Here is a 57338-nt window from a genome sequence, read left to right on the forward strand (position 1 = left end):
CGGCGCAGCGTCTCGATCACCGGGCCGAGCCCGGCGGCCATGCTGCGTTCGAAGTCGGCGGTCTGCGCGTCGGTCTCCGGCCCCGCGACGCCGGGCGGTCCGCCCGTCCGGTGCCCCGCCGACCGCAGGTCGCCGGACGGGCGGGCCGGTCAGCCGCGTTTCATCAGGCGGCCGACGGCGGCCATCATCTCGGCGGCCATCTCGTCGGCGCGGCCCTCGGCGGCCCCCTCGTGCATGCAGTGCCGGGCGTGGCCGTCGAGCAGCCCGAGGGCGACCTTGTCCAGGGCGGCCTGCACGGCGGAGATCTGGGTGAGCACGTCGATGCAGTACCGGTCGTCGTCGACCATCTTCTCGATGCCCCGGACCTGCCCCTCCACGCGGCGCAGCCGCGCGAGCAGTTGGTCCTTGCTGGCGGTGTAGCCCCGGACCGGGGTGCTCGGTGTGGTCATGGCGACCAGGATAGCGTACCCCTGGGGGGTATGCTACGGTCGCAGGGCGACGTACCCCTGGGGGGTATGTTGGACGAGTGGAGGGAAGAGCCGCATGATCACGAACTACCAGGTGAAGGGCATGACCTGCGGGCACTGCGTCAGCGCGGTGAGCGCCGAGGTGGGTGCCCTCGACGGCGTCACCGACGTCCAGGTCGACCTGGCCTCCGGCCGGGTCGCCGTCACCAGCGACCGCCCGCTGGACGCCGCGTCCGTGCGGGCCGCCGTCGACGAGGCCGGCTACGACCTCGTCGAGGCGTGACGGTCCGGGGGGACCGGTGAACACACCGACAAGGCTGGGCGGATTCGCCCTCGCCCTCGCGGTGGTGTTCGGCGCGGCGTACGGGGTCGGCCAGCTGACCGGCCCCGTCACCCCGCCCGCCGAGACCCGCCACGACCCCACGCACACCCCGCGACCCGTCCCCAGCCCCGTTAGCCCGGAGCCCACCACCGACCCGACGCCGAGCGTGCCCGTCACCGGCACCGGCGGGGCCGGTCACACCCACGGTTGACCGGAGGTGCCGCGATGACCCCGAACACGTCGAACCTGCCCACCGCACCCCACCTGATCGAACTGGCCATCGGTGGAATGACCTGCGCGTCCTGCGCCGCCCGGATCGAGAAGAAGCTCAACCGGCTCGACGGCGTCGAGGCGAGCGTCAACTACGCCACCGAGAAGGCCACCGTCCGGTACGCCGACGGGGTCACCCCCGACGACCTGATCGCCACCGTCGAGAAGACCGGCTACACCGCCGTCGTCCCCCCGCCGCCCACCCCCGCCGGCACGGAACCGGCCGCAGGGCCGGTAGACGAGCTGGGCGCCCTGCGGACCCGGCTGCGGGTGTCGGCCGTGCTCACCCTGCCGGTGATCGTGCTGGCGATGGTGCCGGCCTGGCAGTTCACCTACTGGCAGTGGCTGTCACTGACCCTGGCCGCCCCGGTGGTCGCGTACGGCGGGCTGCCGTTCCACCGGGCCGCCTGGACCAACCTGCGGCACGGCGCGGCGACCATGGACACCCTCGTGTCGCTCGGCACCCTGGCCGCGTTCGGCTGGTCGCTCTGGGCGCTCTTCCTCGGCGACGCCGGGATGCCCGGGATGACCCACCCGTTCCGGCTGGACATCGTCCGCACCGACGGGGCCGGCAACATCTACCTGGAGGCCGCCGCCGGGGTGACCGTGTTCCTGCTGGCCGGCCGCTACTTCGAGGCCCGCTCCAAGCGGACCGCCGGGGCGGCCCTGCGGGCCCTGCTCGAACTCGGCGCGCGGGACGTCGCCGTGCTGCGCGGCGGCACGGAGACCCGGGTTCCGGTCGCCCAGCTCGTGGTGGGCGACCGGTTCGTGGTCCGGCCCGGCGAGAAGATCGCCACCGACGGGCGGGTCGACGAGGGCACCTCGGCGGTCGACGCCAGCATGCTCACCGGCGAGTCGGTGCCGGTCGAGGTGGGGCCCGGCGACACGGTGGCCGGTGCCACCGTCAACGCGGGCGGCCGGCTGGTCGTCACCGCCACCCGGGTCGGCGCGGACACCCAGCTCGCCCAGATGGCCCGGCTGGTGGAGGCGGCACAGACCGGCAAGGCCGCCGTGCAGCGGCTCGCCGACCGGATCTCCGGGGTCTTCGTGCCGGTCGTCATCGTGCTCGCCGTCGGCACGCTGGGCTGGTGGCTGGGGTCCGGGGCCGGCCCCACCGCCGCCTTCACCGCCGCGGTGGCCGTGCTGATCATCGCCTGCCCGTGCGCGCTCGGCCTGGCCACCCCGACCGCGCTGCTGGTCGGCACCGGGCGGGGCGCCCAGCTCGGCATCCTGATCAAGGGACCGAAGGTGCTGGAATCCACCCGGCAGGTCGACACGGTGGTGCTGGACAAGACCGGCACCGTCACCACCGGCCGGATGACCCTGGTCGACGTCCGTCCCGCCGAGGGGCAGGACCGGGCCGAACTGCTCCGGCTCGCCGGGGCGCTGGAGGCCGGCTCCGAGCACCCGATCGCCCGCGCCGTGGCGGCCGGCGCCGCCGAAGTCGGGGAACTGCCCCCGGTCACCGGGTTCGCCGCCGCCGAGGGGCTCGGCGTCACCGGCACCGTCGACGGCCACGAGCTGGTCGTCGGGCGGCCGAGGCTGCTCCGCGAGCGGGGTCTGGACGTACCGGAGGAGGTGGTCCGGGCGGTGGCCGAGGCGGAGGCCGCCGGTCGTACGGCAGTGGTGGCGGGCTGGTCCGGGCGGGCCCGTGGGGTCCTCGCGGTCGCCGACGTGGTCCGGCCCACCAGCCGGGATGCGGTCGCCGGGCTGCGCGCCCTGGGCCTGACCCCGGTGCTGCTCACCGGGGACAACGCGACCGTCGCCAAGGCGGTGGCCGCCGAGGTGGGCATCGACCGGGTGACCGCCGAGGTGCTGCCGGCCGACAAGGTCGACGTGATCCGCCGGCTCCAGGCGCAGGGTCGTACGGTCGCCATGGTCGGTGACGGGATCAACGACGCGCCGGCCCTGGCCCAGGCCGACCTGGGGCTGGCCATGGGCACCGGCACCGACGTGGCGATCGAGGCGTCCGACCTGACCCTGGTCCGGGGCGACCTGACCGCCGCGGTGGACGCGATCCGGCTCTCCCGGCGCACCCTCGCCGTGATCAAGGGCAACCTGTTCTGGGCGTTCGCCTACAACGTGGCCGCCCTCCCGCTGGCCGCCGCCGGCCTGCTGAACCCGATGATCGCGGGCGCGGCGATGGCCTTCTCGTCGGTCTTCGTGGTGGCCAACAGCCTCCGCCTCCGCCGCTTCTCCACCACCACCCTCCACCCCGGACGACCGCGTTGATCAAGAGGTTTGCGTCACCAGTCGGCTTGCTGGTGACGCAAACCTCTTGGTCAACGGGCCGGAGCGGGGGGTGGGGGTGTTTTGGGGACGGGGGGTGGGGGTAGTTGAGGGGCGTTGGAAGAAATGCTTATTCGGGAGGCTTTCATGGGGTTCGACGACAAGATCGAAAACACGAGCGAGAACGCCGCCGGCAAGGTCAAGGAAGGCGTGGGTCGGGCGACCGACAACGAGCGTCTGGAGGCCGAGGGTCGCAGCGACCAGGCCAAGTCCAGCCTCAAGCAGGCCGCCGAGAAGGTCAAGGACGCTTTCAAGAGCTGAACCGCGCCACCCGTCACGCCGGACCGACCTCGTCGGTCCGGCGTGAGGCGCGTCGGGGGGTGCGGCGCGTCGGGGGTGAGACGTCGGCCGAGCGGGCCGTGCGGCATCGTGTCCGTGGTACCGCCCGACACATCGAAACGGGGAAGTCGATGCACCGCAGCTCCGCCACCGCGCTCACGTTCGCCGTCCTCGCCGTCCTCGCCAGCGGCTGCTCGGACAGCGGGGACGACACCGACGCCGCACCCGTCACGCCGACCAGTGCCGCCGATGCCCCCACCGGGCAGGCCACGCCCGACACGGTGACGACCACCACCCCGACCGCCGGCACCCCGACCGCCGGCACCCCGACCGCCGGCACCGCCGCGAACACCGCGCAGGTCTGTCGCGCCGTCGACCAGCTGATCATCGACGGCAGCCGGCAGATCACCGCCGACTCGGCTGCCGCCACCCGGGAGGAACTCACCCCGGAGCAGCTCAACGGCAAGCTCAAGGGGCGACTGAGCGGGCTCGCCGACGACCTCCGTGCGCAGGCCCGCAAGGCCCGGGACGCCCGGATCAGGAAGTTGGTCGACGAGACCGCCCGGAAGATCGAGGCCGGCGCGGCGGCCAAGAGCCCGGCAAGCTGGATGGGCACCGACTTCGTCGAGATCCCGGCCCGGCTCACCCGCGACTGCCACGTCTGACCCGGACCCCACCCGATCCTGCCCGGCAGAGGTCCTGCCCGCCCGGCAGCGGTCCTGCCCGGCGGACCCAGCGGTCCTGCCCGGCGGACCCAGCGGTCCTGCCCGGCCTGGAGTCCTGCCCGGCCCAGCGGTCCTGCCCGGCCCGGGAGACTTACCTGGGCCGAGGGTCTGCCCGGGCCGGGGATGCCCGGTCGGGCGCGGGCACAGGGACGTGGTGGGCGGATCCCGGGCCGTCGGGTCAGCGTCGACCGGGCAGCGGCCGGCCCGGCGGGGCGGTACCGGCCAGCGAGGCACGGTCGGCGGCCGAGGTGCCGGACTGCCAGCCCTCGGCGTCCCGCACGGTCAGCCGGGCCCGGGTGACACCGGGGAAGAGGGTGTCCATCCGCTCCCGTACCGCACCGGAGCGGGCGGCGAGCACCGGCAGCAGCCGGTCCGCCCCGGCGTCCTGCGCCGCCTGCCGGTTCGCCTCGTCGGTCGCGGCCCGCAGCCGCTCGCCGATACGCCGGGCGAAGGCGTGCAGGAAAGCCTCGTCGTACGCCTTGGTGCGTCGACCGCCACCCTGACGTTCCCGGCGTCCGCGCAGCATCGCGGCGGTGGCCTGCACCAACAGTGAGGTGTGCAGCAGTTCGACGGCCTCCAGGTCGGCGGAGAAACCGAGCACGGTGGCGAAACCGAGATCGTCGGACCAGACCGACTCGCACCGGTTCGCCGCCGCCACCTCCTGCACCAGCAGCGCTTTCGCACCCGCGTACGGGGCGTCGGTGCTGATCCGGACCCCACCGGGCCGGTCCGGGTGGGCGGTGTCCGCCTCGACCAGTGCCCGTTCCAGGCTGTGCCGGGCGATCAGCTCCTGCGCCTTGCCGGTGAACGCCTCAGCCTCGGCCGGGAACGTGGTGGACTCCGCCTTGGCGAGCAACGCCCGTACCCGGTCGAGCACCCGGGATCCGCTCGGACCGCTCGACGCGGTCGTGGCCGGTCCGCCGACGCCGCCGGGCGGGGGGCGCAGCACCGCGACCGGCGGCAGGCCGGTCAGCAGGGCCAGCACCTCGATGGCGTCGCGCAGGGCGGTGATCCGGTCCGTACCCTCCCGGGTGGTCCAACCGGTCAGCCATCCGGCGTCGTCGTCCCCGTGGACCCGGGCGTCCAGGCCGGCCAACTGGTCGTCCCACCACTGCGGCACCGGGCCGGGCTGGGCCGCCCGGTCGGCGGCGAGGGCCTCGGTGACCAGCCGGCCGGGGCGCGCGCCCAGCCGTCGGGTCACGATCCGGGCCACGTCGGCCGGCTGCCAGCCCCGTGGCCAGAGCCGGCCCAGGGCGGCCACCAACCGGCCGAGCAGGGCGGCGTCCACCGCCGCCGGGCCGTCGGGTCCGCCGGGCGTCGGCCGGCCACCGTCACCGCCGACCACGAGCTGGTCCAGCTTCCGCTCCGCATCGCGTACGTCGGTGCCGCGCACCGCCGCGACCGCGGCGGCGATGAGGGCGTCGGCGTCCGGCACGGGTGGTCCTTCCTCGGCGTGACGGCCGGGTGGTGTCCGGATCGTCGGGAGTGTCTGCCCGGCAACGGTACCCGGGCCCGGATTGCTCCTGCCGGGCACTCATCCGTTCGGGCCTCGCGCCCGTACTCCTGCCCGGAGTGGACCACAGGTGGACGGGGAGGACGACGGTGAGCACCCTGACGGTGAGCGAGGCCGCTGACCGGGGCCGGCACCGGGGGCGACGCCGGGGCGTGACCCCGGCCGGTGTCCTGTCGGTGGTGCTGGTGGTGGCCGGGCTGGCTGCCGGCGGTGCGGTGGTGGCCCAGCGGCAGGGCGTCGACCTGGGCGCGCTCATCGGCGACGTCCGCCGGGAGCCGGTCCGGCCGCCCGCCGCCGCGGTGCCACCCGTGCCGACCCGGGCGGAGGCACCCGTCCCGCTCGGATCCGCCGCCGCGCCCGCCCCGGCGGCGCTGCGCTACCCGCAACGGGGGACCGGCACCTGGCGGACGGCGACCGCCCAGGGTGCGGTCGCCGGGCGGGACGGCCAACTGCTGCGCTACCGGGTGGCGGTGGAGGGTGGCATCGACGCCGTCGACCCGGAGCGGTTCGGCCGGGAGGTGGCGGTGGTGCTCGCCGACCGCCGGGGCTGGACCGCCGACGGCCGGTGGCGGCTGCAACGGGTCGGTGCCGACGGTCCGGCGGACTTCACCGTGCTGCTGACCACCCCGGTCACCCGGGGTGAGCTGTGCGGGGACACCTCGGACCGCTACACCTCCTGCCGCAACGGTGACCGGGTGGTGATCAACGTGGCGCGATGGGCGCGGGGCGTACCGGATTTCAAGGGTGATCTCGCTACTTACCGGTCGTACGTGCTCAACCACGAGGTGGGACACCGGCTGGGCCGGGGTCACGAGCGGTGCCCGGCGGCAGGCGGGCCGGCACCGGTGATGCAGCAGCAGACGCTCGGCCTGCACGGCTGCCGGCCGAACGCCTGGCCGATGGCGGGCGGCACCCTGTTCACCGGTCCCGCCGGTGAGTACGACGACCCGATCCCGGCCGGCGACTGACCCCTTCCGCCGGGCCGGCCAACTCGGCTGCGGCCGTGCTGCGGCCGTTTCGGCTGCGACCGGCCGTTGGGCCTCTCGGCTGCGGCCGTGCGGCGGGCCTTCTCGGCTGTGACCATGTGACGGGCCAACTCGGCTGTGACCATGTGGCGGGCCTTGCCCGGTCGGGTCAGCGGCGGGGGAAGGACGCCCAGATGTTCTTGGTGCGGTCGGTGGCGTACCAGCCGACCTCCAGGGAGACCGCCATGGCGATCTGGAGTCCCCGGCCGCCGGCCCCCATCGGCCGGGTGTCGGACAGCTCGGGGATGGTGCTGAGGTCGTGGTCGGCGACGTCGAGGATGAGCGACTCGTCGATGGCGAGTAGCCGGACAATTGTGGGCGGAATTCCGTGTTTCAGGGCATTGGTTGCCAATTCGGTGGCGACCAGGACGATCAGCTCGGGGACCTCGTCCAGGTTCTGACCGTCGAGCAGCCGCTCACCGGTGAGTGCCTCGTGCAGCGAGGCGCGCAGGGCACGCAGGCCGGCGGGATTGGCCAGTTCCCACCGGCGCAACTCGGTGGCCTGAGGTGGGGGCGGCGAGGTGCTAAGCGGTGCCATGATCTCGGTTTACCCTGCGTAGCGGTTTCCCATGCTTGGGTCCGCTGTCGAGGATTCGTCCTTCCGGCACCCGGATCAGCGCCCCGCCGGCCGAGCTCGGAGCCGCCCGACCAGCCCAGGTGGGAGCCGGCCGACCAGCTCATGCCAGGGCCGCCCGACCAGCTCAAGTCGGGGCCGGCCGACCAGCTCAGGTCGGGGCCGGCCGTGCGGTGATCCGGGGTTCGGTGGGTGCCCGGTGGAGTGTGGTCCCGGCCACTGTCGAGGGTGGCGTTCCAGGCGGGAACGGGTCGTCCTGCACCACCGGGCCGAGGATCGAGAAATCATCCGATTCGGGGCCTGCATCAGCCCCTGCGGTCGCGTAAAGTCCGCAAACTGAACGGGCCATGTCGGCGACGGAACGCCCCCCAAACGGGTGCCCGTCCGCACGGTTGGGCGCATCCCCGCGCCGGCTCACGGACCGCCTCAGGAAGAGCCATGACCGCCAGTACGAATGACCCCAAGGTGACCGTCGTGGTCCCGGCGTACAACTCCGGACCGCACATCGAGAAGCTCGTCACCTCGTTGCTGAGCCAGTCGCTGCCGGCCGGCGAGTTCGAGGTCATGTTCGTCGACGACGGCTCGACCGACTCGACCGGCGCCCGGCTCGACGAACTGGCTGCCGCCCACCCGCACATCCGGGTGCTGCACATCGACAACTCCGGCTGGCCGTCGCGGCCCCGAAACCTCGGCGTCCAACACGCCCGGGGCGAGTACGTCTTCTTCGCCGACGACGACGACTGGTTCGGCGCGGAGGCGCTGGAACGGCTGTACGCCTGCGCCCGCGAGCACGACGCGGACCTGGTGGTCGGCAAGATGGCCGGGCACCGCCGTTCGGTGCCGCGCGAACTGTTCCGGCGCAACCGGTTCGACGCCACCCTGGCGAACGCGCCCCTGATCGACAGCCTCACCGCGCACAAGCTGTTCCGGCGCTCCTTCCTCATCGAGCACGACCTGCGTTTCCCGGAGGGCAAGCGCCGGCTGGAGGACCACGTCTTCGTCACCCGGGCGTACTTCCTGTCCCGGCGCACCTGCGTGCTGGCCGACTACGTCTGCTACCACCACCAGCGGCGGGTCGACGCCGGCAACGTCACCGCCACCGCGCTGGAGCCGGCCGGCTACTTCGTCAACCTGCGTGAGGCGCTCGACATCGTCGACGCGCACACGGAGCCCGGTGCGCTGCGGGACCGGCTGCACCGGCGGTGGCTGCGCAACGAGATGGTCTCCCGACTTCGCGGCCGGCGGTTGCTCGACGCGCCCGCCGACTGGGTGGACCAGTTGGTCGGCGAGGCGCAGCGCACGATCCGGGACCGGTTCGCCCCGGGCGTCGCCGCCGGTCTGCCGCCACTGCAACGGATCATCACCCGGCTCATCGAGCAGGGCCGCACCGCCGACCTGCGCCGGTTGGCCCAGTGGGAGGCGGCCGTCCGGGCCCAGCCCACCGTGCAGCGGGTCGAGCAGGACGGCGGTGTCCTGACCGTCACCCTCACCGGCGAGTTGTTCTTCGGCGACCAGCCGCTCACCCTCACCGCCGACGGCGAGCAGCGGCTGCTGGTGGTGCCGGTGGACGACGTACCGGCCGACCTGCGGGACGCGACCCCCGGGATCAAGCAGTCCAGGCTCGACGTCATCGCCCGGCGGCGGGACACCCGGGAGGAGTTCTTCGTGCCGGTCACCGGCGCCGTCGAGCTGGTCCCGGCGGGCGACGGCACGCTGCGGCTGGTCCGGCGCGGCACCGCCCGACTCGACGTCGGCGCGCTCAACGGCGGCCGCAGCAGCGGCACCTGGGACCTGAAGGCCCGGATCACCTGCTGTGGCTGGACCGAGGACGCCACGCTGCCGATGGCCTTCCGCTGCGCGGCCGACGGTGCCCGCCCGGTCACCGTGGCGCACCTGGACAGCCTGCGTTTCCGGCTGCGGCGGGCGGTGGCCCGGCGGGTGCCCGAGTCAATCCGGCGGGCCATCCGCCGCTGACCCGGCCGGTACGACCGGTCGGGCCGTCCCGCCCGTCCACGCACCGACCTCCCCACCGCACCGTGACCGCCGTCACCGGCTGCGGTGGCCGGCGTGAAGAACACGTCAAGAAACCGCGGCTGCCCGTCTAGGTCGCGTTATGGACCCTGCCCGATCGGATCAGAGCGCGTTGTGATTGCCCGGCGTGGCCGGAAGGCGGTCACGGCGTTCAGGTCCGGTTGAGGGAGTCCGCGTGTCTGACGTGGTGTTCGTACTGGTGACGGTGGTGCTGTTCGCGGCGCTCGCCCTCGTGGTGAGGGGCGTGGAGAAGCGGTGAACGCCGTCAACGCCGTCGGCCTGGTGCTGGCGATCGGCCTGGGTGTGTTCATGGTCGTCGCGCTGCTGTTCCCGGAGCGCTTCTGATGACCACGACCACAGCGGGCGTCATCTTCATCCTGTCCCTGGTGGTGGCGCTGGTCGTCGCGTACCGCCCGGTCGGCGACCACCTGTACCGGGTGGTCGCCGGCACCCGGCAGTCCCGGGTCGAGCGCGGGGTGTTCCGGCTGGTCGGGGTGAACCCGGCCGCCGAGCAGTCGTGGGGCGTCTACGCCCGCAGCGTGCTGGCCTTCTCCGCCGTCTCGGTGCTGTTCCTCTACGCCTTCCAGCGGTGGCAGGACCACCTGTGGCTGTCGCTGGGCTTGGACCCGGTCGTCCCGCACGGTGCCTGGAACACCGCCGTGTCGTTCGTGACCAACACGAACTGGCAGTGGTACGCGGGTGAGTCGACCATGGGTCACCTGGTGCAGATGGCCGGGCTGGCGGTGCAGAACTTCCTGTCCGCCGCGGTGGGCATCGCGGTGGCGGTGGCCCTGGTCCGGGGGTTCGACCGTAGCCGTACCGGCGAACTGGGCAACTTCTGGGTCGACCTGGTCCGGATCACGCTGCGGGTGCTGCTGCCGGTGGCGGTGCTCGGCGCGGTCGTGCTGATGCTCGGCGGGGTGGTGCAGAACCTCTCCGCCGGCACCGACGTGACCACCCTGACCGGCGGCGGGCAGAGCATCCCCGGTGGGCCGGTGGCCGGCCAGGAGGTGATCAAGGAGTTGGGCACCAACGGGGGTGGCTTCTACAACGCCAACAGCGCCCACCCGTTCGAGAACCCGACGGCCTGGACGAACTGGATCGAGCTGTTCCTGATCCTGCTGATCCCGTTCAGCCTGCCCCGGGTCTTCGGCCGGATGGTCGGCCAGCACCGGCAGGGCTACGCGATCGTCGCGGTGATGGCCGTCCTGGCGCTCGGCAGCGTCACCCTCACCAACGTGTTCGAGCTGGCCGGGCACGGCACCGTGCCGCAGGCGGTCGGCGCGGCGCTGGAGGGCAAGGAGGTCCGTTTCGACGTGTCGAACTCGGCGACCTTCGGCGCGGTCACCACGCTGACCTCGACCGGCGCGGTGAACTCCGCCCACGACTCGTACACCGCGTTGGGCGGGATGATGACGTTGGGCAACATGATGCTCGGCGAGGTCGCCCCCGGCGGCGTCGGCGCGGGCCTGTACGGGCTGCTGGTCCTCGCGGTGATCACGGTGTTCGTCGCCGGTCTGATGGTCGGCCGGACCCCGGAGTACGTGGGCAAGAAGATCGGTTCCCGCGAGATCACCTTCGCCTCGCTGTACTTCCTGGTCACCCCGGCCCTGGTGCTGATCGGCACGGCTGCCGCCTTCGCCACCGGCAACGCCTCGACCGCGTTGAACGTCGGCCCGCACGGACTGTCCGAGGTGCTCTACGCGTTCACCTCGGCGAGCAACAACAACGGTTCGGCGTTCGCCGGGATCACCGTGAACACCCCGTGGTGGAACACCGCCCTCGGGTTGTGCATGCTGCTCGGCCGGTTCCTGCCGATCATCCTGGTGCTCGCGCTGGCCGGCTCGCTCGCCCGCCAGGCGCCCACCCCCGCCTCCGAGGGCACCTTGCCGACCCACCGCCCGCTCTTCGTGGGGATGGTCGTCGGCGTCACGGTGATCCTGGTGGCGTTGACCTTCCTGCCCGCGCTCGCCCTCGGCCCGCTGGCCGAAGGGCGGTGACCACCATGGGGAAGAACGACATGACCGTCCCGTCCGTGGCATCCGGTGGCGAGCAGCCGCCGACCGCCGGCCCAGCCGAGGCCCGGGCGGCGGTGGACCCACCCGCCGGCCGGGTACCGGGTGGTGGCCGGGCCGGTGGCGGCCTGCTGGACCCCCGGCAGCTGCTCCGCTCCCTGCCCGACGCGCTGCGCAAGCTCGACCCGCGCACCCTGTGGCGCAACCCGGTGCTGCTGATCGTGGAGATCGGCGCGGCCTTCACCACCGTCCTGGCGGTGACCGACCCGTCGGTGTTCGGTTGGGCGATCACCGGCTGGCTCTGGCTCACCGTGCTCTTCGCCAACCTCGCCGAGGCGGTCGCCGAGGGCCGGGGCAAGGCGCAGGCCGCCTCGCTGCGGCAGGCCAAGCGGGACACCATCGCCACCCGCCTGGTCGGCTGGTCGCCGGGTGCCCGCGCCGACACCTACACCGACGAGGCGGTGCCCGCGCCGGAGCTGCGGCAGGGCGACGTCGTCCTGGTCAGCGCCGGTGGGACCATCCCCGGCGACGGTGACGTCGTCGAGGGCATCGCCAGCGTCGACGAGTCCGCGATCACCGGTGAGTCCGCGCCGGTGATCCGGGAGTCCGGCGGTGACCGCAGCGCCGTGACCGGCGGCACCCGGGTGCTCTCGGACCGGATCGTCGTGCGGATCACCCAGCGGCCCGGGGAGAGCTTCATCGACCGGATGATCGCCCTGGTCGAGGGGGCCGACCGGCAGAAGACCCCGAACGAGATCGCGCTGAACGTCCTGCTCGCCGCGCTCACCCTGATCTTCCTGCTGGCCGTGGTCACCCTCCAACCGCTGGCGATCTTCGCCAAGGGTTGGCAGGCCGCCGCGCCCGACACGGGGGCGGTCACCGACGACGGGGTGACCGGGGTGGTGCTGGTGTCCCTGCTGGTCTGCCTGATCCCGACCACCATCGGGGCGCTGCTGTCGGCGATCGGCATCGCCGGCATGGACCGGCTCGTGCAGCGCAACGTGCTGGCCATGAGCGGCCGGGCGGTGGAGGCGGCGGGGGACGTCGACACCCTGCTGTTGGACAAGACCGGCACGATCACCCTGGGCAACCGGCAGGCCGTCGCGTTCCTGCCGGCCGACGGGGTCACCACCGCCGACGTGGCCGCCGCCGCGCAGCTGGCCAGCCTCGCCGACGAGACCCCGGAGGGCCGTTCGGTGGTCGCGCTGGCGACGCAGGAGTTCGACCTGCGCGCGGAGGAGCCGGGGCTGCTGCCGTACGCCGACTTCGTGCCGTTCACCGCGCAGACCCGGATGAGCGGCGTCGACCTGACGCCGGCGGACGCGCCGGCCCGCCGGGTCCGTAAGGGGGCGGCGACGGCGGTGCTGACCTGGGTACGGGAGCACGGCGGTCACCCCGGCGAACAGGTCGGTCAGCTGGTCGACGAGATCAGCGGGCTCGGCGGCACCCCGTTGGTGGTGGCCGAACACGTCGCCGGGGAGCCGGCCCGCGCGCTCGGCGTCATCCACCTCAAGGACGTGGTGAAGACCGGGATGCGGGAGCGGTTCGCCGAGCTGCGCCGGATGGGCATCCGGACCGTGATGGTCACCGGCGACAACCCGCGTACCGCGCAGGCGATCGCCGACGAGGCCGGGGTGGACGACGTCCTCGCCGAGGCCACCCCGGAGGACAAGCTCGCCCTGATCCGCCGGGAACAGGAGGGCGGTCGGCTGGTCGCGATGACCGGGGACGGCACCAACGACGCCCCGGCGCTGGCCCAGGCCGACGTCGGGGTCGCGATGAACACCGGCACGTCGGCGGCGAAGGAGGCCGGCAACATGGTCGACCTGGACTCCGACCCGACCAAGCTGATCGAGATCGTGGAGATCGGCAAGCAGTTGCTGATCACCCGGGGCGCGTTGACCACCTTCAGCATCGCCAACGACGTGGCGAAGTACTTCGCGATCATCCCGGCCATGTTCGCCGGCATCTACCCGGGCCTGGACCGGCTCAACGTGATGCGGCTGGGCAGCCCCGAGTCGGCGATCCTCGCGGCGGTGATCTTCAACGCCCTGGTGATCATCGCGCTCGTACCGTTGGCGCTGCGCGGGGTGCGTTACCGGCCGGCCGCCGCGTCCCGGCTGCTCGGCCGCAACCTGCTGGTCTACGGCCTCGGCGGCATCGTCGCGCCGTTCGTCGGCATCAAACTCATCGACCTGCTCATCCAGTTCGTTCCGGGAGTCTCGTGATGCGCCCACCCGCCTGGCTCGCCGCCCACCTCGCCGCGTTGCGCGCCCTGCTCGTGTTCACCGTGCTGCTCGGGGTGGCCTACCCGCTGACCCTGGTCGCCGTCGGCCGGCTCCCCGGCCTCGACGCGAAGACCGACGGTTCGCTGCTGACCGTGGACGGCCGGACCGTCGGCAGTACCCTGATCGGGCAGTCCTTCACCGACGCCGACGGTGACCCCGTCCCGCGCTACTTCCAGTCCCGCCCGTCGGGGGCCGGCGACGGCTACGACCCGACCGCCTCCGGCGCCTCGAACCTCGGCCCGGAGAGCGTGCTGGACACCCTCGCCGTCGACCCGCAGGACTCGACCCGGAGCCTGCTCAGCCAGGTCTGCGCCCGCAGCCGGGCGGTCGGTGCCTTCGACGGGGTCGACGGGCGGCGGCCGTACTGCACGCCCGACGGGGTGGGGGCGGTGCTGGCGGTGTTCCGCACCGACGGGCTGACCGGTCGGATCACCCGGGTGGTCAGCGTCAACCAGACCGCCCCGGCCACCCCGTTCGTCACCTCCTGGCAGGGGGTGACGGTGGAGCTGGCGCAACCCGGGGAGGACTACCGGGCCGCCGGTGGGCTGATCACCCCGGTCCGGGGGGACGCGCCGGCACACCCCGCCGTCCCCGCCGACGCGGTCACCGCCGGCGGCAGCGGCCTCGACCCGCACATCAGCCCCGCGTACGCCGGGATCCAGGTGGCCCGGGTGGCGCGGGAGCGCGGCGCGGACCCGGCGGTGGTCCGGCGGCTGGTCGCCGAGCACACCACCGGCCGGACGCTCGGCTTCATGGGTGCCCCCGCGGTGAACGTGCTGACCCTCAACCTGGCCCTCGACCGGAGCCTGCCCGCCCGCTGAGCCCCGACGCCGGCACCCCCGCCCGGGGTGCCGGCCCGGCGGTCGCACCCCGGGGCGGTACGCACAGCGAGAGGATGGTCCCGTGCCACGAGGTGAACTGCGCATCTACCTGGGTGCCGCCCCCGGCGTCGGCAAGACGTACGCCATGTTGGAGGAGGCCCGGCGGCGGGCCGAGCGGGGCACCGACGTGCTGGTCGGCCTGGTGGAGACGCACGGCCGGCCGCACACCGCCGCGATGATCGGCGACCTGCCGGTGCTGCCCCGGCGTACGCTGCGCTACCGGGACGCCGAGTTCACCGAGCTGGACCTCGACGCCGTGCTGGCCCGCCGCCCGGAGCTGGTCGTGGTCGACGAGTTGGCGCACACCAACGTGCCCGGCTCCCGGCACGGCAAGCGCTGGCAGGACGTCCAGGAACTGCTCGACGCGGGCATCTCGGTGCTGTCGACGGTCAACGTCCAGCACCTGGAGTCACTCAACGACGTGGTCGCCCGGATCACCGGCACCACCCAGCGGGAGACCGTCCCGGACGCCGTGGTCCGCGCCGCCGAACAGGTCGAACTGGTCGACATGACCCCGGAGGCGCTGCGCCGGCGGATGGCGCACGGCAACATCTACCGGCCCGACCGGATCGACGCGGCGCTGGGCAACTACTTCCGGGTCGGCAACCTCACCGCGCTGCGCGAGCTGGCCCTGCTCTGGCTGGCCGACAAGGTCGACGACCAGCTCGACCGGTACCGGGCCCAGGAGGGCATCTCCGCCACCTGGGAGGCCCGGGAACGGGTCGTCGTCGCCCTCACCGGCGGCCCGGAGGGGGAGACCCTGATCCGCCGGGCGGCCCGGATCGCCGCCCGCAGCAAAGGGGCCGACCTGCTCGCCGTGCACGTGGCCCGCGACGACGGGCTGGCCGGGGCGGACCCGGCCCAGCTCGCCCGGCAGCGGGTCCTGGTGGAGAGCCTCGGCGGCAGCTACCACCAGGTGCTCGGCGGGGACGTGCCGGCAGCCCTGCTCGACTTCGCCCGGGGGGTCAACGCCACCCAACTGGTGCTCGGGGCGAGCCGGCGCGGCCGGTTCGCCCAGCTGATCGCCCGGGGCGTCGGCGTCACCACCACGGCCCGCTCCGGGGCGATCGACGTGCACCTGGTCACCCACCCGCAGGCCGGGCGGGGCCGGCGCGGGGCCGGGATGCCGGCCGCGCTGTCCCGACGGCGTCGGCTGCTCGGGTTCGCCCTCGCCGGGCTGGGCCTGCCGCTGCTCACCCTGCTGCTGTCGGTGTTGCCGGACCTCACCCTGACCAACGACATCCTGATCTTCCTGGCCGGGGTGGTCGGGGTGGCGCTGGTCGGTGGGCTCTGGCCGGCGCTGGTCGCCGCGCTCGGCGGATCGTTGCTGCTGAACTGGTTCTTCACCCCGCCGTACCGCACGCTGACCATCGCCGAGGCGGACAATCTCCTCGCGCTGGGCGTCTTCGTCGGGGTGGCGGTCGCGGTGAGCTGGGTGGTGGACGTGGCGGCCCGGCGTACCCGGGAAGCGGCCCGGGCCGCCGCCGACGCGCAGACCCTGGCCACCGTCGCCGGTGGCGTGCTGAGCGGTGAACGGCCGCTGCCGGCGCTGCTCGACCGGCTGCGGGAGACCTTCGGGCTGCGCGCGGTCAGCGTCCTGGAACTCGTCCCCGACGCGCGGGGGCGGCCCGGCCGGGCCCACGAGGAAGGGGCCTGGCGTCGGGTGGCCAGCGTCGGGGTGGACCCGGCGGGCAGCCCTGGCGCGGGGGAGACCACGGTGCCGGTCGACGACCGGCTGACCGTGGTGCTCAGCGGCCGTCGGCTGGAGGCCGCCGACCGGCGCATCGTCGAGGCGTTCGCGGCGCAGGCCGCCGTCGCGCTGCGCCAGGAACGACTCGCCGAGGAAGCCGCCACCGCCCGGCCGCTCGCCGAGGCCGACCGGTTACGCACCGCGCTGCTCGCCGCCGTCAGCCACGACCTGCGTACGCCGCTGGCGTCGGCGAAGGCCGCGGTGAGCAGCCTGCGCAGCCCCGACGTCGACTTCGACCCCGAGGACCGGGCCGAGCTGCTCGCCACCGCCGACGAGTCCCTGGACCGGCTCGGCCGGCTGGTGGCGAACCTGCTCGACATGAGCCGGTTGCAGGCCGGCGCGCTGGGCGTCACCCGCACCGCGATCGGGCTGGAGGACGCCGTACCGCTGGCCCTGGACGAGCTGGGGCCGGCCGCCGCCGACGTACGCACCGACATCCCCGCCGACCTGCCGGCGGTTGACGCCGACCCGGGCCTGCTGGAACGGGTGCTGGTCAACATCGTCGCGAACGCCCTGCGGCACAGCCCGGCCGGGCAACCGCCCACGCTCACCGCCAGCAGCCACGCCGGGCAGGTGGAGCTGCGGGTCATCGACACCGGCCCCGGCATCCCCGAGGACCGCTGGGAGCACGTCTTCCTGCCGTTCCAGCGGCTCGGTGACCGGGACAACCAGACCGGGGTGGGGTTGGGGCTGGCCCTGTCGCGGGGGCTGGCCGAGGCGATGGGTGGCAGCATCACCCCGGAGACCACCCCCGGTGGGGGACTGACCATGGTGTTGCGGCTGCCCGCCGCCGACGAGAGGCCGGACCGGTGACCCGCATCCTGGTCGTCGACGACGAACCGCAGATCCTCCGCGCGTTGCGGATCAACCTGCGCGCCCGGGGGTACGACGTCGAGGTCGCCGGGACCGGCACGGCCGCGCTGAAGGCCGCCGCCGCCCACCCGCCGGACCTGGTGGTGCTCGACCTGGGCCTGCCCGACCTCGACGGCGTGGAGGTCATCCGGGGCCTGCGCGGCTGGACCACCATCCCGATCATCGTGCTGTCCGGGCGGGCCGGCAGCGCGGACAAGGTAGCCGCCCTCGACGCCGGTGCCGACGACTACGTCACCAAGCCGTTCGGGGTCGACGAACTCCTCGCCCGTATCCGCGCCGTCACCCGCCGCCTCGCCTCCTCACCCGTCGATGCGACGGCCACCGCCCGGGTGGGTCGGCACACCGTCGACCTCGCCGCCCGCACCGTCACCCGGGACGACGGCACCGAGGTACGGCTCACCCCCACCCAGTGGGCGGTGCTGGAACGGCTGCTGCGCCACCCCGGCAAGCTGATCAGCCAACGTCAGCTCCTGCACGAGGTGTGGGGGCCGGAGTACCAGGACGAGACCAACTACCTGCGGCAGTACCTGGCGCAGCTGCGACGCAAGTTGGAGGACGACCCGGCGCGGCCCCGGCACCTGATCACCGAGCCGGGTATGGGCTACCGCTACCGCCCCTGACCGGCCCCGGGCCGCGCCCCTGCGGTCACCGGGCCGGAGGTGTCGGTCCTGCGGCTGTCGCCCCGCATCCGTCACCGGGCCCCGCTGCCCCGCCTGCGCTGTGTCAGATGGCCAGCCCGATCGCCAGGGCGACGACGGCGAGGAGCGGGGGGACGAGCTGCTTGAGCGCGGCACCGGCCTTGTCGGGTGCCGAGATCAGCAGCACCAGCCCGGCGGCGACCATCGACCCGGCGCCGACGAAGACCAGGGTCGCGCCGACGGTGTGCGCGCCGACGGCGTAGGCGACGGTGCCGACGACGATCGCGACGGCCAGGAAGAGGTTGTAGAAACCCTGGTTGAAAGCGAGCTGCCGGGTCGCCTCCGCCTCCTCGCGGCTGGTGCCGAAGACCGCGCGGGCGCGGGCGGTGGTCCAGACGACCGACTCCAGGTAGAAGATGTAGACATGGATGAGGCCGGCGATGCCGGCCAGGACGAGTCCCGCGACGACCACGACCCTGCCTCCTTCGTTGGCGCGGACCAGAGATGTCCGCCACGGTCATTCTCCCTGCCCGCCGTGCTGCCCGAATCAGGTGTTGGCGGTTTGCCGTGTGCCTCCTACGGTGTGGAGGACAAGATGGGGGAGGTTCAGGTTGGCCGACGCGGGTGACGCGGTGCGGTGGCTCCAGCTCGCCGCACCCCGCGGCGGGCCGGACGATCTGCCCCTGCTGGTGAACCGGGTCGCGCCGGCCATGGACGCCACCGAGATCGTGATCTACCTGGCGGACTACCAGCAGGCCAGCCTCGTACCGTTGCTCGGTGCCGGTCTCGACCGGGGTGAGCTGGCGATCGAGACGACCCTCGCCGGCCGGGCGTTCACCGCTCTCGACGTGCAACGCGCCGCCGACAGCCCGGACCGGGTCTGGGTGCCGCTGCTCGTCGGGTGCGAACGGATGGGCGTGCTGGAGATCGTCTCGCCGGCCGCCGGGGAGCGGGCCATCGACGGGCCGGCCTGGGAGTTGGCGACCTGCGTCGGTCACCTGGTGGTGAACCGCCGGCCGTACGGCGACGTCGTCGAGCGGCTGCGGCGTCGGCTGCCGATGCAGGTCGCCGCTGAGATCGTCTGGGGTCTCCTGCCCCCGCTGACCTTCGCCACCGACGAGATGGTGCTCACCACCATCCTCGAACCGTGCTACGACGTCGGCGGCGACATCTTCGACTACGCGCTCAACGGTGACGTGCTCAGCGTCGGGCTGTTCGACACCTGCGGGCACGGCATCCGGGCGAGCACCCTGGCCTCCCTGGTGGTCAGCGCCTACCGCAACGCCCGCCGGTGCGGCCTCGACCTGGTCGACACGGCCCTGAGCATCGACAAATGGGTACGTTCGGAGCATCCGCACCTGTTCGCCACGGCGCTCCTCATCGAGCTGGAGCCGAGCACCGGCCGGCTCCGGGTGATCAACGCCGGCCACCCGGGCGCCCTGCTGCTGCGTGACGGCAAGGCGATCCGGGAACTGCCGGGCCCGACCGCGCTCCCGCTGGGCCTGGGCCACCTGGCGACCCAGCGCCCCGAGGTGTACGAGGAGGAGCTGCACCCCGGGGACCGCATCCTCGCCTACACCGACGGCATCACCGACGCGCGGGGCGGCGACGGGGAACGGTTCGGGTTGAAGCGGCTCGTCGACTTCGTCAACCGGGCCCTCAACGACCAGTTGGCCACGCCGGAGACGATGCGCCGGCTGGTGCGCGCGGTGGTCGCCTACCAGGAGGGGCAGCTCGACGACGACGCGACGGCGCTGCTGCTGGAGTGGCGTCCACCGCACGCACCTCTATCTCACCTGCCCGGTCGTACGACCAGCGGACCGTGAGGGCGACGACCCCGGGGTGAGCGTCGCCAGGTGCCCGGCAGCCCTGGTCACGAGGATGCACGCGGCTCAGCCGGCGAGACCACGTTCCGTCGCCCAGTGGTGGGGGCGGGGCACGGGGACGGGGTCGGTCTGCTGCCGCTGGTCGGGCTCGGCGAGCCGGAGCAGGCGGTACATGGTGCGCCGCAGCAGCACGCCGGCGTTGCCCGGGCGGGCGGTCAACGCAGCCATCACCGTCCCGGGGTCGACCTCGCCGGTCAGGGCGAGTTGGGAGATCAGCGGCTGTCGGGGGTCCAGGCGGGGTGCGTGGGTGGCGAGCAGGTGCTGGGCCGTACCGGTGGCCGGTACCGGTCCCTGGGCGGGGAGCAGCAGGGTCCGGCGTCCGATGGCGGCGGCGTAGGCCGTGACGGAGCCGTGGTCGCCGACGACGTGGTCGGCGGCAACCACCGGGCCACGCCAGTCCTCGGTCGGATCGGGCAGCAGCAACCCGGCGTCGAGGCAGCCCCGGAGCCAGGCGCGGATCTGGCGGTGCCCGTGTCCGTCCCAGATCGCGGGGTGCAGCAGCGCGGCCACCCGGTACCGGTCCGCCGGGAGCTGTTTCATCAACTGTGGAAGCAGGTCCGGCCAGCGGCCGAAGGCGCCGTCCCTGCCCCAGGTGGAGGAGACCACGACGAGTTGCTGATGCTCGCCCAACCCCATGGCACGCCGGTAGTCCGGGCGGCGGGGAAGGCTGGCGACGAGCCGGTCGACGCAGGGGTCGCCGACGACCACAGCCGCCTCGACCGCCTCCGGGCACTGCCGACGCAGCACCTCCAACTCACGGTCGTGGGAGAGGGCGAGGGCTGTCGGGAGCACGCGCCCGTCATGGGTCAGCCGTTGGGCGTCGAGACCGTACACCGGTGGGTCCGCGAGCACCGGCGCGTCGGACGAACCGGGTCGGACCCGCTTGCTCCGTCCGGCGCCGTGGGCCAGCAGCAGGAGCGGCGCGTGCAGTTGGTGCAGCCCGCCGTGGGCGGCGGCGATGCCGAGGTCGAAGTGCTCCCGGACGGCCTGGTGCCAGGGCAGGACGAGCGCGCCGAGCTGGTCGAGGAACCGTGCCACCTGATGGTTGAAGACGTCGGGCGCCACGGTGAAGACCACCTGCACGCGGGGGTCGCCCTCGACGTACCCGATGACGTCCAGCAAGCGTTGGCAGCTCGCGATGGTGTGGGCCACGACGAGCGTCGGCCGGCAACCCGACCGGCTCACCCAGCGGCTGGCGTCGATGCCGACGGGGGCGGGTGACCACTCCAGCGACGTCATTGACGTAACTCTATCCAGGCTCGCGCCGGCCGTCGGACCCGCCGGCCGGCTGCCGCCGGTCGGGCGGAGGATCTCCACGTCGTCGTGCACGGTGACGCCGTTCCACACCACGGTGACCCGGGGGTTCGCCACCGTGACGCCGGCCGCGTCGTGGCGGGCCTGAAGACATTCGATCTCGTACGTCTGCCAGGTCTGCGGTGGGCGGGCCGCGTTCACGGTGCCTTTCCGATTCCACCGAATCGTGGGCTGGTGGGGGTGCCGGGATTGAGGCACTATTCCCAGGGACTCTGCGCAGCTCAAGCCCAGACTGGTAGGTGAATCGTGCCGCTGCCCCGTCGCGTGGTCGTTTCCGGTGTGGTCGCCACGGTCGTCGTCGGCGCGGTGGTGGGAGTGGCCCTCTGGATGGGCCGGGACGACCCGGCCTACCAGCCGCCGACGTCACGCGTGGTGCAGCCGGGCGCACCCGGCCAGCCGGGTCGGCAACTGTCCGGCACCGACCTGGCGCAGGTCTCGCCGCCCGGGTTCACCGCGGCCGACAGCCGGTTCGTGCAGGGCATGATCCCGCACCACACGCAGGCGCTGGCGATGACCGCGTTGCTGGCCGGGCGGACCACCAGCCCGGACGTGACGCTGCTGGCCAAGCGGATCGAGGTGTCGCAGGGCGACGAGATCGCCCGGATGCGCACCTGGCTGGCCGAGCGCAACGTGCCGGCCGCCGGCCCGCACGACGGGGCGGCGCACGACGCGCTCATGCCGGGAATGCTGACCGCCGCCCAGTTCGACCAGCTCAAGCAGGCTCGCGGTACGGAGTTCGACCGGCTCTTCCTCACCGCGATGATCCGCCACCACCAGGGCGCGTTGACCATGGTGGAGCAGCTGTACGCGGGCGGCGGCGGCCTGGAGCCGGCGAGCGACCAGTTCGCCCGCGAGGTCAACGCCGACCAGGGCATCGAGATCCAACGGATGCGGCAGATGTTGGCCAAACTCGGCTGAGCCGCCGTCGGGCGGCACCGGTTCCGGTGCTGACCAAACTCGGCTGAGTGGCCGTCGGACGGCACCGGTTCGGGTGCTGGCCGGACTCGGCCGAGCCGCCGTCGGGCGGCACCGGACCGGGCCGCAGGAGTCGGGGAACGGTCGGGGCCTGCCCAGCGACGCTGGGCAGGCCCCGGTTCGTGCGATCCGTCGGTCCGGCCGGACCGGGCGGGTTACCTGTCGAGCTGGTCGATCAGCGCCTGGGCGTCGCGGACCAGCAGGTTGCGCGCGCCGACGGCGTTGAGCGCACGGGCCTGGTCGACGAAGGTGGTCAGGTGGGTGACCGCCTCCGCCGGCTGCCCGCCGCTGGCCGCCGCGGCGGCCAGGCCGAGGCTGGTGGTCAGCTTGTCGGCGTTGCCCGCGCTGACGGTGCCGGCGGACCGGTAACCGTCCACGAGGGACCGCAGGTCGGCGAAGGACGTCGTCGTGGTGAACGTGACGGACCGGTTGGTGGTATTGCCGGCCTTGTCCTTCGCGGTCACCGTCAGGGTGTGGCTGCCCAGCGGGAGGCTGGACAGGGCGACCGTCGTCCCCCGGGCGACCCGCTTGCCGTCCAGCAGCGCGCTGTCCGGGTTGATGCCGGGCCCGGAACCGGTGTCGGTGACCGTCCAGTCCACCGTCACCGCACCGGAGTCACCGTACGACGTGCCGTCGGTGAGCCCGGAAACCTGCACGGCGGGTGCCGTCCGGTCGATCTTGAGCCACTGGCTGCCCTGCCGGGAGGTGTTGCCGGCCCCGTCGACGGCCCGGTAGCGCACCGGACCCTTGACGTCGGCGCTGATCGTCGCGACACCGCTGGCCGGTACGTCCACCCAGGTCACGCCGTCGTCGATCGAGTACTGACCGGTCCAGAGACCGGCGATCAGGCCGGTGAGGGTGAGCGTGACGTCACCGGTGTACCAGCCGTTGCTGCCGGTCGGCTCGGCCGGGCCCACCGTGGCGGCGACCCTCGGGTTGAAGGTGTCCGCCAGGTCCACCACGGACTGCCGGAGCGTCCGGTGCGCTGCGGTGTCGAGCTTGTCGGCCAGCGCACGCAGTTGCTGCTCGGCGGCGAACTTTCGGCCCTCGGCGGCGAACCCGCTGGCCAGGGAGAGGGCCGCGTCGACCTCCGTGCTCAGCGCCGGGTCGATCGCGCCGGCCCGTACCACCTGGTCGTGGTAGGCGCGGACGAGCGCGAAGCTCGGCGTCCAGCTGATCTTCGGCTGGCCCTGGGCGTTGAACCCGGCCAGCTTCACCTGGCCGGCGGCCTCGATCTCGGCGGCCGACAGGTGCGCGCTGGGGGTCAGCTTGAACACGTCGAAACCGCGGGCGATCTCGTTGCCGTAGAGGTTGCCGTTGTACCAGTACGCCGACCAGAAGCCGCCGAGCACGAGCGAGGTCGGGCTGACCGGCCCCCGGTCGAAGTACGCGATCTCCCGTGGGTGCGCCGAGTCGGTGAAGTCGAACACCGAGATGCCGCCCTGGTACCAGGCCTGCATCATGATGTCGCGGCCCGGCACCGGGATCAGCGAGCCGTTGTGCGCGACGCAGTTCTCCTGCAGCGACTGGGGCACCGGCAGCTTGTAGTAGCTGGCGAAGGTCATCTTCCGGTCGACGATGTCGAAGATGGCGTTGGCGCCCCACTGCGGCTGGTCGGTGTCGCGGCAGCGTGCGCCGCTGCCCCCGCCCCACTCGTCAGTGAAGATCACCTTGGTGCCGTCGTTGTTGAACGTCGCCGAGTGCCAGTACGCGAAGTTCGGGTCGGCCACCTCGTCGATCCGTTTCGGGTTCGCCGGGTCCGAGATGTCGATCAGGATGCCGTTGCCCTGGCACGCGCCGGCCGCCAGGCCGATCGCCGGGTAGGCGGTGATGTCGTGGCAGGCGTTGGTGTTCGGCGTGGGCGACCAGGTCGACCCGGACGGGTGCCGGGGCGTCACCGGACCGTTCTGGAGGCCGTCGACCCGACCCGTGGCCGGGTCCTGGAACAGTCGCGGCTGGTTGACCACGGCGGCGTTCTGGGGTGCGGCCACGGGCACCTTGATCACGTCGATCCGCCACCGCGACGGGTTCTCCCCGTCGGCGGCGTTGTTGTTGCACCCCTCCATCGTGGTCGCCGGGCGCACGGATGCCGTACCGGAGACGTAGATGTAGATGTTGTCGGCGTCGCGGGGGTCGGTCACCACCGTGTGGGTGTGCGAGCCACGGCAGAGCTGCACCCCCGCGACCTGCACCGGGTTGCGCACGTCGCTGATGTCGAAGATCCGCACGCCCTGGAACCGGGTGCCGACGTTGGGGTTCGTGCCGCAGTCGACCCGCCCCCGGGTCTCCTCGACCGACATGAAGAGCAGGTTGCCCTGGACGGAGAGGTCACCCTGCCCACCGGGGCACACCACGCTGGTGACCAGGGTCGGCTCGGCGGGGTCGGCCACGTCGGTGATGGTGAAGCCGTTGTAGTTGCCCTGGAAGGCGTACCGGCCGCCGAAGGCGAGGTCCGAGTTGTAGTATCCGCCGTTGCCCGGGTTGGTCGGGTCGACGAATCCGGCCGGCTTGTCGCGGTGCGCCACCTGTTCGAGGTTGCTGATCGCGGACTGTGCGTCGAGCCAGCCCGCGCCGAGGCCGACGCGGGGGTCGGGCTCGGCCGCCGACGCCGTACCGGGGATCGCGCCGACCAGGAGCAGCCCGGCGGCCATCAGGCCGAGTGCCCGTCGGCCCCGGCGTGCCCTGGGGGTTGAGGGAGTGGTCATGTATCGCCTTCCGATCGAAGGACCAGCCGCGACGTCCACATAGGGAGAAACGCGCCGCGTGAGTAAGGACCGTACCGACGATCAGTCGCTGGTCAAGATACTCATGTGAGTTATGTACGCGTTTGCGCGGCAAGCCGTGCGCAATTGCCTCCGGACGACCGCGCAGGTCACGACAGTCGTAGGAAGCGCCGGCCCGGTCCGTGCGCCAGTCGTCGAGTCGCCGCCGACCCGCCCACCAGGCAGGCGTCCCCGAGCGCTCGCGGGTGGTTTCTGGCACCGTGGGGTACGACGTACTGCGTCATTGGATGTCCGGTACGTCGTGACGAAGGGGGTTCACGTGGAATTCACGATGTCGACCCGCCGGGAGGGTGCCGGCACAGTGGTGGAGATCGCCGGTGACCTGGACATGAGCACCACCCCGCAGTTGCGGGAACGGTTACGTGAAGTGGTCGAGGGCGGGGCCCGGGTCGTGGTGGTCGACCTGACCGGCGTCGGGTTCATGGACTCCAGCGGCCTCGGCGCGCTCGTGGTCGCCTATCGGGAGCTGCGGGACCGCAACGGCTGGCTCGGGCTGGCCGGGGTGCGCCGTTCGGTTCGTACGGTGTTGTCGATCACTTCGGTCGACCAGGTCATCAGCGTCTTCGACACGGTGGCCGACGCCGAGGCGGCGGTCCGGGTGTCGTGAGCGTCTTCAGCCCGGCGGGACGCTGGTCCGGGTGGTGTCCGCGCCGGCGGTGCTGCGACGTGGCCCGTGACCGCCGTACCAGTCGATGATCAGCAGGGTCGCGTCGTCGGCAAGGGCCGGACCGGCGATGGACAGCACCGCGTCCGACAGCGCCCGGACCGCCTCCCGGGGGTGCAACGGCGCGATGTCGAGCAGGGCGGCCGGTAGGTCCAGATCGGCGGCGTTGCGTTCGCGCATCCCGTCGGTGACCACGACCAGCCGGTCACCGGGGCGCAGGGTGACCTCCCCGCTGCGGAAGCCCGCCTCGGGGAACATGCCCAACGGGAAGTTCCCGGGCAGTTCCAGGGTCGTGGTCCGGCCGTCGCGGACCAGCATCGGCGGGACGTGCCCGGCGTTGAGCAGCTCACAGCGCCCGGTCGGCAGGTCGATCCGACCCAGCACCGCCGTCATGTACGCGCCGCGCACGTTGGCGTGCTCGGCGATGGCGCTGTTGGCCTGGTCGGCCTGCGCGGTCAGGCTCTGGCCGCGGCGGCGGGTGTTGCGCAGACTGCCCACCCCGAGAGTGGCGGTCAGCGCGCTGGCGACCCCGTGGCCCATCGCGTCGGTGACACTCAGGTGCAGCACGTCGCGGGCCACGCTGTAGTCGAAGGTGTCGCCGCCGACGCTCGCGGCCGGCTCCAGCCAGCCGGAGAGGGTGAACGCGCCGCCCTCGCAGGTGAACGAGGCGGGCAGCAGCCGGCGTTGGATCTCGGCGGAGAGGGTGAACGGGGTGCTGCGCTGCCCCCACTCGAACAGGTCGGTGTGCCGCCGGTTGGCGATTATCACGAACGCCAACGCGTGTGCGGTCCGGGCGACCCGGGCGATCACCTCGTCGTCCGGCTCGTCAGGCAGGTCGATCTCCAGTAGGCCGATGGCCTCGCCGCGCTCGGTGACGGGGGCGAGCAGCCGCCACCGGCCGTCGAGCGGGAGCACCTGGGGGACCTGCTGGCGTACCGTGCGCTCGTAGGGCCCGCCGTCGAACGGCAGCACCTCGGCCGCCTCCTGACCCTGGAGGCGGCCCGGCCCGTCCGCGTCCGGCTGGTGGGTCAGCCGGACCAGGGCCCGACCACTGAGGTCGGCGATCAGCAGCGAGACGCCGAGCGCGTTCAACGCCGAGGCGATCGCCCCGGTGACCGCCTCCACGGCCTCGACCGGCGCGGCGTCCTCGGCCGACTGCAGCATCTCGGCCAGCACGATCTGGTCGCTGTCCTCCACCCGTCGAGCATAGGCACTCCCGGTGCCGTCCGCCTCACGGGCGGCCGGGCGTCGGACGCCACGCCGGCCGTCGCCCGCGTCCCTGTCCTGGGGGCGGGCAGGTCGACGGGCCGGCCAGGTGTGCGTCGGTGGTGCGGCCGCTCGGGTGCCGGTACCGCCCGGGTCGGCGCGGTCAGCGGCGGTCGAGTGCGGATTCGAGCCGTCGGATCAGCGTCTTGCGGCCCTTGCCCCGGCGCTCGGCGCGCAGCGCGGCCCGCAGTTGTGCGGTGTCGAGGTCGCGGACGTGCCGGGTCGCCTCGGCGACGGTCAGCTCGGTGAGGGACCCGGGCGACGTGACGCTCCGGCGGGCCCGCCGGGCCGGCCCGGTGTTGGCGACGTACTGCCGGCCGGCCGTCGACGCCTTGCGTTTGCGGGCGTCGGTGGCGCGCTGCTGCTGCGGGGAGAGCTGCTTCCAGGCCCGGTCGGGCAGGTAACGGTCGGTCTCGCCGTCGTGCCGGGCCCGGGTGGTGCCCTGCCGGGTCCGCCACTTCTGGTCACCCCAGCGCCGCAGGGACTGCTGCCGCTCGTCCCGCGGGCCCTGGTAGCCACCGCCGCGCTTCTGGTACTCCCGGGTCAGCAACTGCGACTTGCGCGCCGACCACTGTCCCGGCCGACCACCCCGGTCACCGGCCCTGATCTCGTCCTTGAGCCGCTCCCGCAGCTCGGGTTCCGTGTACCGCGCCATGGGCGCGGAGTACCCGTGGTCGCCCGCCGTACTCACCCCCGGTCGTCGGTGAGCCGGCCGCGCAGGGCGGCCAGTGCCCGGGTGATGAGCCGGGAGACGTGCATCTGGGAGATGCCGACCCGGTCGGCGATCTCCGCCTGGGTCAGGTTGCCGTGGAAGCGCAGGGCCAGGATCCGGCGTTCGCGGTCCGGCAGCGTGGCGAGGGCGGGGCCGAGGGCGACGTGGATCTCGACCAGTTCGAGTTCGTGGTCCTCGACGCCGAGGGTGTCGGCGAGTTCCATCCCGCCGTCGGTGCCGATGGGGGTGGACAGCGAGGTGGCCTGGTAGGCGCGGGCCCCCTCCAGCCCTTCCAGGACGGACTCCTCGGACACGTCGAGGTAGGTGGCGATGTCGGCGACGGTCGGCGAACGGCCCAGGGTGTGGGTGAGCGTGCCGTTCGCCTCGCTGATCGCCAGGCGCAGCTCCTGGAGCCGGCGGGGGACCCGCACCGACCAGGTGCGGTCCCGGAAGTACCGCTTGATCTCGCCGACGACGGTGGGGATGGCGTACCCGGTGAAGGCGACACCCCGCTCCGGGTCGAAGTGGTCGACCGCCTTGATCAGCCCGAGCGCCGCGGTCTGGGCCAGGTCGTCGTCCTGGACGCCGCGCCCCGAGTAGCGGCGGGCCAGGTGCCGGGCGAGCGGCAACCACGCCTCGATGGCGCGGGCCCGCAGCACCGGGCGGCGCGGGTCGTCGGCGGCCAGCGCCGCCATCGCGGCCACGAGATCGTCGGCGCTGGCCGCGCGGTGCTGGTCGGTGGGGGTGCCGGCGGTCGGTTCGGACGTGGTGAGCATGCTGGGCCTTCCGCACGTGCCCGCTGATCGGAGCGACCGGAGGAACCTCCGCAGCGGCTGACGCCGGAGCACGCGGACGGGCTGCGCGCTGTCACAGGGTCACGATCACGGGACTGGCCACCGCGTCATGTCGTCCATTTGGTGGACTGAACGCTACCCGAAAGACGGAAGGATGGCTACCCGAAAGGATGATGTCGGTCATCGGCTGAACGCCTCCCGCCGGCACGCCGTCATCCGGGGCGACTGGAAGTCACCGTTCGGGCCGACCTCGGTGATGCCGAACTCGCCGTCCTCGTCCGGCTCGGTGAGCCGGTAACCGGCCTTCTTGGCGCACTGGTACCACTGCCGTTGGTTGTCCCGGAACGCGGCGTTGTCCGTGCGCTTCAGACGTTCATCGAAGAACTCCGGTTCCTTCGACCGGCACGCCGCCCGCACCTCCTTCGCCCTCGGGTCCTTCTGGCTCTCCTTCCAGATGACGCTCCGGCCGTCCTCGTACCCGGGGCCGCCCACCTTCGCCACGCACTTACCCCAGACCGCCCGCAGGGCCTCGATCTCGTCGTTGGTCGCGTCCAGGGGGATCAGGGGACGCTGGTCCTCGACGGAGCCGGCCGGGCTGCTCGACGCCGGGTCCGGGCTCTGCAACGAGGCGACCCGGGAACTGTCGGCCCGTGGGCCGTCGGCCCGGTCGTCGGTGCGGGCGGTGGAACAACCACTGAGCAGGCAACCGACCACCAGCACCGGTACGGCGAAGCGACGGGCCTGCACGGAGAACATCTTCGGCATGGTGCCCACGGTCGTCGTCCGATGTCAGAAACCCGTGAGGCGGGGCGATCCTGACAGGTTTCTGAAGAACCGTCGCCATGCTCGGCGGTGTGCCAACAGAACAGTCACCAGCGCAGAGCCCACCGCGCCGCACCGGTCGACGCCTCGTCGTCCCGGCGGTACTGATCCTGGCGGTGGCGGTCGTCGGCGGCGGCGTCGCCTGGTCCGTCCACCGTGGTCCGGGTACGCCCTCCGGGGAGCCGCCGGTCCCGGTGCAGACCACCACCGTCGTCCGGACCGACCTCGCCACCACCGTGTCGCTGACCGGCACCCTCGGGTACGGGCGGGCGGAACCGGTGAAGGGCGGTCGGAGCGGGACGGTCACCTGGCTGCCGGCGGCCGGTGCGACGGTCACCCGGGGCAAGCAGCTCTACCGGATCGACGACCGGCCGGTGCCGTTGTTCTACGGTGGCCTGCCGCTCTACCGCGATCTCGCCGAACCCGGCACGGTGGGCCGGGACGTGCGGATCATCGCCACCAACCTCAAGGCGCTGGGTTACGAGATCGGCTACCAGCCCGTACCGGGGGAGAAGGTCGTCCGGCCGGCGAAGGCGGGCCCCACCACACCGGCGTCCGGCCAGAACTCGACGTCAGGGCAGCAGAAGTCGGCGTCCGGGCCCGGGGCGACCGCCACGGGGCAGGTGCGCGCGGGGTCGGAGCCGGGGCAGCCCGCGTCGGCGCAGGCGGCCTCCGGTCAGGGTGCGTCCGGGCAGGCGGCCTCTGGTCAGGGTGCGTCCGGGCAGGAGGCTGCTGGGCAGGGTGCGGCGGCACCCACACCGGCGGCGGGCGGTACCGCCGCCGCCCCCGCCCGGGTCGTCGTCCGCAAGGGCGAAGGGGTGCTGACCGGCTCGCTGATGCGGGCGATCAAGCGCTGGCAGCAGGACGTCGAACTGCCGGTGACCGGCCGGATCGCCGTCGGCGACGTCGTCGTGCTGCCCGGCGCGGTCCGGGTCGACGCCGTCACCGCCCTACGCGGGGACGACGCCGAGACCCCGCTGTTGACCGTCACGCCCACCGCGAAGGTGATCACCGTCCAGGCCACGGTGACCGAGGCCGGGACGGTCCACCGGGGCGACCGGGTGACGGTCACCCTGCCGGGCGACAAGACGGTCGACGGCACCGTGTCGGCGGTCGGCACCACCGTCGCGCAGGACGACGCCGCGGGCCCGACCAGTGAGCCCAAGCGGGCCGTCACGGTGACCGTGGACGAGGACCTGACCGGGACCGACGCCGCCGACGTGCGGGTCGACCTGGTCGGGGAGACCCGACCGGACGTGCTCGCCGTGCCGGTCGGTGCGTTGGTGGCGCTCAGCGAGGGTGGCTACGCGCTGCAACGGGCCGACGACGACCGGTTCGTGGCCGTCGCCACCGGCATGTTCGCCAAGGGGATGGTCGAGGTCTCCGGCGACGGGATCACCGAGGACCTCAAGGTGGTGACGACCTCGTGACCGTGCTGGCCGTACGCGATGCCGCCATGCGTTATCCCGGCGGGGTCACCGCCCTCGCCGGTGTCTCGCTCGACATCACCGGGGGCGAGATGCTGGCCATCGTCGGCCCGTCCGGTTCCGGCAAGTCGACCCTGCTGCACATCATGGGCACCCTGGACCGGCCGACGTCCGGCACGGTGCACCTGGGTGGGCTCGACGTCGGTGGGCTCTCCGACCGGCAACTGTCCGCGTTGCGGGGGCGCTGGCTGGGCTTCGTCTTCCAGCAGTTCCACCTCACCGCCGGGCTGAGCGCGGCCGAGAACGTCGCCACCGGGCTGCTCTACGCCGGGGTGCCGCGCCGGCACCGCCGGTCGTTGGCCCTGGCGGCGCTCGACCGGGTCGGCCTGGCGCACCGCGTCACGCACCTGCCGCACCAGCTCTCCGGTGGTGAGCGGCAGCGGGTGGCGATCGCCCGGGCGCTGGTCCACCAGCCCGCTCTGCTGCTCGCCGACGAACCCACCGGCGCGCTGGACACCCGCACCGGCCAGGCCGTCCTGGAGCTGCTCTACCGGCTGCACGCCGAGGGCACCACCATCGCCGTGATCACCCACGACCGGGACATCGCCGCCCGCCTGCCCCGCCGGGTGGAGCTGCGCGACGGTCACCTGGTCGCCGACTCCGGCCGGGTGGTGACGCCCCGATGAGCACGGACACCCCGCAGGCGTCGCATCCGGGTACCGCACGTGACGCCGCCCGGCCGGTCCGGCTGGCCCTGACCGACCTGCTCGGGCTGGGTCTGCTCGGCATCCGTACCCGGCGGACCCGGGCCGCGCTGTCCGCGCTCGGCATCGCCATCGGGATCGCCACGATGATCGTGGTGACCGGCATCCCCGCCTCCAGCCAGGCCCAGCTGATGCGGGAACTGGCCGCGCTCGGCACCAACATGCTGGAGGTACGGGCCCTGCCCGACCAGGACCCACCGGCGCTGCTGCCGCAGGAATCGACCGGCATGGTACGCCGGGTCGGTCCGGTGACCAGCGTCAGCGCGGTGGCCAACACCCACACCCTGGTACGCCGGTCCGATCGCGCCGACCCCGATGACGGCTCCGGTTTGACGGTGCTGGCCAGTCAGCTCGACCTGCTCCCGATCATCAACGCCCGCGTCCAGCACGGCAGTTGGCTCACCCCGGCGACCGCACGGTTCCCGACCGTGGTGCTCGGGTCGGTCGCGGCGGCCCGGCTGGGGGTGGTCGACGTGGGCACCGGGGGTGGCCCCGGTCAGCAGGTGATGATCGGCGACCGGTGGTTCACCGTCGTCGGCATCCTGGCCGCCGTCCCGCTGCTGCCGGAGATCGACCGGTCAGTGCTGGTCGGCTGGCCGGCCGCGCAGTCCGAACTCGGTTTCGACGGGCACCCCACCGTGCTCTACGTCCGGTCGCTGGAGCCGGCGGTGGAGCAGGTCCGGGCGGTGCTGCCCGAGACGGTCAGCCCGGAGAGCCCGGCCGACGTGCTGGTCAGCCGACCGTCGGACGCCCTGGCCGCGAAGCGCGCCACGGAGAGCGCCTTCTCGTCGCTGTTTCTCGCCCTCGCCGCGGTGGCCTTGCTGGTCGGTGGGATCGGGGTGGCCAACACCATGGTCATCTCGGTGCTGGAACGGCGGGCCGAGATCGGCCTGCGGCGGGCGCTGGGGGCCAACCGGGGCCAGATCCGGGGCCAGTTCCTCACCGAGTCGGTGGCCCTGGCGGCGTTGGGCGGGGTGGCCGGGACGGTGCTCGGCGTGGCCGTCACCGTCGGTTACGCCACCTACCACCACTGGCCGGTGGTGATCCCGCTGTCGTCGACGCTGGCCGGGCTGGGGGGTGCGGTGGTGGTGGGCGTGGTGGCCGGCGTCTACCCGTCGATGCGCGCCGCCGCCCTGTCGCCGACCGAGGCGCTGGCCAGCGTCTGACCACGGGCGGCCCGTTGCGTTACGTCAGGTATCCACGCGCTCACGGAGAAAAACTAGGTGCGAAACGCTAGATATTCTTGCCGGCAGTGGTTAGTGTTCCTGTCGTTGACAGCAGAGATCGTCGAAAACGCCGACGAAGTGACCGAGCGGGGCCCCGGACATGTCTCGTGGCCCGACCGGCACAGCGGTGAGTTCTGATCACCGCAGCAAGCAGAGCAAGAGCGTGATGGTGAACGACAAGACCCTGACGTAATTCCAGGTCAGGGCAGACAGGCGGGCCAGTGCTGGTTCGGGGCTCGCCTGGTGGGACAGTCCGTTGCACGTGGACGGGGCCATGAAGTCGCGTGGGGCTCCGACACCGACGGACGGCACGACGAACGTCAGGAAGTGAAAGCAGAGGAAAGGGAGGGCCCCGAACACCGTTGGATCGCCCGCCTCCAGGACGCACGTGTCGATTCTGGAGCCGGACACCGCAGTTTCCATCGAACGAGAGGTGGTCTCCGGTCACGCTTATGCGATCCTCGCGCCCTGGTCCGCCGATGGCGGCGGGTGCGGATACGACAAACCGACGAACCTGTCGGTAGATGGTGTTTCAGACCCGTAAACCCCGGGCCCCGGCGCGAAAGCGCCGGGGCCCTCGTCACGGAGAGGTGTGTGTATGGCCCAACCCGACGACATGTTCGATGACGAGGACTACCCCGCCTACACGATGGGGCGCGCTGCGGAGATGACCGGTGCCTCGCAGGACTTTCTGCGTCGTCTCGACGAGGCGAAGCTGATCATCCCGGTCCGGTCCGCCGGTGGCCACCGCCGCTACTCCCGTTACCAGCTACGCCTCGCCAGGCGTGCCCGGGAGATGGTCGACCAGGGCACCGCCCTGGAGGCCGCCTGCCGGATCATCATGCTCGAAGACCAGCTCGAAGAGGCCCTGCGGCGCAACCAGCAGCACCCGCGTCAGAGTTGACGCCGCGCGCCGCCGCTTCGCCACCTGCCAGCTCCGACCGCCGGGCCCGCCGCGCCAGCTGTGCGTGACGGGCGCGGCCGTGTCGAGTCCGCCACGGGCCGTCCGCCCGGTCCCGGCCCGTGAGTCGCGGCCGACGGCACGTGCCGGTCGGTCGCCTTCGACGCCCCGGGTTAACGCTCACATACACCGGCGGGCCCGGATTTGCGGATAAGTTGCGGAATTCGCGACCGATAGTTTCGAAGATCCGGTCGGCCCCTGGCGCGGTCGGGCGGGTGCGCGCCCGGCATCCGGCTGCCGGAGCCCATGGCCGCGCCCGACGTCCACGGCCCGTGCCGCAGGGGTCGTTCGACCTGCGCCGGGCGCTTCCGGGCAGGGAAAACAGCATGCCGGTGCGGGCGGGGGCGGGCCACCTGCCCACGCCGGACGCCGGGTGCACCCGGTCGGGTCCGCGTCGGGGTGCGGCCCGGGTCCGGGGCGACAGGGTGGTCCGCTCCGATCGTCTCCGGGGTATGACCGGTTGAGCATGTTATCGATAACCTGCTATCTTTCGGCCGGGAGCGAAGGGCACGTTCCCAGTCATCCCCGTCACTCGGCGGCGGTGCGCGAGGGCACCCCTCCCGCCCCTGCCGGTCGGTGACGAGTCCGGGCCGCCCCACCGAGCCGTCGTGCCGCCCGCGCCGAACGGGCGCGTCCGCCCACCCGAGTCGACTCGCCGACGGCGAACCGACGGGTCCGAGTCGTCCTCCGTGCGCATCGTGCTGTCCCCGTCGGGCCGGCCGACGCCCGCCCGTTCGACGTCGCGTACCACCACCGGGACAAAAGACCCATGGCAAGGAGCCAAGCAATGGTGAGACACAGACATCTACTCCCGACCATCGCCGCCGCGGCCGTTCTCCTCGCGGCGACCGTCAGCGGCGCGCTCAACGGCGGGCTGCCCGCCACGGCGGAGGCCGCGACGAACGGCACCCTCGCGGCGACCGCGGGCTGCGGCAAGGCGCCCACGCTGAGCAACGGCACGCGCACCATCACCAGCAGCGGCCAGAACCGCAGCTACATCCTGCGGATCCCGGACGGGTACGACCGCAACCGCCAGTACCGGCTGGTCGTCGGCTTCCACTGGTTGAACGGTTCGGCGCAGAACGTGTCCTCCGCCGGCTACTACGGCCTGCTGCCGCTGTCGAACAACAGCACCATCTTCGTCGCCCCGCAGGGCATCGACGCAGGGTGGGCCAACACCAACGGTCGGGACCTGACCCTCTTCGACGACATCACCCGGCAGGTCGAGAACGACCTGTGTGTCGACACCACCCAGCGGTTCGTGCTGGGCTGGAGCTACGGCGGGGCGATGAGTTACGCGGTGGCCTGCGCCCGGCCCACCGTCGTCCGCGCGGTCGCCGTGCTCTCCGGCGCCCAGCTGAGCGGCTGCAACGGTGGCACCCAGCCGGTGCCGTACTTCGGCATCCACGGCACCCACGACAGCGTGCTGAACATCTCGATGGGCCGGTCGCTGCGGGACACGTTCGTCCGGAACAACGGCTGCACCGCGCAGAGCCCCCGCGAGCCGGGCCTCAACACCTTCACCCACATCACCACCGTCTACTCGGGTTGCCGCTCCGGCTTCCCGGTGCAGTGGGCCGCGTTCGACGGGGACCACACCCCCAGCCCGGTCGACGGCTCGGGCAGCCCCAACGACTCGCGGACCTGGACCTCGGGCGAGATCTGGCGCTTCTTCAGCCAGTTCCAGTCCACCACGCCGCCGACCACGCCCCCGCCGACCACCGCTCCGCCGACGACCCCGCCGCCCACCACCGCCCCGCCGACCACGCCGCCGCCCACCAGCGGGCCCGGCGGCTGCACCGCCACCTACAAGGCGATCAACAACTGGCCCGGCGGTTTCCAGGGTGAGGTCACCGTGGCCAACACCAGCTCCAGCGCGATCACCGGCTGGGCCGTGGGCCTGAGCCTGGGCAGTGGCCAGGCGATCAGTAGCGTCTGGAACGGCGTCAACACCGGCACCACCGGCAACGTCACCGTCCGCAACGCCGCCTACAACGGTGCGCTCGCGCCCAACGGCTCGACCACCTTCGGCTTCACCGCCACCGGCAACGGCACCCCGCCGCCCGGCAACATCACCTGCGCCATCTCCTGATCGCGGACGCCCTCAGGGCCCGGAGCCACCCGGCTCCGGGCCCGCCGTCCGTTCCGGGCCGGTCGGTGTGGCGGGCGTGCCGCGTGGCGGGCCTTATTGCCAAAGAATGGCAATTGCGCGATAGTGGCAGCAGTGGCGGGTACCCGGGCCTGCGATGATCCCACCTGGCCCGAGTGCCCGCCCCTGCGTCGATCCACGACCCGAGGGAGCTGCCGGTGGGGCCCAAGCGCACGGACGGAATCTCCCCGGATCACGTCACGTCCCGGTCCGTACGCCTGCCGGCGTTGCTCGGAATCGTCCTGCTCGTCGCCGCCGGCTGCGCGTCCCCGACGCCGTCGACCGGCTCCGGGGGCGGCCCGGTCGTGGTGGCCACCGCGGGCGAGCCGGACACCCTCAACCCGGTGCTCAACTACGGCCCCGACGGCGCGTCGCTGATCTTCGACGGCCTGGTCGCCCGGGACGCCCGCAACCAGCTCGTGCCGGCCCTGGCGCGGGAGTTGCCGCAGGTGTCGGCGGACGGCCGGACCGTCACGGCGACCCTGCGCGAGGGGGTGCTCTTCCACGACGGCAGCCCGCTCACCGCCCAGGACGTGGTCTTCACCTACCAGGCGGTGCTGGACCCCAAGGTCGACTCGACGCTGCGTTCGGACCTGGACATGCTCGCCTCCGTCGCCGCCCCCGACCCGTCCACCGTGGTCTTCACCCTGAAACACGCGTACGCGCCGTTCCCGCAACGGTTGGCGCTGGGGGTCGTCCCGGCGAAGGCGTTCGCGGGGCAGGACGTCAACAAGGCGGAGTTCAACCGCAGGCCGATCGGCACCGGCCCGTACCGGATGACGTCGTGGACGCCGGGGGACCGGCTGGTGCTGGCGGCCAACGACCGGTACTGGGGCGGCAAGCCGGCGAACCCGGGCGTGGTGGTGGCGTTCGTCGCCGACGACAACGTGCGCGCACAACGGATGCGGGCCGGGGAGTTCGACGCGGCCGAGCTGCCGCCGAAGCTCGCCGTCGGGTTCGACGGCCAGGGCGGCCACCGGGTGCATCGGGTCCCCACCGCCGACTACCGGGGGGTGATGCTTCCGACGGGCAACCCGGTCCTGGGTGACCTGGCGGTCCGTCGGGCGCTGAACGCGGCGGTCGACCGGCAGGCCATGGTGACCGGGGTGCTCGGCGGGGCGGGGGAACCGGCGTTCGGGCCGGTGCCGCCCTCCTCGGAGTTCGTCGAGGCGTCGGTCGCCGGCCGGCCCGCCGCCGACCCGGCCGCCGCCACCGCGATCCTGGACGCCGCCGGCTGGACGCCCGGCGCGGACGGCATCCGGGCCAGGGCCGGCCGCAAGGCCGCGTTCACCCTGATGTACCCGGCCACCGACAGCCTGCGCAAGGAACTCGCCCTCGCGGTCACCGCCGACGCCAGGAAGATCGGCATCGCCGTCAGCCCGCAGGGCCTCACCTGGGACGCGATCACCCCCCGGATGAAGACCGACGCGCTGATCATGGGGTACGGCACGCCGTACGACCCGGATTTCGTCTCGTTCAAGCTGTTCGGGTCGGCCTTCGCCGGGCAGGGTTTCTTCAACCCCGGCTCCTACCGGTCCGCCACCGTCGACGCCGCGTTGCAGGCCGGCCGGGACAGCGCCGACCCGGCCGCCCGTCGGGCCGCGTACGCCACCTTCCAGCGGCAGCTCGCCGCCGACGTGCCGTGGGTGTTCCTCACCTACCTGCAACACACCTACGTGGTGCGGGACACCGTGGCGGGGGTGACGCCCCGGGTCGAGCCGCACGAGCACGACGTCGCCAACAGCATCTGGTGGAACGTGCACACCTGGACGAAGACACCGTGACGACGAAGGCCCCACCCACCGGCCCGCCACGGGTGCGACGTCGGCGGCTGGCCGGGGCCGGGGTGGTGATCCGCCGCCGGCTGCTGGTCGCCGTACCGGTGCTCGCCGCGACCAGCATGGGCATGTTCGCCCTCGGCGCGGCCTCCCCGATCGACCCCGCCCAGCAGTACGCGGGCGCGGCGGCCTTCACCACCACCGAGGAGAACCTCGCGCAGTTGCGCGCCAACTGGGGCGTCGACGATCCGCTGCCGGTGCAGTACGCCCGCTGGGTGGGCAACCTGCTGCGCGGTGACCTCGGCTGGTCCACCAGCCGGCACGAACCCGTCACCTCCGTGCTGGCCGCCCGCGCCGGCTGGACCCTGCTGCTCGTCGGTGTCGCCCTCGCCCTGGTCCTGGTGGCCAGCGTGCTGCTCGGCACCCTGGCCGCGTACCGGCGGGGTGGCTGGTTCGACCGGGTCCTGCGGGCCACCGCGTACGCCGTGCAGTCGATGCCGGTGTTCTGGATCGGGCTGGCGGCGATCGCCCTGTTCGCCCTCACCCTCGGCTGGCTGCCCGCCGGTGGGCTCACCGACCTCACCGCCACCGGCACCGACCCGGCCGACGTGGCCCGCCACCTGGTGCTCCCGGTGACGGTGCTGGCGATCTCCCAGGCCCCGTGGTTCGTGCTGTTCGTCCGGGACGCCGTCGCCGAGAGCCTGCGCGACGACCACGTGCTGGCCGCCCGAGCGCGGGGACTGCCCGGCCGTACCGTCCTGTTCGGCCACGCGCTGCGGACCGCGCTGCTGCCCTTCCTCACCCTGGTCGGCACCCACCTGCCCGAACTCGTCGGCGGCGCGGTGCTGGTGGAGACCGTGTTCTCGCTGCCCGGCCTCGGCGCGGTCACCGTGCAGGCCGCGCTGGGCGCGGACTTCCCGCTGCTGGCCGCCACCACCCTGGCCACCACCGTCGTGGTGCTGACCGCGAACCTGGCCACCGACCTCGGTTACGCCGCCGCCGACCCCCGGGTACGCCTCGATGACTGACCCCGCCCCCGCCACCACGCCCGCCCCGCCCTCGGCCACCACGCCCTCGGCCACCACGCCCTCGGCCATAACGCCCACGGCCACCACGCCCACGGCCACCACGCCCACGGCCACCACGCCCGCCCCGGCACCGGCCACCACGCCCGCCCGGCGACGGCCGTCGTGTCGGCTGTCGACCCTGCTGCGGGGCGGTCGTCCCGGCGTGGTGCTGGCCGCCGGTGTGCTCACCGCCGCGGTCGTCGCCTGCCTGCTCGCGCCTCTGCTCTGGCCGCTCGACCAGAGCGCGGTCGACCTCGCCCGGACCCGGCTCGCACCCTCGCCCGACCACCTGGCCGGCACCGACGACCTCGGCCGTGACGTGGCGTTGCGCAGCCTCTACGGGCTACGCGTCTCGCTGCTCGTCGGCGCGGTCGCCGCCCTGGTCGCCACCGTCATCGGCGGCCTCGTCGGCGCGGTCGCCGGCACCGTCGGCGGGCGGGTCGACCGGGCCCTGATGCGCGTCGTGGACACCATCGCCGCGCTGCCGCACCTGCTGCTGGGCATCTTCATCGTGGCGATGCTGCGCCCCAGCCTCGGCGCGGTCGTCGCCTCCATCGCGTTGACGCACTGGCTGTCCACCGCCCGCATCGTCCGCTCCGAACTGCTCAGCCTGCGCAGCCGACCGTTCATCGACGCGGCGGTCTCCGGCGGGGCGGGCCGGGCCCGGGTGCTCACCCGGCACCTGCTGCCGCACGTGCTCCCGCGTCTCGCGCTGGCCACCACACTGATGGTCCCGCATGCCGTCTGGCACGAGACAGCGCTGTCCTTCCTCGGCCTGGGCCTGCCCCCGCACCTCGCCTCCATCGGCAACATGATCAACGACGGTCAGCGGTCCCTGCTCACCGGTGCCTGGTGGGCCAGCATCGTCCCCGGTCTCGCCCTGGTCACCGTCACCCTCGCCCTCGCCGCGCTCACCGGCCGCTGGCGGGACCGCCTCGACCCCCGGGTACGAGCGGAGTTGCAGCTGTGACCACGACCGCCCCCGCCGGCACCGGCCACCGACGCGCCCTGCTGGCGGTCGACGGGCTCACCGTCCGCTTCCGGCTCCGCGACACCGTCGTGCACGCCGTCAGCGACCTGAGCCTCGACCTGCACCCCGGCGAACTGCTGGCCGTGGTCGGCGAGTCGGGCTGCGGCAAGTCCGTCCTCGCACACGCCCTGCTCGGCCTGCTGCCCCGCAACGCCACCGTCACCGGGCGGGCCCGCCTGCACCCCACGGCGGGTGACCCGGTCGACCTGATCGCGGTGGGGGAGCGCCACCTCGCCCGGCAGGTCCGGGGTCGGGCCGTCGGTCTCGTCCCGCAGAGCCCGGCCACCGCCCTCACCCCCGTGCGCACCGGCCGGCGACTGCTGGCGGAGACCCTGCGCGCCCACGGCCATCCCCGCCGGGCGGCTGCCGGGGCCGCCGAACGGATCGCCGCCGACGTCGGCCTGCACCCGACCGACCTCGACCGTTTTCCCCACGAACTGTCCGGCGGGATGGCCCAGCGGCTGGCCACCGCCCTGGCGCTGGCCCCCGACCCGCCGCTGCTGCTCGCCGACGAACCCACCACCGGCCTCGACCGCCCGCTGGTCGACCACACCCTGGACCTGCTGCGCCGCCGCTGCGACACCGGGGCCGCCGTGCTGCTGATCACCCACGACCTCGCCGCCGCCCGCCGCGTCGCCGACACCGTCGCCGTGATGTACGCCAGCCGCATCGTCGAACACCGCCCCACCCCGGACCTGTTCGACCGGCCCGCCCACCCCTACACCGCCGGACTGCTCGACGCCCTGCCCGACCGGGCGTTCACCCCGGTGCCCGGCCACCCGCCGATGCTCACCGACCTGCCCGCCGGGTGCGCCTTCGCCCCGCGCTGCCCCCGGGCCACGGACGCCTGCCACACCCCACCCCGCCTCGTCGCCGACGGCGGGGGGCGGCTCGCCTGCCACCACCCGCTCACCTCGAAGGCACCGGCATGACGACCACCGTCGACGACCCGACGGGCCCACCCGACACCACGGCCGTGGCCCCCACCGGACTCGCCGCGCACCAGATCACCGTCCACTTCGGTGGGCAGCGCATCCTCGACCGCGTCGACCTGCACATCGCCCCCGGCGAGACGGTCGGGTTGCGCGGGCCCTCCGGCAGCGGCAAGTCCACCCTGGCCCGCGTGCTGGCCCTCCTGCACGCCCCGGACAGCGGTCGGGTGACCCTGGACGGACGGTCCGTCGGGGGCGTCCGTCACCGGGTGCCGGCCGCCGTGCGGACCCGCGTGGCGATCCTGTTCCAGAGCCCCCGCGCCGCCAGCGACCCCCGGCTGAGCCTGGCCGACCTGATCGCCGAACCGCTGCGGGCGACCGGCACCCCGACCGCGGCGACGGCCGCCCGTACCGCCGAACTGGCCGACCTGGTCGGGCTCACCCCCGACCTGCTCACCCGGCGTCCGCACGCGGTCAGCGACGGGCAGCTGCAACGCGCCTGCCTGGCCCGTGCCCTCGCGCACCGGCCCGACCACCTGCTCTGCGACGAGGCGACCGCGATGCTCGACGCCTCCACCCAGGCCCACGTCGCCGCCGTCGTCACCGACTACCAGCGCCGGCACTCCGCCGGCGTGCTGCTGATCACCCACGACCCGGCCCTGCTGGCCCGCTGGGCGACCCGGGTGGTGGACCTGCCCGGGGCCGTCGGTGACCCGCTGGCGGCGACGCCCGACCCCGCAGTGGTCACCGGGCCGGGCCGGTACGCAGGTAGGTGAGGACGGCGAGTACCCGACGGTTGGTGTCGTCGCTGGGCGGCAGGTCCAGCTTGGCCAGGATGTTGCCGACGTGCTTGCCGATCGCGGCCTCGGTGACGTGCAGCCGGGCCGCGATCGCCGTGTTGGAGTGCCCCTCGGCCAGCAGCACCAGCACCTCCCGCTCCCGGGCCGACAGGGCGGCGAGCGGGTCGCGGGGGCGGTGCAGCAGGTGCCGTACCACGTCGGGGTCGATGGCCGTGCCGCCGTCGGTGACCCGACGCAGGGTCGCGGCGAACTCGGCGACGTCGGCGACCCGGTCCTTGAGCAGGTAGCCGACCCGGCGGCGGTCACCGCTGTCGAGCAGCGCCGAGGCGTACTCGGCCTGCACGTGCTGGCTGAGCACCACCACCGCGAGGTGCGGGTGCCGGGTGCGGGCGGTGACGGCGGCCCGTAGCCCGTCGTCGCGGTGCTGCGGCGGCATCCGGATGTCGGTCACCACCAGATCCGGCTCGTGCGCGTCCACCGCGTCCAGCAGCTCCGGGGCGGAGCCGACGGCGGCGACCACCGTGAAGTCGAACCGGCTCAGCAGGCCGACCAGACCCTCCCGCAGGAGCACCTCGTCCTCGGCGAGCACGACCCGGGTCACCGGGGGCACGGCAGCTCCACCCGCACCAGGGTAGGACCACCGGGCGGGCTGGACAGCAGCAGCCGGCCGTCGACGGCGGCGACCCGGTCGGCGAGTCCGGTCAGTCCGCTGCCCCGGGCCGGGTCGGCGTCGCCGCACCCGTCGTCCCCGATCTCCACCACGAGACTGCCGGCGGACCGGGTTAGCCGCACCTCGGCCCGGCTGGCCCGGGCGTGCCGGGCGACGTTGCCCAGGGACTCGGACACCACGAAGTAGGCGGTGGTCTCGACCACCTCCGGCAGCGGCTGCCCGAGGTCGGCGTGGACGTCGACCGGGATGGTGGCCGCCCCGGCCAGTTCCCGGACTGCGCCGGCCAGGCCGAGTTCGGTGAGATGCTGCGGGCGGATGCCCTGCACGATCTGCCGGAGGGTGACCATCAGCCCCTTGGCCTGCTCGTGCGCGACGGCCAACGGCCGGGCCGCGGGGGAGTCGTCGGGCACGTCCAGCCGGGCCAGGCCGAGCTGGAGGGTGAGGCTGGTCAGCCGGGGCTGCGCGCCGTCGTGCACGTCCCGTTCGATGCGGCGACGTTCGGCCTCGTACGCGTCGACCAGGCGGGCCCGGGACCGGGTGACCTCCCGCAGCGCCGTGGTCTCGGCGGACCCGTCGAGCAGCCGTCGGGCCACCGTCGCCTGGCCGGCGGCGAGCAGGCCGGCCAGGTACACCAGCGCCGGGACGCACACGACGCCTGCGGCCGCGTACGGGATCGCCTGGTGGGCGGTGTCGATCGTGGTCCAGACCACGATGACCGAGTCGGCGTCGCCGACCAGCCAGGGGCTGGCGACCAGCGTCCCGTCGAGCAGCACGACCAGGAACAGCAGCCAGTACGCCAGCGGCACCAGGCCGCCGAGCAGGAAGGTGTAGCCGACCTCCCGCCAGGCGCCGGCGCTGGTGTAACGCGCGACCAGACCCGTGAAGCGTGGCCGGTGCAGCGGACGCGGGTCCACCAGACGCAGCCGCCACCGCTCGACCGGGGCCACCGCGACGCTGACGATCGGGGCCAACGCCAGCACCGTCAGGGCGACGACGGTGAGGAACACGATGATGGGCAGCTCCACCGTCCGGTCCTGGCGTGCCGCGTTGAGCACCGCCAGCAGGGGCGCCCCGACGACGAGCAGGCCGATGGAGAGGGGGCCGGCAACCGGCAGGGTGGTGGCGAGGTACGCCAGCGCGCGCCACGGCCACGGGGAGACCAGGTAGTCGCGTCGGCGCAGCGCCGTCGCCAGGTGCAGAGGTACGGGCGAGGTCATGCCCGAACCCTGTCAGGGCGACACCGGCCGACCCAGCCCACTGGCCCTAGCGTTTCCGGTATGCCTGGCCCTACCCCCGCCGGGATCCGCCCCGCGGGGTAGCGGGCGACGCCTTTCGCTACGCGCAGTGGTTCGGCAACTACTTTCGCGGGACGTGCAACTCCCCGGGCCGGTGGCTCCGTTCTACCTCCGTCACGAGGAGGCAGTCGACTTGAAAGCCGAAGACGAACAAGCGTTCCGCGAGTTCGTGACGTCGCAGATGGCGTCGCTGCGCAAGCTGGCGTACATGACCTGCGGCGACTGGCACGCGGCCGAGGACGCCGTGGCCAACGCCCTGGTCAAGCTCTACCCCCGGTGGCGGAAGCTGGACCGACCGGACCTGTACGTCAAGACGATGGTCTACCGCGCCGCGATCGACGAGACCCGGCGGCCCTGGCGGCGGGAGCGGTCGGCCGGCGACGCCATGCCGGACCTCGCGCTGCGGGACCCGGCCGACGCGACCGACGAGCGGATGCGCCTGCGGGCGGCGCTCGACGCGGTGCCGGCCCGGCAACGGGCCGCCGTGGTGCTGCGGCACTACCTGGGTCTGAGCCTGGAGGACACGGCGGGCGTCCTCGACTGCACGGTGGGGACGGCCAAGAGTCAGGTCTCCCGTGGTCTGGCGAAGCTGCGCGAGTCACTCGCCGCCGAACGCATCAATCTCACCGGGAAGCCGACAGAGGAGTGGACCAATGCAGTTGCATGAGCTGGTGGACGCCGTGACGGGGGATGAGCCGCCGATGACGCGTACCGCCGACGACATCGTCGCGGCCGGGCGGCGGGCGCAGCGGCGTCGCCGGGCCGGGTTCGCCTCGGCCGGGGTGGCCGGTCTCGTCGTGGTCGCGGTCGCCGGTGCGTTCACCCTGCCGACCCTGGGCGCCGGGCAGCGCACCACGGCCGCGCCGCCCCCGGCGGGTGTGGCGGCCGCCGGCCCGGCCGAGGCCCGCTGGGCCGACGCCCCGCCGTTCACCTTCACCTTCAAGGGGTACGACGCGGGCCCGCTGCACGTGCAGGACCCGATCGTCGCGTCGGTCGGTTACCAGATCGCCTCGGTCTACTCCGACGGCCACATCTCGAACGACAAGCCGGTCACGGCCGACGAGACCGAGGCGCGCGGCGACGAGATCGAGCAGAAGAAGCGGGCCACCGGGGGCAAGCCCAGCCTGTGGGCGTACCTGACCGTCTACCGGCCGGGCGTCTTCGACCCGGCCGGGGTCAAGAACGGCCGGAAGGTCACCGTGGCCGGGCACAAGGCCGTGCAGGCGACCCTGCCGGTCGGCCTCGACCCGAGCAAGCCGGTCGACGAGGGCAACAAGTTGCTCGCCTGGGAGTACGCGCCCGACGCCTGGGCGGCGGTGACGTCGATCTCCGGTTCCGTCACCTCGCCCAGCTTCCAGGACCTCGGCGGCCTGGTCGGCGGTCTGAAGCCCAGCCGGCCGAAGCCGGCCACGGTGCCGTTCACCGTCGGCTACGTGCCGGCCGGCTACCGCCCGTTGCAGTCCGGCACGCACGCCATGCCCGGCCTCAGCGGCATCGCCGCGGCCCGCGCCGGTGACTTCGGCGGCGCGACGTACACCCGGCCGGCCGCGCCCACCTCGGGCCTGAGCGCGCCGTACGACGCGACCGAGAACGGCATCAAGGACGGCTTCCACATCTTCGTCACGCCGGGCAGCAGCTCGAACCAGTCCCCGGAGCCGGGCGTGACGAAGTGCTACCCCGGCTCGGACCGGCCGGTCCCGGGCGGCGACGCCGCAGGCGGCGGCTTCTGCAACATCTGGAACGCCGACGGCTCGGTCGTCCTCCAGGTCAGCGGGATGGGCCTGGGCAACAAGCTGCCGGTGGCCGAGCTGAAGAAGATCGCCCAGGGGATCAGGGTCGCCGACGTCAGGAACGAGTCGACCTGGACCCCGGCCGCGCAGGCCCTGCGGCCGTAACGGAACCGTCCACTCCGGCGGGTCGGCACGCGGCAGGGTCGGGGCCGACCGCCCCCGGCGACAGCGGCACTGCGCACGACGGCGGTGCCGCTGTCGCCGGTCCGCCGCCACCCGTACGGTCAGCGGCCCCGCAGTGACCGGAAGGTCGTCCGGATCTCGAAGTGGAATTTTTGTTCAACTTGGAATTTTCATTCCACTTGATTAGGATCCGGTGGGTGAGCGACCCACCACCCACCCTGCGCCGCGACGCCGAGCGCAACCGTCAACTGCTGCTGCGCACCGCGTACGCCCTGATGGCCACCAACGGCCTGGAGGTGTCGTACGAGGAGATCGCGCGGGCGGCCGGCACCGGGATGGGCACCGTCTACCGCCGTTTCCCCGACCGGCAGGACCTGCTGGACGCCCTGTTCAGCGAGCACATCGACCGGGTCATCGGCTTTGCCGAGCAGGCCGCGCGCCACGAGGACGCCCTCGCCGGGCTCACCTGGTTCCTCGAACAGCAACTGGAGGTCGAGGCGCAGAGCCGGGGGCTGGGGGAGCTGCTCCGCAGCCGTAACCAGTCCACCGCCCTGGTGCGGCGGGCGCGCGAGCGGATGACCCCGTTGGTGGCGGAACTCGTCGACCGGGCCGTCCGGGCCGGGCAGCTCCCGGCCGGCGCGACCCCCGCCGACTTCGCCGCCGTGCACCTGATGGTGGGCAGCGTCATGGACGCCTCCCGCACCTTCGCCCCGCAGTTGTGGCGTCGCGCGCTGCGGATCGCCCTGGCGGGCCTGCGCGTCGCCGACCTGTCCGACGACGCCCCGGAGGAGTCGGTCATCGACCGGCTCTACCACCACACCCCGAGATGAAGGCGCAGCCCATGACTGCTCTCCCCGACGACCTGGTCGCTGTCCTGCGCGGCAGGGCGATCTGCTTCGTGACCACGCTCATGCCCGACGGGTCACCGCAGATCTCCCAGACCTGGGTGGGCACCGACGGCGAGCACGTGCTCGTCAACACCGTGGACACCCACCAGAAGACCCGCAACGTCCGGCGCGACCCGCGCGTCGCCCTCGGCATCGCCGACCCCGCCGCCCCGGCCCGGTACTGGGCGCTGCGCGGCAGCGTGGTGGACCTCGTCACCGCCGGTGCCCGCGAGCACATCGACGAATTGTCCCGCAAGTACCTGGGTCGCCCCTATCCCGGCTTCGGTGGTGCCGGGCAGCAGCGGGTAATGCTCACCGTGAAGGTCGACCGGGTGCACACGCCGTGACCCGCTGGGCGCCGCCGCACCCTTTCCGATCGCCGCACCCCCGCACCGGCGGTACGCTGCCGCCCGACCCGACCGGCCGGTGAAGTCGGTCGATGCCTTAATGGGCGGGCCGTACGTCTTGGCAGCGGCGCACACCTCGGCTACCGTCGTGGGAACGCTCCCATGTAGAAACATCTATGTGATCAGGAGGCAACACGTCGTGGCTACCCTCTCCTCGCTCCGCCGTAGATCGGTGGCGGCCTTCAGTGTGGCGGCCGTCGCGGGCGTCACCGCCGCCGGCGTCTGCCTCGCCGGTGGCACCGCCTCCGCCGGGACGATATCCGGACCGCTCTACCGCGACCCGACCACCGCCGTCGTCCGCTGGGTCGCCGCCAACCCCGGCGACTCCCGGGTCGGCGTCATCCGCGACAAGATCGCCAGCCAGCCACAGGCCCGGTGGTTCGCCAACTTCAACCCGTCGACCGCGCAGTCCGAGGCCGCGTCGTTCGTCGGCGCCGCCAACTCCGCGCGGCAGATCCCGGTGCTCTCCATCTACGAGATCACCAACCGGGACTGCGGTGGGGCCAGCGCCGGTGGGGCACCCGACCTCAACCAGTACCAGACCTGGGTGTCGAACTTCGCCCGTGGGCTGGGCAACCAGACGGTCATCATCATCCTGGAGACCGACTCGCTCGCCCTGCTGACCTGCCTGAACAGCAACGAGATCAACGCCCGTAACCAGGCGATCTCGACGGCCACCCGGACCCTCAAGGCGGCCAACCCCAACGCCAAGGTCTACCTCGACGGCGGCCACTCCACCTGGAACAGCCCCAGCGAGACGGCCAACCGCCTGCGGGCGGCCGGCGTCCAGTACGCCGACGGCTTCTTCACCAACGTGTCGAACTACAACCCCACCTCCAGCGAGGCGAACTTCGGCCGGAACGTCATCAACGCCCTCAACGGCATGGGCCTGTCGGGCAAGCGTCAGGTCATCGACACCAGCCGCAACGGCGGTGCCAGCGGTGACTGGTGCGGCGACGACAACACCGACCGGCGCATCGGGCAGTACCCGACGACCAACACCGGCGACAACAACATCGACGCGTACCTCTGGGTGAAGCCGCCGGGTGAGGCCGACGGCTGCCGCTACACCGCCGGCTCGTTCCAGCCGGATCTGGCCTTCAGCCTGGCCAACGGCGCACCCAACCCGCCCACCACGGCACCGCCGACCACCCCGCCGCCCACCACGGCCCCGCCGACGACCCCGCCGCCCACCACGGCACCGCCCACCACGCCGCCGCCGGCCGGCAACGGCTGCACCGCGTCGGTGGTGGTCAACCAGTGGAACGGTGGCTTCACGGCGAGCGTGACGGTCACCGCCGGCGCCACCGCCCTCAACGGCTGGAACGTCAGCATCAACCTGCCCGGCGGTGCCAGCGTCACCAGCACCTGGAGCGCACAGTCCAGCGGCACCAGCGGGACCGTCCGGTTCACCAACGTGAGCTACAACGGGCAGGTCGGTGCCGGGCAGTCGACCAACTTCGGCTTCCAGGGCAACGGCACCGGCCCCGGTGCGACCGCCACCTGCGCGGCCAGCTGATCCCACCCGAACGCCGACGGCCCGACGCGGAGAACCCTTCCGCGTCGGGCCGTCGGCGTTCAGCGTCCCCCCGCTCCGGCCCGTCCGCGGGCTAAACTGGAGGGTGGACCTCACACACCAGGAAATCTTCCAACGGTACGTCTACGCCGGTGCGGTCACCCGGGACCCGGATGCGATCGCCGCCCTGTTCACCGAGGACGGCGTGTACGAAGCACCGCTGGTTCCCGCCGGCCACCCGCTGCACGGCCGACTGGTCGGCCGGGCGGCGATCCGGGCCGGGACCAGCGCCTACCACCAGCTCCCGACCCACCAGGGCACGGTGAACCTGGGGCGCTCCGCCCACCTCCTGCACGACACCCCGGACCCCGACGTGTTCATCGCCGAGATCGACGTCGCCTTCGACGGGACGGACGGGCGACAGACGACGATGTCGCTCGTGCAGATCTTCCGACTCCGCGCCGGGCAGATCGCCGTGCTCCGCGACTACTTCACCGAACCACCTTCCGACGCCTCCACCGGTCGGTAGCTCACCCGGGCACCCCGGCCGCCGCTACAGGGCACCGTTGACCAGGACGAGGCGATCAGCCACGCGGCGATGGTGCCACGTCGGCCGAGGTTCGGGGGCGGGGTCGGCCGAGGGCCCCGGTCCCCGCGCTGATCGCCCAGGTCGGCACCCCACCTGCCCCACTGGGCACCGCGACCCGCAACAGGGCCGGTGTGAGCGGCCATAGTGTGGTGTGAGGCATCAGGTTGGGCTGTCGGACGGGGACCTGTGGTCCTCGATCGCCGCCGGTGACGGTTCTGCGTTCGGTCGGCTCTTCGACCGGTACTCCCGCACGGTCTACAACCATGCGTTCCGGCTGACCGGATCGTGGTCGACGGCCGAGGATGTCACCCAGGTGACCTTCCTCGTCGCGTGGCGCCGCCGCCACGACGCCCGGCTCGTGGACGGCTCAGCGCTGCCGTGGCTGCTGGTCGTCGCCACCAACACGGTCCGCTCCGAGTGGCGGTCGGCGCGTAGGTGGCTGGCGCTGATCCGGCGACTACCGGTGGAGCGGTACGTCGATGGTGACCTCGCCGACGAGGTTTCCGCGCGGCTCGACGACGAGCGGCGGATGACCGAGGTCCTCGCGGTGCTCCGCAGGTTGCCGTTGGCAGAGCGGGAGGCGGTGGCGTTGTGCCTCTGGTCCGGCGTGTCCTACCCGGACGCGGCAGCCGTGTTGGGCATCAGCGAGGTGGCGGTGCGGTCGAGGGTGAGCCGCGCGCGCAGCCGCCTGGCCCGTCTGATGCCGGAGGAGATCCAGGAGGGGAAGCGGTGAACGACATTCTCGACCTGCCCGCCGAGCGGGGCCTGCCGCCGGAGGCGGCGCTCGCGATGCGGGCCCGGATCCTCGGCTTCGCGAGCCCGCCTCCGGCGCGTACCCCACGACTGCGGGTTGCCGTGGCCGCGGTGCTGCTGCTGGCCGTGGCCTGCGGTGTCGCGGCGGTGGGGTGGGACCGACCGGCCCGATCGCCCGGGCAGGTGTTGGCCATGGGACAGGGTGAGTTGTCGCCCACGCTGCGGGATGCGGCCGAGTGGTGCCTGCAGTGGAACTCCCCACGACGGCAGGCCCCGGGAGAGCGACCGGTACCGGTGTCTCTGGCCGACCTGGCGGTGGCCGTGGAGCGGGGCGGGCGCGTACTGGTGTTGTTCATGAACGACGTCGGCTACGCCACCTGTGACGTGGAGTGGGCGGGCACGGCCCGGGTGTCCGGCGGGGGCGCGACCGAACCCTGGCCGCACGGTGAGTGGCTTCCCGGGCCGGTGCAGCGACTGCTGCTGATCTCCACCGAGCCCGACGGCGGGGACGTCAGCGTCGGCGGCCGGGTCAGCCCACGCGTCCACCGGCTCGTGATCGACCACGGCGACGGCCACACCACGGCAGCCCGGCTCTCCGCGGGTGTGTTCGGTCTGCTGACCAGCGACGCTCGCCTCCGGGCCGGCAACGATCCTGAACTGGTCAGTTACGACGCCGGGGGAGCGGAGATCGACAGGCGACCGCTGTTCCAGCCGGAGGACCAGCTGGAACACTGCTACGCGGGCCCGGACGGAAAGCGGATCTACGGCAGACCGGCCAGCGGCTGCCGGGCCGCCGAGAAGTGGCGACGGTAGCTCCCGCCGGACGCCCCGTGGACGTCCCGGAGCGTCGCCGGCAGCGCAACGGTGGGGTGCCGTCGACGCCGGCACCCCACCGGCCGGTCACTTCTGGCGCAGCGTGGCCAGGGCGCCGCTCCAGGCCACCACCTGGTCCAGCATCCGGTGCAGGACGGGCTCCTGGTGCTCGGCCGGCAGGACCTCGCCGTTCGGGCCGAACTCGGTGAAGTAGTTCAGGGTGATCTGGTCACGGACGCCGGCGACGTGCAGCTCTGCCATCACCAGTCGCAGGTGCTCGACGGCCCGGATCCCGCCGTGGATGCCGTACCCGACGAAACCGGCCGACTTGTCGCGCCACTCCGAGTAGAGGTAGTCGATGGCGTTCTTCAGTACGCCCGGGTAGGAGTGGTTGTACTCCGGGGTGACGAAGACGTACCCGTCGTAGCGCGAGATGGTCTCCGCCCAGCGCCTGGTGTGGTCGCCCACGTAGTTCTCCGGTCCCATCGCCGCCGGGACCGCCTCGTCGAGGTGCGGCAGGTCGTGGTCGGCCAGGTCGACGATCTCGTAGCTGGCGTCTCCGCGCTGCGTGGCCAGCTTGTGGACCCACTGCGCCACCGCCTCGCCCCGCCGTCCCGGTCGGGTGCTGCCGATGATGATGCCGATACGCATTGGTTGACCTCCTGATCGGTGGACGTGCTCAGCGGTGCCCCGGTCACTTCGCCGCTGTCGGGCGGGTGCCTCGTTGCGCCCGGGTGAGCCAGGTGGCGAGGGCGAGGGCGACGGCGGCCATCCCGGTCAGCCACCAGAAGGTGCCCTGGAACGCCGCGGCGACCTCGACCTCGGATCGGGCGTCGGCCAGCGCGTCGGCGAGTACCACGACGCAGATTGCGCTGCCGACGGCGCCGCCGACCCGGGACAGGATGTTCACCTGCGAACTGGCGTCCGGCATCTGGTGGGACCGGACCCGGGCCAGCGCGGCGGAGACCACCGGGGATCCGGCGAGGGCCAGGCCGACGCCCCGGACCACCTGGAGGGCCTCGACGAGGACGACGTTCGGATCGGACGGCAGGACCGCCATCGGGACGGTGCTGGCGACGGTGACCACGAGACCGACCACGGTGACGATGCCGCCGCCGTACCTGTCGGTCAGTCGTCCGGCGACCGGGAAGGTGACCGTGGCACCGAGGCTGAACGCCATCAGCAGCAGGCCGGTGTCGATGATGTCCTTGTCCATTCCGAGTTGGAAGTACAGCGGCATCACGATCAGCCCCCCGAAGAGCGCCGCGCTGGAGAAGAAGACGGTGCTGACGGCGGCGGCGTAGACCGGGTCCCTGGCCAGGCGCAGGTCCATCAGCGGCTCGGCGGCGCGCAGCGACCGGTGGACGAAGAGCACGAGCGCGACCAGCGCGACCACCAGTGGAGCCAGCACGGCTGCCACGAACAGCCCGCGCCCGTCCATCGCTGCGGTGATGGCGTAGGTGAGCAGCGGCAGCCCCAGGGCGACCAGGAACAGGGCCGGCAGGTCCGGCCGGGCGGCCCGACCGCTCGCACCACGCGGAACGACCCGCAGGGCCACCAGCAGCCCGACGATCCCGATCGGCACGTTGACCAGGAACATCCAGCGCCAGGAGAGGTTGTCGATGAGCAGGGCGCCGATGATCGGGCCGAAGGCCGGGGCCAGGATGGCCGGCACGCTGGACACGGCGATCACCCGACCCATCCGTCCGCTCCCCGCGACCTGGCCGAGGATGGCCATTCCGGTGGGGATGAGCAGTCCGCCGGTCAGCCCCTGGAGCACCCGGGCGGCGATGAGCGTGTCGGCGTCGCGGGCGAGCGCGCAGAGCGCGGAGGTGAGGGTGAATCCGGCCAGCGCCCAGAGCCAGAGCCGACCGGTGCCGATCCGCCGGCTGAGCCAGCCGCAGGTGGGCAGGGCCGCGGCGAGGGCGAGCAGGTAGCCGCTGTTGATCCACTGCATCGCGGTCAGTGAGGCGTCCAGTTCCCGGCCGATGATCTCGATGCCCACGTTGACGAGCGAGGTGTCCAGGCCGGTCATCACCGAACCGGGCGCCAGGACGAGGGCGACCCGCCAGACCGGGGCGGGAACCGCCGTGGTGGGGGTCCGTCCCGTGCTGGTGTCCGTGCCGGCGTTCGCGCTGCCCACTGTCATCGCCGCCCCATCACAGATCGTTGGACAACCAACGATAATCGCCAGGTCGTTGGAAGTCCAACGTTTAGCTACACTGGTCGGGTGAGTGAGCACGAACCCGCCCCGCAGCCGGGGGCCCCGCCGGCTCGGCTCCGGCGGCTGACCTCCTGGCTGCTCCACCACGGGGCGGCCCGCGCGAACCGGGTCGTCGGGACGCACCTGGACCGCCCCGGCGACCGGATGCGGTACGGCATCCTCGCCGCGCTCGACGAGTTCGGCGGGATCAGCCAGGCGGAGCTGTGTCGCCGGCTGGGCATCGACCGGGGCGACGCGGTCACCACGCTGAGCGGGATGGAGACCGACGGTCTGCTCCGCCGGGAACCCGACCCGGTGGACCGGCGCCGCAACGTCGTGCACATCACCGACGCCGGCATTGCCCGGATGCGGGAGATGGACACGCTGGTCGACGCCGCCCAGAACGACCTGCTCGACCGGTTCACAGTGGCCGAACGCGCCCAGTTCAGCGCCCTGCTGCGCCGCCTGGTCGACATCCCGCCACCCTGAGCGGCCAGGCCGCCGGCACGCCGGTCACGCCACCGGTGGGCAGGTTGCCGGCATGGTCGATCCAGCCCGGACCGTGTCATGCTGCACGGACCCCCGACGGGAGGACGACGATGGCTTCTGGCGATGCCGTACAGGTGCGGCCGGCGCGAGGGCTGCTGCGACCTCTGGTGTCCGGGGTGACGCTGACCGCGGTCCTGGCGTTGCTGTTCGGGCTGCCGTGGTGGACGTTGACGGTGGCGGCGCGCTGGCCGGCGCCGGTGATGGGCGCCGGCACGGCCGTGTTCGTGGTCGCGGTGGTCGCATTCCCCGTTCTGATGTATCTCGGGCACGGCCGCCGGCGGCTGGACTCGGCGGCGCGCATCGCGGACTCACTGCTTGGCCTGGTCTGGATCCTGTTCGTCTGGACGCTGATCGCGAACGTGCTCCGGCTCCCGCTCGCCGTGGCGGGGGTCGCCGATCCGGTCCGGTCCCGGGCCGTGGCGGTCGGTGCGGCGTTCGTCTCGGTCGTCCTGGCCGTCTGGGGGTACGCCGAGGCGATGCGGGTGCCCCGGGTCCGGCGGGTGGACGTCACCATCGACCGGCTGGGTGCCGGGCTCGACGGGGTCCGGGTGGCGCTGCTGACCGACACCCACTATGGCCCGATCGACCGGGCCCGCTGGTCCGCCCGCACGATCGAAGTGGTCAACGGACTGGCCCCCGACATCGTCTGCCACACCGGCGACATCGCCGACGGCACGGTCGACCAGCGTCGCGCGCAGGCAGCGCCGCTGGGCACCGTGCAGGCCCGGCTGGCCCGGGTGTACGTGACGGGCAACCACGAGTACTACGGCCAGGCGCAGGGCTGGGTCGACCACATGCGGACCCTCGGCTGGGAGCCCCTGCACAACAGGCACCTCGTGGTGGAGCGGGGCGGCGCACGGCTCGTGGTGGCCGGGGTCGACGACGTGACCGCCGCCTCGTCCGGCCTCGCCGGTCACCAGGCCGATCACGCCGCGGCGTTGGCCGGCGTCGACCCGCAGCTGCCTGTGCTGCTGCTGGCGCACCAGCCGAAGCAGATCGACGACGCGGTCGCGGCCGGTGTGGATCTGCAGCTGTCCGGGCACACCCACGGCGGCCAGATGTGGCCGTTCCACTACCTGGTCCGGCTCGACCAGCCGGTCGTGCAGGGCCTCAGCCGGCACGGCCGGACCCAGCTCTACACGAGCCGGGGGACCGGTTTCTGGGGCCCGCCGTTCCGGATCTTCGCGCCGAGCGAGATCACCCTGCTCACCCTCAGGGCGGGTTAGGCGACCGCCGGCGTCCACGTCCCATCGGTGGTCCCACGATCAGGCCAGGGGCGTCGATGCGCAGGTCGAGCACGCGCCGCAGCTCCGCCCATGGGCGACCGCAGGGGCCAGGTGCGACGGCGGCACTGTCGGGCCGGCGGGTGCCGGGGCGGCATGGGTCATCCCTGATGACAAAGTCATCTCAAAGCGTTGACGGTGTCATCTCAACTGCCTAGGCTGACTGCGATGACGTTGTCATCTTGCGGTGCCGGGGTCTTCGGCCCGCAGGATTCGACATCCGTAAGCGTGCCTCGGGCACTGCGCAAGCGTTGAGGGGTATCGATGAAAATCTTTCTCACGGGCGGATCGGGCTTCGCTGGAGGGGCAATCCTCCGCCGGCTGGTCGATGACGGGCACACGGTGCACGCGCTCGCGCGGTCCGCAGCGGCCTCGAACGCGATCACGTCGGCGGGCGGGCTCCCGGTCGGCGGTGACCTGTTGGACCTGGTCGAGTCCGGCAGTCGGCCCGCATGGTTGCGGACTCTCGGCGAGGTCGACGCCGTAGTGCACTCGGCGGCCTTCATGGCCTTCTGGGGACCCGATCAGGCGTTCGTCGACCGCAACCTGCTGCCGACCCGCGCCCTCTACCAGGCTGCCGTGGACGCCCGGGTCAAGCGGTTCGTCCTGGTGTCCGCGGCCAGTGTCTCCACCGGCACCAACCACGACCACACCGTCGACGAGAACTCCGACCCGGGCAGGGCGAACATCGCCTACAGCCGCGTGAAGCTCCGCACCGAGCAGGAACTGCTCGCCCTGCCGCACGGGAACACGTCCCTGGTGATCATCCGACCGCCGTTCCTGTGGGGCCGAGGCATGACCCACACCCTGCAGGGATTCGTCGACTCCGTCGAAGCCGGCAGATTCTCCTGGATCGACGGCGGGCGGCACCTGGTCGACTTCTGCCACGTCGACAACCTCGCCCACGTCATCACGCTGGCACTCGACCGTGGGGATCACGGCTTGGTCTGCTACGTCACCGACGGCAACCCCCGCTCCGCCCGCGACTTCTTCACCCCTCTGCTGGCCACCCGTGGCATCGACGTCAGCGCGGCCAACAGCGTTCCCCGGGCAGTCGCATCACCGCTGGCCACCCTCATGCAGGCCGCCGCGAAAGCGCGTCGCAGCGCCACCGCACCACCGCTCACCCCGTGGATCATCTCGTTCATGGGCCGCGACCGCGTCTACGACATCACCCGCGCGCGACGTCGACTGGGCTATCAGCCGGCGATCACCGTGGAAGAAGGACTCCGGCACATGGCGCAATCCAGCACCATGGGCCGCTGAGCCTCGCGTCCACGCCACCGATCAGCGCAAGGAACGCCCCGGCATCGCTGGCCGAACAGCCGGGGCAACCTCAGGGGCCGGTAGTCGCAACCCTTCGACCACGGTCGGCAAAGGCGTCCTGACCCGGTCATAGGATGAACGGATGATCCGGGCTGAAGCCGCCGCCGCTACACGCCAGGCCCTGCTCGATGCGGCGGCCGAGCTACTTGACCACGGCGGCCCCGAAGCCGTGACCCTCCGTGCCGTCGGAGCGCGGGCAGGGATGACCCGTGGAGCCCCCTACCGGCACTTCCCCGACAAAGAACACCTCATGATCGCGGTCGGCAGCCATACCTGGGACGAGCTCGGTCAACGAATCGGCGCCATCCACCGAGACCCCAGCCTCTCACCGGCCGCAAAGCTGCGGGCCCTCCTCGCCGCCTTCATCAACCTCGCCCGTCGCCAACCCCATCTCTACCGTCTGATGTTCAGCAGCCCCGCCAGCGATCCCACCGCGTTCGCCCGGGCCGCCCAGCCCACGCAGGACGAATCCCTTCGAATAGTCGCCGACGTGACCGGCGAACACCACGCCCGCCGGTACGCCGCACTGCTCCTCGCCAGCGCCGACGGCATCGCCGGCATGGAACTCACCGGTCAGCTCGAAGGCGACAAATGGCGTACCACCGCCGAAGAGTTGATCGACACCCTCGTCACCATGGTCGCCGCTCAAACCCACGGAAGCGCCGTGGAAGCGACTGGCAGTTCCTGACCCGTCCTCTCCGGGGATCCCGGCTGGGTGGCGGGTGGCTGGTCGGGGGCGGGTGGCGGTCGCGGTGGGACCATCTGGTCAGAACGTGGGGCGGCGGATCCGCCAGAAGACCAGCGCCAGCAACAGCAGGGCCAGCGCGACGAACGTGGCGGTCTCGATGGCCTGGAAGCTCCAGTAGCGTTCGACGGGTTGGTAGACAGCCCACCGTTGGATGCCGTGGTCGTGGAGGTAGACGGTGGGGTCGCCGCCCCCCTCCCGGGCCCTTCCCTCCATGATCACGGCGTCGAGGCCGGTGATGTGGCGGCCGTTGGCATCGACGAACCCCTGGTCGAGGACCATGTCCCGGGCGCTGGTCGTACCGTCGGTGATGTCGCCCGCTCCCGGTACGAAGGCCTGGACGTGGGTGACCGGCGTGCGGAAGTGCGGGCGGATCCAGCCGGCGACGGTGAAGCGTACGGCCAGGAACGCCACGAACGCCACGGCGGCGGCCGGCAGGCTGCGGCGCAGCACCGGCCCGGCGGCGACGCCCAGCGCGAACGCGAACAGGGCGTACGCCATGGGCACGACTCCGGTCAGGTCGAAGCCGGTGATGTCGAACCCGCCCAGCAGGTCGAGTGGCTGCCGGTACCAGGCGACCACCATGGACAGTGCTGCCGCGAGAAGGACGCTGACGGTGCCGAGTACCAGGATCTTGGCGGTCAGCCAGCGCCGGCGCGGCACCGCCTGGGTCCAGGCCAGCTGCCAGGTGCCCGCCTCCAGCTCCCGGGCGAGCAGCGGCGCACCGAGGAAACCGCCGATCGCGTACGGGACGAAGTTGAGCAGGATCAGCACGGTGGTGCTGTAGCCGTGGTCCTGCTGTAGCCGGGCCAGCGCGGATCGGCAGCCCTGGTCCAGTGGTGGCACCAGGCAGTGTGTCGGACCCATCGGGAACAGGGCGTGCATCGGCCGGCCGAGGACGAACAGCGCCACCGCGACGACGCCGACGAAGACCGTCAGTGCCAGGACCTCGGTACGGTGCTGACGCCACATCATCCACGTCATGCGGTCTGCTCCCGGTGTTCGGCGTCGAGGCCGGCGGGCCGGCGCAGGTAGGCCAGCACGAGCTCTTCCAGCCCGACGGGGTTCGCCTGCCAGCCGGGTATGACCGGCGTTGCCG

General features: G+C 72.8%; 54 protein-coding genes (1 of these 54 running past the window's edge). 38 read left to right on the forward strand and 16 right to left on the reverse strand.

Annotated features, from left to right (window positions below; all coding sequences use genetic code 11):
- Window positions 1-149 precede the first annotated feature (149 nt).
- Window positions 150-449 (reverse strand): metal-sensitive transcriptional regulator, encoded by a 300-nt coding sequence (locus tag AB0B63_RS29100; protein WP_091244878.1) that lies wholly within the window; start codon window positions 447-449, stop codon window positions 150-152.
- A gap of 94 nt (window positions 450-543) precedes the next feature.
- Between AB0B63_RS29100 and AB0B63_RS29105 the strand changes: the two genes are divergently transcribed.
- From AB0B63_RS29105 to AB0B63_RS29125, 5 genes are all read left to right on the forward strand, one after another.
- Window positions 544-750: a copper ion binding protein gene (locus tag AB0B63_RS29105; RefSeq protein WP_208565660.1), complete on the forward strand. Its 207-nt coding sequence runs from the start codon at window positions 544-546 to the stop codon at window positions 748-750.
- Between the two features lie 16 nt (window positions 751-766).
- Window positions 767-1000: a hypothetical protein gene (locus AB0B63_RS29110; protein WP_357024495.1), complete on the forward strand. Its 234-nt coding sequence runs from the start codon at window positions 767-769 to the stop codon at window positions 998-1000.
- Window positions 1001-1014: 14 nt separating this feature from the next.
- Window positions 1015-3291 carry a heavy metal translocating P-type ATPase gene (locus AB0B63_RS29115; protein ID WP_357024498.1) on the forward strand — a complete coding sequence of 759 codons (2277 nt, stop codon included), beginning with the start codon at window positions 1015-1017 and terminating at the stop codon, window positions 3289-3291.
- A 144-nt stretch (window positions 3292-3435) separates the two neighbouring features.
- On the forward strand, window positions 3436-3609 hold the full coding sequence (locus AB0B63_RS29120) for a CsbD family protein (RefSeq protein ID WP_208565662.1): 174 nt from the start codon (window positions 3436-3438) through the stop codon (window positions 3607-3609).
- A gap of 149 nt (window positions 3610-3758) precedes the next feature.
- On the forward strand, window positions 3759-4292 hold the full coding sequence (locus AB0B63_RS29125) for a hypothetical protein (protein WP_357024501.1): 534 nt from the start codon (window positions 3759-3761) through the stop codon (window positions 4290-4292).
- A gap of 238 nt (window positions 4293-4530) precedes the next feature.
- Here the strand turns inward: AB0B63_RS29125 and AB0B63_RS29130 are convergent, their stop codons facing one another.
- Window positions 4531-5787 carry a DUF2786 domain-containing protein gene (locus AB0B63_RS29130; protein ID WP_357024504.1) on the reverse strand — a complete coding sequence of 419 codons (1257 nt, stop codon included), beginning with the start codon at window positions 5785-5787 and terminating at the stop codon, window positions 4531-4533.
- 167 nt (window positions 5788-5954) lie between these two features.
- On the opposite strand from AB0B63_RS29130, the gene AB0B63_RS29135 reads away from it, so the two are divergent.
- A complete protein-coding gene (locus AB0B63_RS29135) occupies window positions 5955-6833 on the forward strand; it encodes a DUF3152 domain-containing protein (protein ID WP_357024507.1) in 879 nt (292 codons plus the stop codon).
- 166 nt (window positions 6834-6999) lie between these two features.
- Here AB0B63_RS29135 and AB0B63_RS29140 read toward each other — a convergent pair whose 3' ends face one another.
- The gene (locus AB0B63_RS29140; protein ID WP_357024510.1) at window positions 7000-7428 is read right to left on the reverse strand and encodes an ATP-binding protein; all 429 of its coding nucleotides are present in this window, start codon (window positions 7426-7428) and stop codon (window positions 7000-7002) included.
- Window positions 7429-7902: 474 nt separating this feature from the next.
- Here AB0B63_RS29140 and AB0B63_RS29145 point away from each other — a divergent pair, with 474 nt between their 5' ends.
- From AB0B63_RS29145 to AB0B63_RS29175, 7 genes are all read left to right on the forward strand, one after another.
- The gene (locus AB0B63_RS29145) at window positions 7903-9438 is read left to right on the forward strand and encodes a glycosyltransferase family A protein (RefSeq protein ID WP_357024513.1); all 1536 of its coding nucleotides are present in this window, start codon (window positions 7903-7905) and stop codon (window positions 9436-9438) included.
- Between the two features lie 312 nt (window positions 9439-9750).
- Window positions 9751-9840, forward strand: a complete 90-nt coding sequence (gene kdpF, locus AB0B63_RS29150; RefSeq protein WP_067312053.1) for a K(+)-transporting ATPase subunit F — start codon at window positions 9751-9753, stop codon at window positions 9838-9840.
- Complete coding sequence (gene kdpA / locus AB0B63_RS29155; RefSeq protein ID WP_357024516.1) at window positions 9840-11495, forward strand: potassium-transporting ATPase subunit KdpA; 1656 nt, start codon at window positions 9840-9842, stop codon at window positions 11493-11495. Before kdpF ends, kdpA begins: the two co-directional genes overlap by 1 nt.
- A 5-nt stretch (window positions 11496-11500) precedes the next feature.
- Window positions 11501-13738, forward strand: a complete 2238-nt coding sequence (gene kdpB, locus AB0B63_RS29160) for a potassium-transporting ATPase subunit KdpB (protein ID WP_357024519.1) — start codon at window positions 11501-11503, stop codon at window positions 13736-13738.
- Window positions 13738-14619 carry a potassium-transporting ATPase subunit C gene (locus AB0B63_RS29165; protein WP_357024522.1) on the forward strand — a complete coding sequence of 294 codons (882 nt, stop codon included), beginning with the start codon at window positions 13738-13740 and terminating at the stop codon, window positions 14617-14619. Before kdpB ends, AB0B63_RS29165 begins: the two co-directional genes overlap by 1 nt.
- An 82-nt stretch (window positions 14620-14701) precedes the next feature.
- On the forward strand, window positions 14702-17242 hold the full coding sequence (locus AB0B63_RS29170; protein ID WP_357024525.1) for a DUF4118 domain-containing protein: 2541 nt from the start codon (window positions 14702-14704) through the stop codon (window positions 17240-17242).
- Window positions 17239-17922 (forward strand): response regulator, encoded by a 684-nt coding sequence (locus AB0B63_RS29175; protein ID WP_357024528.1) that lies wholly within the window; start codon window positions 17239-17241, stop codon window positions 17920-17922. Before AB0B63_RS29170 ends, AB0B63_RS29175 begins: the two co-directional genes overlap by 4 nt.
- A 103-nt stretch (window positions 17923-18025) precedes the next feature.
- Here AB0B63_RS29175 and AB0B63_RS29180 read toward each other — a convergent pair whose 3' ends face one another.
- Entirely contained in the window at window positions 18026-18412 is a 387-nt protein-coding gene (locus AB0B63_RS29180) for a DUF1304 domain-containing protein (RefSeq protein WP_357024531.1), read from the reverse strand.
- Window positions 18413-18551: 139 nt separating this feature from the next.
- Between AB0B63_RS29180 and AB0B63_RS29185 the strand changes: the two genes are divergently transcribed.
- Complete coding sequence (locus tag AB0B63_RS29185) at window positions 18552-19766, forward strand: PP2C family protein-serine/threonine phosphatase (protein WP_357024534.1); 1215 nt, start codon at window positions 18552-18554, stop codon at window positions 19764-19766.
- Between the two features lie 66 nt (window positions 19767-19832).
- Here the strand turns inward: AB0B63_RS29185 and AB0B63_RS29190 are convergent, their stop codons facing one another.
- A complete protein-coding gene (locus AB0B63_RS29190) occupies window positions 19833-21365 on the reverse strand; it encodes a family 16 glycoside hydrolase (RefSeq protein WP_357024537.1) in 1533 nt (510 codons plus the stop codon).
- A 21-nt stretch (window positions 21366-21386) separates the two neighbouring features.
- On the opposite strand from AB0B63_RS29190, the gene AB0B63_RS29195 reads away from it, so the two are divergent.
- Window positions 21387-22058 (forward strand): DUF305 domain-containing protein, encoded by a 672-nt coding sequence (locus tag AB0B63_RS29195; RefSeq protein ID WP_357024541.1) that lies wholly within the window; start codon window positions 21387-21389, stop codon window positions 22056-22058.
- Between the two features lie 212 nt (window positions 22059-22270).
- Here AB0B63_RS29195 and AB0B63_RS29200 read toward each other — a convergent pair whose 3' ends face one another.
- A complete protein-coding gene (locus tag AB0B63_RS29200; protein WP_357024544.1) occupies window positions 22271-24820 on the reverse strand; it encodes a hypothetical protein in 2550 nt (849 codons plus the stop codon).
- Window positions 24821-25157: 337 nt separating this feature from the next.
- Between AB0B63_RS29200 and AB0B63_RS29205 the strand changes: the two genes are divergently transcribed.
- Entirely contained in the window at window positions 25158-25505 is a 348-nt protein-coding gene (locus AB0B63_RS29205; protein ID WP_357024547.1) for an STAS domain-containing protein, read from the forward strand.
- Between the two features lie 6 nt (window positions 25506-25511).
- Here AB0B63_RS29205 and AB0B63_RS29210 read toward each other — a convergent pair whose 3' ends face one another.
- The 4 genes from AB0B63_RS29210 to AB0B63_RS29225 form a co-directional block, all read right to left on the reverse strand.
- Window positions 25512-26759, reverse strand: coding sequence for a PP2C family protein-serine/threonine phosphatase (locus AB0B63_RS29210; protein WP_357024550.1), 1248 nt, complete (start codon window positions 26757-26759; stop codon window positions 25512-25514).
- A 172-nt stretch (window positions 26760-26931) separates the two neighbouring features.
- Window positions 26932-27483: a hypothetical protein gene (locus AB0B63_RS29215; RefSeq protein WP_208565677.1), complete on the reverse strand. Its 552-nt coding sequence runs from the start codon at window positions 27481-27483 to the stop codon at window positions 26932-26934.
- A 32-nt stretch (window positions 27484-27515) separates the two neighbouring features.
- On the reverse strand, window positions 27516-28316 hold the full coding sequence (locus tag AB0B63_RS29220; protein ID WP_357024553.1) for a SigB/SigF/SigG family RNA polymerase sigma factor: 801 nt from the start codon (window positions 28314-28316) through the stop codon (window positions 27516-27518).
- 198 nt (window positions 28317-28514) lie between these two features.
- Window positions 28515-29099 (reverse strand): hypothetical protein, encoded by a 585-nt coding sequence (locus tag AB0B63_RS29225; RefSeq protein ID WP_357024556.1) that lies wholly within the window; start codon window positions 29097-29099, stop codon window positions 28515-28517.
- An 89-nt stretch (window positions 29100-29188) separates the two neighbouring features.
- Between AB0B63_RS29225 and AB0B63_RS29230 the strand changes: the two genes are divergently transcribed.
- From AB0B63_RS29230 to AB0B63_RS29275, 10 genes are all read left to right on the forward strand, one after another.
- Window positions 29189-30586, forward strand: coding sequence for a peptidoglycan-binding protein (locus AB0B63_RS29230; protein WP_357024559.1), 1398 nt, complete (start codon window positions 29189-29191; stop codon window positions 30584-30586).
- Window positions 30587-30612: 26 nt separating this feature from the next.
- Window positions 30613-31269: an ABC transporter ATP-binding protein gene (locus tag AB0B63_RS29235; RefSeq protein ID WP_208565854.1), complete on the forward strand. Its 657-nt coding sequence runs from the start codon at window positions 30613-30615 to the stop codon at window positions 31267-31269.
- On the forward strand, window positions 31266-32513 hold the full coding sequence (locus AB0B63_RS29240) for an ABC transporter permease (RefSeq protein ID WP_357024562.1): 1248 nt from the start codon (window positions 31266-31268) through the stop codon (window positions 32511-32513). The genes AB0B63_RS29235 and AB0B63_RS29240 overlap by 4 nt, the downstream gene beginning before the upstream one ends.
- A 658-nt stretch (window positions 32514-33171) precedes the next feature.
- The gene (locus AB0B63_RS29245) at window positions 33172-33477 is read left to right on the forward strand and encodes a MerR family transcriptional regulator (RefSeq protein ID WP_208565682.1); all 306 of its coding nucleotides are present in this window, start codon (window positions 33172-33174) and stop codon (window positions 33475-33477) included.
- Between the two features lie 844 nt (window positions 33478-34321).
- Complete coding sequence (locus AB0B63_RS29250) at window positions 34322-35626, forward strand: cellulose binding domain-containing protein (protein ID WP_357024566.1); 1305 nt, start codon at window positions 34322-34324, stop codon at window positions 35624-35626.
- A 215-nt stretch (window positions 35627-35841) separates the two neighbouring features.
- Window positions 35842-37467: an ABC transporter substrate-binding protein gene (locus tag AB0B63_RS29255; protein WP_357024568.1), complete on the forward strand. Its 1626-nt coding sequence runs from the start codon at window positions 35842-35844 to the stop codon at window positions 37465-37467.
- Window positions 37464-38489 carry an ABC transporter permease gene (locus AB0B63_RS29260; RefSeq protein WP_357024571.1) on the forward strand — a complete coding sequence of 342 codons (1026 nt, stop codon included), beginning with the start codon at window positions 37464-37466 and terminating at the stop codon, window positions 38487-38489. The genes AB0B63_RS29255 and AB0B63_RS29260 overlap by 4 nt, the downstream gene beginning before the upstream one ends.
- Window positions 38482-39498 carry an ABC transporter permease gene (locus AB0B63_RS29265; RefSeq protein WP_357024574.1) on the forward strand — a complete coding sequence of 339 codons (1017 nt, stop codon included), beginning with the start codon at window positions 38482-38484 and terminating at the stop codon, window positions 39496-39498. Before AB0B63_RS29260 ends, AB0B63_RS29265 begins: the two co-directional genes overlap by 8 nt.
- Complete coding sequence (locus tag AB0B63_RS29270; RefSeq protein ID WP_357024577.1) at window positions 39495-40490, forward strand: ABC transporter ATP-binding protein; 996 nt, start codon at window positions 39495-39497, stop codon at window positions 40488-40490. Before AB0B63_RS29265 ends, AB0B63_RS29270 begins: the two co-directional genes overlap by 4 nt.
- Window positions 40487-41266 carry an ATP-binding cassette domain-containing protein gene (locus AB0B63_RS29275; protein WP_357024580.1) on the forward strand — a complete coding sequence of 260 codons (780 nt, stop codon included), beginning with the start codon at window positions 40487-40489 and terminating at the stop codon, window positions 41264-41266. The genes AB0B63_RS29270 and AB0B63_RS29275 overlap by 4 nt, the downstream gene beginning before the upstream one ends.
- Here the strand turns inward: AB0B63_RS29275 and AB0B63_RS29280 are convergent.
- Together AB0B63_RS29280 and AB0B63_RS29285 are read right to left on the reverse strand one after the other, a co-directional pair.
- Window positions 41235-41900, reverse strand: a complete 666-nt coding sequence (locus tag AB0B63_RS29280; protein WP_208565686.1) for a response regulator transcription factor — start codon at window positions 41898-41900, stop codon at window positions 41235-41237. The genes AB0B63_RS29275 and AB0B63_RS29280 overlap by 32 nt on opposite strands.
- Window positions 41888-43177 carry a sensor domain-containing protein gene (locus AB0B63_RS29285; protein ID WP_357024584.1) on the reverse strand — a complete coding sequence of 430 codons (1290 nt, stop codon included), beginning with the start codon at window positions 43175-43177 and terminating at the stop codon, window positions 41888-41890. The genes AB0B63_RS29280 and AB0B63_RS29285 overlap by 13 nt, the downstream gene beginning before the upstream one ends.
- Before the next feature lie 211 nt (window positions 43178-43388).
- On the opposite strand from AB0B63_RS29285, the gene AB0B63_RS29290 reads away from it, so the two are divergent.
- From AB0B63_RS29290 to AB0B63_RS29325, 8 genes are all read left to right on the forward strand, one after another.
- Complete coding sequence (locus AB0B63_RS29290) at window positions 43389-43922, forward strand: SigE family RNA polymerase sigma factor (protein WP_208565688.1); 534 nt, start codon at window positions 43389-43391, stop codon at window positions 43920-43922.
- Window positions 43909-45150, forward strand: coding sequence for a hypothetical protein (locus tag AB0B63_RS29295; protein WP_357024587.1), 1242 nt, complete (start codon window positions 43909-43911; stop codon window positions 45148-45150). Before AB0B63_RS29290 ends, AB0B63_RS29295 begins: the two co-directional genes overlap by 14 nt.
- 215 nt (window positions 45151-45365) lie before the next feature.
- Complete coding sequence (locus AB0B63_RS29300; protein WP_357024590.1) at window positions 45366-45998, forward strand: TetR/AcrR family transcriptional regulator; 633 nt, start codon at window positions 45366-45368, stop codon at window positions 45996-45998.
- Window positions 45999-46009: 11 nt separating this feature from the next.
- Complete coding sequence (locus tag AB0B63_RS29305; protein WP_357024593.1) at window positions 46010-46402, forward strand: PPOX class F420-dependent oxidoreductase; 393 nt, start codon at window positions 46010-46012, stop codon at window positions 46400-46402.
- 232 nt (window positions 46403-46634) lie between these two features.
- On the forward strand, window positions 46635-47981 hold the full coding sequence (locus AB0B63_RS29310; protein ID WP_307798999.1) for a glycoside hydrolase family 6 protein: 1347 nt from the start codon (window positions 46635-46637) through the stop codon (window positions 47979-47981).
- Window positions 47982-48084: 103 nt separating this feature from the next.
- Complete coding sequence (locus AB0B63_RS29315; RefSeq protein WP_357024596.1) at window positions 48085-48507, forward strand: nuclear transport factor 2 family protein; 423 nt, start codon at window positions 48085-48087, stop codon at window positions 48505-48507.
- Between the two features lie 211 nt (window positions 48508-48718).
- The gene (locus AB0B63_RS29320; protein WP_357024599.1) at window positions 48719-49300 is read left to right on the forward strand and encodes an RNA polymerase sigma factor; all 582 of its coding nucleotides are present in this window, start codon (window positions 48719-48721) and stop codon (window positions 49298-49300) included.
- Window positions 49297-50133: a hypothetical protein gene (locus tag AB0B63_RS29325; RefSeq protein WP_357024602.1), complete on the forward strand. Its 837-nt coding sequence runs from the start codon at window positions 49297-49299 to the stop codon at window positions 50131-50133. The genes AB0B63_RS29320 and AB0B63_RS29325 overlap by 4 nt, the downstream gene beginning before the upstream one ends.
- Window positions 50134-50220: 87 nt before the next feature.
- On the opposite strand, the gene AB0B63_RS29330 is transcribed toward AB0B63_RS29325, so the two are convergent.
- Together AB0B63_RS29330 and AB0B63_RS29335 are read right to left on the reverse strand one after the other, a co-directional pair.
- A complete protein-coding gene (locus AB0B63_RS29330) occupies window positions 50221-50784 on the reverse strand; it encodes an NAD(P)H-dependent oxidoreductase (RefSeq protein WP_357024605.1) in 564 nt (187 codons plus the stop codon).
- Window positions 50785-50827: 43 nt separating this feature from the next.
- Window positions 50828-52282: a DHA2 family efflux MFS transporter permease subunit gene (locus AB0B63_RS29335; RefSeq protein WP_357024608.1), complete on the reverse strand. Its 1455-nt coding sequence runs from the start codon at window positions 52280-52282 to the stop codon at window positions 50828-50830.
- A gap of 81 nt (window positions 52283-52363) precedes the next feature.
- Between AB0B63_RS29335 and AB0B63_RS29340 the strand changes: the two genes are divergently transcribed.
- From AB0B63_RS29340 to AB0B63_RS29355, 4 genes are all read left to right on the forward strand, one after another.
- Window positions 52364-52825, forward strand: a complete 462-nt coding sequence (locus tag AB0B63_RS29340; RefSeq protein WP_208565696.1) for a MarR family transcriptional regulator — start codon at window positions 52364-52366, stop codon at window positions 52823-52825.
- Between the two features lie 110 nt (window positions 52826-52935).
- Window positions 52936-54111, forward strand: coding sequence for a metallophosphoesterase (locus AB0B63_RS29345; RefSeq protein ID WP_357024611.1), 1176 nt, complete (start codon window positions 52936-52938; stop codon window positions 54109-54111).
- A gap of 321 nt (window positions 54112-54432) precedes the next feature.
- Entirely contained in the window at window positions 54433-55434 is a 1002-nt protein-coding gene (locus AB0B63_RS29350; RefSeq protein ID WP_357024614.1) for an NAD(P)-dependent oxidoreductase, read from the forward strand.
- Between the two features lie 142 nt (window positions 55435-55576).
- Window positions 55577-56182 (forward strand): TetR/AcrR family transcriptional regulator, encoded by a 606-nt coding sequence (locus tag AB0B63_RS29355; protein WP_357024617.1) that lies wholly within the window; start codon window positions 55577-55579, stop codon window positions 56180-56182.
- Window positions 56183-56260: 78 nt separating this feature from the next.
- Here AB0B63_RS29355 and AB0B63_RS29360 read toward each other — a convergent pair whose 3' ends face one another.
- Together AB0B63_RS29360 and AB0B63_RS29365 are read right to left on the reverse strand one after the other, a co-directional pair.
- Window positions 56261-57223, reverse strand: coding sequence for a transporter (locus AB0B63_RS29360; RefSeq protein WP_357024621.1), 963 nt, complete (start codon window positions 57221-57223; stop codon window positions 56261-56263).
- Window positions 57220-57338: the end of an ABC transporter ATP-binding protein gene (locus AB0B63_RS29365; protein ID WP_357024623.1), read on the reverse strand. Its footprint extends 772 nt past the window's final position; the window shows 119 of its 891 coding nt (coding positions 773-891); the start codon falls outside the window, past its right edge — the gene reads right to left on this strand; the stop codon is at window positions 57220-57222. Before AB0B63_RS29365 ends, AB0B63_RS29360 begins: the two co-directional genes overlap by 4 nt.

The organism is Micromonospora sp. NPDC049081, assembly GCF_040648835.1.
In the GTDB taxonomy this organism is placed as follows: Bacteria; Actinomycetota; Actinomycetes; order Mycobacteriales; family Micromonosporaceae; genus Micromonospora; species Micromonospora antibiotica.

Bases quoted from the DNA above. Each gene is read 5' to 3' on its own strand.
- AB0B63_RS29100 (WP_091244878.1), bottom strand. From the start codon at position 449: ATGACCACACCGAGCACCCCGGTCCGGGGCTACACCGCCAGCAAGGAC.
- AB0B63_RS29105 (WP_208565660.1), top strand. From the start codon at position 544: ATGATCACGAACTACCAGGTGAAGGGCATGACCTGCGGGCACTGCGTC.
- AB0B63_RS29115 (WP_357024498.1), top strand. From the start codon at position 1,015: ATGACCCCGAACACGTCGAACCTGCCCACCGCACCCCACCTGATCGAA.
- AB0B63_RS29120 (WP_208565662.1), top strand. From the start codon at position 3,436: ATGGGGTTCGACGACAAGATCGAAAACACGAGCGAGAACGCCGCCGGC.
- AB0B63_RS29125 (WP_357024501.1), top strand. From the start codon at position 3,759: ATGCACCGCAGCTCCGCCACCGCGCTCACGTTCGCCGTCCTCGCCGTC.
- AB0B63_RS29140 (WP_357024510.1), bottom strand. From the start codon at position 7,428: ATGGCACCGCTTAGCACCTCGCCGCCCCCACCTCAGGCCACCGAGTTG.
- AB0B63_RS29145 (WP_357024513.1), top strand. From the start codon at position 7,903: ATGACCGCCAGTACGAATGACCCCAAGGTGACCGTCGTGGTCCCGGCG.
- kdpA (WP_357024516.1), top strand. From the start codon at position 9,840: ATGACCACGACCACAGCGGGCGTCATCTTCATCCTGTCCCTGGTGGTG.
- kdpB (WP_357024519.1), top strand. From the start codon at position 11,501: ATGGGGAAGAACGACATGACCGTCCCGTCCGTGGCATCCGGTGGCGAG.
- AB0B63_RS29165 (WP_357024522.1), top strand. From the start codon at position 13,738: ATGCGCCCACCCGCCTGGCTCGCCGCCCACCTCGCCGCGTTGCGCGCC.
- AB0B63_RS29200 (WP_357024544.1), bottom strand. From the start codon at position 24,820: ATGACCACTCCCTCAACCCCCAGGGCACGCCGGGGCCGACGGGCACTC.
- AB0B63_RS29215 (WP_208565677.1), bottom strand. From the start codon at position 27,483: ATGGCGCGGTACACGGAACCCGAGCTGCGGGAGCGGCTCAAGGACGAG.
- AB0B63_RS29220 (WP_357024553.1), bottom strand. From the start codon at position 28,316: ATGCTCACCACGTCCGAACCGACCGCCGGCACCCCCACCGACCAGCAC.
- AB0B63_RS29225 (WP_357024556.1), bottom strand. From the start codon at position 29,099: ATGCCGAAGATGTTCTCCGTGCAGGCCCGTCGCTTCGCCGTACCGGTG.
- AB0B63_RS29235 (WP_208565854.1), top strand. From the start codon at position 30,613: ATGCGTTATCCCGGCGGGGTCACCGCCCTCGCCGGTGTCTCGCTCGAC.
- AB0B63_RS29240 (WP_357024562.1), top strand. From the start codon at position 31,266: ATGAGCACGGACACCCCGCAGGCGTCGCATCCGGGTACCGCACGTGAC.
- AB0B63_RS29245 (WP_208565682.1), top strand. From the start codon at position 33,172: ATGGCCCAACCCGACGACATGTTCGATGACGAGGACTACCCCGCCTAC.
- AB0B63_RS29250 (WP_357024566.1), top strand. From the start codon at position 34,322: ATGGTGAGACACAGACATCTACTCCCGACCATCGCCGCCGCGGCCGTT.
- AB0B63_RS29265 (WP_357024574.1), top strand. From the start codon at position 38,482: ATGACTGACCCCGCCCCCGCCACCACGCCCGCCCCGCCCTCGGCCACC.
- AB0B63_RS29275 (WP_357024580.1), top strand. From the start codon at position 40,487: ATGACGACCACCGTCGACGACCCGACGGGCCCACCCGACACCACGGCC.
- AB0B63_RS29285 (WP_357024584.1), bottom strand. From the start codon at position 43,177: ATGACCTCGCCCGTACCTCTGCACCTGGCGACGGCGCTGCGCCGACGC.
- AB0B63_RS29295 (WP_357024587.1), top strand. From the start codon at position 43,909: ATGCAGTTGCATGAGCTGGTGGACGCCGTGACGGGGGATGAGCCGCCG.
- AB0B63_RS29305 (WP_357024593.1), top strand. From the start codon at position 46,010: ATGACTGCTCTCCCCGACGACCTGGTCGCTGTCCTGCGCGGCAGGGCG.
- AB0B63_RS29330 (WP_357024605.1), bottom strand. From the start codon at position 50,784: ATGCGTATCGGCATCATCATCGGCAGCACCCGACCGGGACGGCGGGGC.
- AB0B63_RS29335 (WP_357024608.1), bottom strand. From the start codon at position 52,282: ATGACAGTGGGCAGCGCGAACGCCGGCACGGACACCAGCACGGGACGG.
- AB0B63_RS29345 (WP_357024611.1), top strand. From the start codon at position 52,936: ATGGCTTCTGGCGATGCCGTACAGGTGCGGCCGGCGCGAGGGCTGCTG.
- AB0B63_RS29350 (WP_357024614.1), top strand. From the start codon at position 54,433: ATGAAAATCTTTCTCACGGGCGGATCGGGCTTCGCTGGAGGGGCAATC.
- AB0B63_RS29355 (WP_357024617.1), top strand. From the start codon at position 55,577: ATGATCCGGGCTGAAGCCGCCGCCGCTACACGCCAGGCCCTGCTCGAT.
- AB0B63_RS29360 (WP_357024621.1), bottom strand. From the start codon at position 57,223: ATGACGTGGATGATGTGGCGTCAGCACCGTACCGAGGTCCTGGCACTG.